The sequence below is a fragment of the Enterobacter cloacae complex sp. P12RS genome (assembly GCF_014895875.1).
In the GTDB taxonomy this organism is placed as follows: domain Bacteria; phylum Pseudomonadota; class Gammaproteobacteria; order Enterobacterales; family Enterobacteriaceae; genus Enterobacter; species Enterobacter bugandensis.
Window position 1 is genome coordinate 1 of sequence record NZ_JADBQO010000029.1, and the last position, 43,682, is coordinate 43,682.

Here is a 43,682-nt window from a genome sequence, read left to right on the forward strand (position 1 = left end):
GCCAAGCGGTAAGGCACCGGATTCTGATTCCGGCATTCCGAGGTTCGAATCCTCGTACCCCAGCCAATTTAAAAGTCGTTAAGCAGTCTGTTTAACGCAATTGGGGTGTCGCCAAGCGGTAAGGCTCTGGTTTCTGATACCAGCATTCCGGGGTTCGAATCCCTGCACCCCAGCCACTTAAAACAAACAAGCCCGCTCTGCGGGCTTTTTTGTTTTTGTTGCTCAGAATAGTGCGGCCTGATGCCCTCACCCTACCCCTCTCCCACGGGGAGAGGGAATTAAGATTAGAGTCCGAGGGCGTATTTCAGCGCCTGACGCTTCAGCCCACCGGCACGCTCTGCCGCCATTAAGCCAATGTTACGCAGAATGCGCACCGGGGCCAGGTCATTGCTGAAACCGGCATAAAACAGATCCATCCCTGACTGCATGATGAAGTTATCCGCCATACGGCGCGTCTGGTAGCGCTTCAGTACCTGATGGCTGGCCCAGGCTTCCGCGTGAGCGCGTGCGTTGCCCAGCACGTCCAGTAACGCATCGACGTCACGGTATCCAAGGTTGACTCCCTGCCCCGCCAGCGGGTGGATAGTGTGTGCCGCATCGCCCACCAGCGCCAGCCCTCCTCGGACATACTGTAAAGCATGACGGCGCGTGAGCGGGAATGCACCTGCGGTGACTGGCGTCACGTTGCCAAGGCGGCTCGGGAAGTGAAGCAGGATCTCGCGCTGCAGCTGCTCCATCGACAGCCCCTGCAGCTGGCGAATGCGCGCCGGTTTGTCGTACCACACCAGTGAAGCCCAGTTATCAAACAGCGGCAAGAATGCATGCGGGCCGTTCGGCGTAAAGTGCTGCCAGGTGCTTTCGCCCGGCGCATTCTCACACTGAACGGTGATTAACATGCAGGATTGCTGATATTGCCAGGCATGAACCCCAATACCCGACATCTCCCTGACCTGCGAGTTAGCGCCATCGGCCCCGACGACCAGCTTCACGGCCAGTTCATCGCCGCTGTCCAGCGTCAGCAAATAGCCGCTTTCATGAGGATGCAGTGCCTTAAGTGACGCAGGCATACGCAGCGTCACCTTCGGATGTGCCTCCAGCGCCTGCCAGAGCGCCAGCTGGAGCACGTTGTTTTCCACCATATAGCCCAGGCGTGGCAGCTTCAGCTCGGCGGCGTCAAACGACACGTGGGCATTTTCCCACTCCCAGGTTTCAAGACGGCTGTAAGGGTGTGCGCGCATCGCCTGCACCGCCTCCCAGACGCCCAGGCCGCGCAGCAGATCGACGGACGCCGCGCTGATGGCGGAAATGCGCACGTCCGGTTTGCTGGCGGGATCGAATGCCGGGGGAGCCGCCTGTTCAATAACGGTTACATCAAATCCCTGCTGCGCCAGCCCCAGCGCCAGCGCGCCGCCGACCATACCGCCGCCGACAACGGCAACTTCGGTGTGTTGGAGTGTCATGGTCAATTTTCCTTATTGGAGAATCCCTTAAGTTTACCGGATTTTTGCGGTCCTGAGACACACAACCTTCATACTGGTCACAACCCCACCAAAGCATTACAATACGCGGCTTGCAATCCTGAGCTGAGCAAGTCGATGACTAAAAAACTCCATATAAAAACCTGGGGCTGTCAGATGAACGAATACGATTCATCCAAGATGGCCGATCTGCTGGATACCACCCACGGATACCAGCTGACTGAAAATGCGAAAGAAGCCGATGTGCTGCTGCTGAACACCTGTTCAATTCGTGAAAAAGCACAGGAAAAAGTCTTTCATGTGTTAGGCCGCTGGAAGCTTCTCAAACGGAAAAATCCGGACCTGATCATTGGCGTCGGTGGCTGCGTCGCGTCGCAGGAAGGTAAGCTGATCCGTCAGAGAGCCCCGTATGTGGATATCGTCTTTGGTCCTCAGACCCTGCACCGCCTGCCGGAGATGATCAATCAGGTTCGCGGTAACCGTAGCCCGGTCGTTGACGTCAGCTTCCCGGAGATCGAGAAATTTGACCGTCTGCCAGAGCCGCGCGCCGATGGCCCGACCGCCTTCGTCTCGATCATGGAAGGCTGCAATAAATACTGTACCTACTGCGTGGTGCCTTACACCCGCGGTGAAGAGGTCAGCCGCCCTGCGGACGACATTCTGTTTGAAATTGCCCAGCTTGCCGCGCAGGGCGTTCGCGAAGTGAACCTGCTGGGCCAGAACGTTAACGCCTGGCGCGGCGAGAACTACGACGGCACCACCGGCAGCTTTGCCGAACTGCTGCGCCTGGTAGCCGCGATTGACGGCATTGACCGTATTCGCTTTACCACCAGCCATCCGATGGAGTTTACCGACGACATCATTGACGTGTATCGCGATACGCCAGAGCTGGTGAGCTTCCTGCACCTGCCGATTCAGTGCGGCTCTGACCGCGTGCTGAACCTGATGGGCCGCCCGCATACGGTGCTGGAGTACAAATCCACCATCCGCAAGCTGCGCGAAGCGCGCCCGGATATCCAGATTAGCTCTGACTTTATCGTCGGCTTCCCAGGCGAAACCGCTGATGACTTCGAGCGCACCATGAAGCTCATCGGTGAAGTGAACTTTGACGTCAGCTACAGCTTCATCTTCTCAGCGCGTCCTGGCACGCCTGCGGCCGACATGGTTGATGACGTGCCGGAAGAAGAGAAAAAGCAGCGTCTGTATATTCTTCAGGAACGCATCAACCAGCAGGCCAACGCCTGGAGCCGCCGTATGCTCGGCACCGTCCAGCGCATTCTGGTGGAAGGTACTTCCCGCAAGAGCATCATGGAACTCTCTGGTCGAACCGAGAACAACCGCGTGGTGAACTTCGAAGGCACCCCGGACATGATCGGTAAATTTGTGGACGTCGAAATTGTCGAAGTGCTGACCAACTCGCTGCGAGCGAAGGTGGTACGCACCGAGGACGAAATGGGCCTGCGTATTGCCGAGTCACCGGAATCCGTTATTTCTCGTACCCGCAAAGAAAACGATTCTGGCGTTGGGATTTACCAGCCTTGATCCTTCAGGCCTGCCTCTTCGGCAGGCCTTGTATTTCCTCTCATCACCCCCAATATCTACCGCAACGCTTGCGCCTTTATTCTGTGGCGTGAATAATTTCGGTAATAACCGTTCTATTGCGCCGTGTGGCAGCGGGTCAGTTAACCATTTAAAGAGGAACAGTTTGAACATAGATACGCGTGAAATTAGCCTTGAGCCCGCAGACAACGCTCGCCTGCTGAGCCTGTGCGGGCCGTTTGATGACAACATCAAACAACTGGAGCGACGTCTGGGTATCGAAATCAATCGTCGCGATAACCATTTCAAACTCACCGGACGCCCTATCTGCGTCAACGCGGCAGCAGATATTCTGCGCAACCTGTATGTCGATACCGCCCCGATGCGCGGCGAAATTCAGGATATTGAGCCGGAACAGATCCACCTCGCCATTAAAGAGGCGCGCGTGCTTGAGCAGAGCGCGGAAAGTGTGCCGGACTACGGCAAGGCGATCAATATCAAGACCAAGCGTGGCGTCATCAAGCCGCGTACGCCGAACCAGGCGCAGTACATCGCCAACATTCTTGACCATGACATCACCTTCGGCGTGGGTCCCGCGGGTACAGGTAAAACCTATCTGGCGGTTGCCGCTGCGGTGGATGCGCTGGAGCGTCAGGAGATCCGTCGTATCCTGCTGACCCGCCCCGCCGTTGAAGCGGGTGAAAAACTCGGCTTCCTGCCCGGCGATCTGAGCCAGAAGGTCGACCCTTACCTGCGCCCGCTGTACGACGCGCTGTTCGAGATGCTCGGCTTCGAGAAAGTGGAGAAGCTGATCGAACGTAACGTGATCGAAGTGGCCCCGCTCGCCTACATGCGCGGCCGCACGCTCAACGACGCGTTCATCATTCTCGATGAAAGCCAGAACACCACCATCGAACAGATGAAAATGTTCCTGACGCGTATCGGCTTCAACTCGAAAGCGGTGATCACCGGTGACGTCACCCAGATCGACCTGCCGCGCAGCACTAAATCAGGCCTGCGCCACGCCATTGAGGTGCTGTCAGAGGTAGACGAAATTAGCTTTAACTTCTTCCACAGTGAAGACGTTGTTCGCCACCCGGTGGTCGCGCGCATCGTTAACGCCTATGAAGCCTGGGAAGAGGCGGATCAAAAACGCAGGGCCGAACAGGCCGCGGAACGTAAGCGCGAAGCGCAGGAGCAAGAACAGAAATGAGTCAGGTGATCCTCGATTTACAGCTGGCATGTGAAGAAAATTCCGGCATGCCAGAAGAGGCACAGTTTCAGAAATGGCTGGATGCGGTAATCCCCCAGTTTCAGGAAGAATCAGAAGTCACGATTCGCCTGGTGGATGAAGCGGAAAGCCATGAGCTTAACCTGACCTACCGAGGGAAAGATAAGCCAACCAACGTGCTCTCTTTCCCGTTCGAAGCGCCGCCGGGTATTGAGATGCCGCTGCTGGGCGATCTGATCATCTGCCGTCAGGTGGTTGAGCAGGAAGCCAAAGAGCAGCAGAAACCGCTGGAAGCGCACTGGGCGCATATGGTGGTGCATGGCAGCCTGCACCTGCTGGGCTACGACCACATTGAAGATGACGAAGCGGAAGAGATGGAGTCCCTTGAGACAGAGATAATGCTTGCTCTGGGCTATGAGGATCCGTACATTGCCGAGAAAGAATAGTCAGTTACTGACTACCATGCCGCCGCGCAGGGACATAGCGCGGCGGTTAACATTGAACTAACAAGAGAACCCTTAACAAACGCCATGAGCGACGACAATTCACACAGTAGCGACACGACAACCAGTAAAAAGGGATTTTTCTCCCTCATTCTGAACCAGCTTTTCCACGGCGAGCCGAAAAACCGTGATGAACTGCTGGAGCTGATTCGTGATTCCGGGCAGAACGACCTTATCGACGAAGATACGCGCGAAATGCTCGAAGGGGTCATGGACATTGCCGACCAGCGCGTCCGCGACATCATGATCCCTCGCTCGCAGATGATCACCCTGAAACGTAACCAGACGCTGGACGAGTGCCTCGATGTGATCATCGAATCCGCCCACTCGCGTTTCCCGGTCATCAGCGAAGATAAAGATCACATCGAAGGGATTTTGATGGCCAAAGATCTGCTGCCGTTTATGCGCAGCGATGCCGAAGCCTTCAGCATGGAAAAAGTGTTACGCCAGGCCGTGGTCGTGCCGGAAAGTAAACGTGTGGATCGAATGCTGAAAGAGTTTCGCTCTCAGCGTTACCACATGGCGATTGTTATTGATGAATTCGGCGGTGTCTCAGGTCTTGTCACGATCGAAGATATTCTTGAGCTGATCGTGGGCGAAATCGAAGACGAGTACGACGAAGAAGAAGATATCGACTTCCGTCAGCTTAGCCGACACACCTGGACCGTGCGCGCGCTGGCCTCGATTGAAGATTTCAACGACGCCTTCGGTACCCACTTCAGCGATGAAGAGGTCGATACCATTGGCGGGCTGGTGATGCAGGCCTTTGGCCATCTTCCGGCGCGCGGTGAGACCGTTGACATCGACGGTTACCAGTTCAAAGTGGCAATGGCCGACAGCCGACGTATTATACAGGTTCACGTCAGAACGCCGGACGATTCACCGGTGCCAAAACTGGAAGATTAATGTAAATGGCATTTGCCCCATTGCTTGAACGCCAGCGCGTCCGTTTGCTGCTGGCGCTGTTACTCGGAGCCAGCGGTACGCTGGCTTTTTCTCCTTACGATATCTGGCCCGCGGCCATTCTCTCCCTGATGGGGCTTCAGGGGTTAACCCTGAATCGTCGTCCGGTACAGGCCGCTGCGATCGGCTACTTCTGGGGGCTGGGGCTATTTGGCTCCGGCATTAACTGGGTCTACGTCAGCATCGCACAGTTTGGCGGGATGCCGGGGCCGGTTAACGTCTTCCTGGTCGTCCTGCTCGCCGCCTATCTCTCGCTCTATACCGGTCTGTTCGCCGGAATTCTCTCTCGCCTGTGGCCTAAAACCACCTGGCTGCGTGTCGCCATTGCCGCGCCGGTGGTCTGGCAGATTACCGAGTTCCTCCGCGGCTGGGTGCTGACCGGCTTCCCGTGGCTGCAGTTCGGCTACAGCCAGATTGACGGCCCGCTGAAAGGTCTGGCACCGGTAATGGGCGTTGAAGCCATTAACTTTCTGCTGATGGTGGTAAGCGGCCTGCTGGTACTGGCGCTGGTCACGCGCGGCTGGAAGCCGCTGGCTGTGGCGCTGGTGCTGTTCGCTCTGCCCTTCCCGCTGCGCTATATCCAGTGGTTCACGCCCGAGCCCGAGCGCGCCATGCAGGTTTCCATGGTGCAGGGGAATATCCCGCAGTCCATGAAGTGGGACGAAAAAGAGTTGCTGAACACGCTAAAGATCTACGCCAACGCCACCGAAGAGGTGATGGGCAAATCGCAGCTGATTATCTGGCCAGAATCCGCTATTCCCGATCTGGAAATTAACCAGCAGCCGTTCCTCAACATGATGAACGATCTGCTGGTGGCGCGCGGCAGCACCCTGGTTACCGGCATTGTTGATGCGCGCCTGAATCAGCAGAACCGCTACGACACCTACAACACCATTATTACGCTCGGCAAAGACAGCGAATACAGCTACCACTCCACCGACCGGTACAACAAGAACCACCTTGTGCCGTTCGGTGAATTTGTGCCGCTGGAGTCTATTTTGCGTCCGCTGGCACCGTTCTTTGACCTGCCGATGTCCTCCTTCAGCCGCGGTCCGTACGTTCAGCCCCAGCTTCACGCGCACGGTCTGGCCCTGACGGCCGCCATCTGCTACGAAATCATCCTCGGCGAGCAGGTGCGCGATAACTTCCGCCCGGACACCGACTATCTGCTGACCATCTCCAACGATGCGTGGTTCGGTAAATCAATCGGCCCGTGGCAGCACTTCCAGATGGCGCGCATGCGTTCTCTGGAGCTGGCGCGTCCGCTGCTGCGTAGCACCAATAACGGCATCACCGCCGTGATTGGCCCAAAGGGCGAAATCCAGGCCATGATCCCGCAGTTCACCCGTGAAGTGCTGACAACCCAAGTCACGCCTACCACGGGCCTGACGCCGTACGCCCGCACCGGCAACTGGCCACTGTGGATCCTGACCGCGCTGTTCGGCTTTGGCGCCGTGCTGATGAGCCTGCGTCAGCGTCATAAATAATCTTGCCTTCTGATGCCGGGTGGCGACTGCGCCTTACCCGGCAATTTCCTCCCAATCTTCAATTCTGGCACGCCTGTTGCTTTATTTATTCACGTAAACGCTGTCTGGCTTAACGTGCAACCTTGTCGCACCAGTGTAGATCGTCGCTAGCACCGAAACGGTGCAACGGGAGATTATTGCCTCTGAATGGTGCGGCGCGCTTCGCAAAAATAAACAATAACGCAGCAAAATCTTTACATTAAGCCAGACTAAATGTTAACAAGCTTGCATAACACTGCACTCGCATTGCGCGAGATATAACAACATCACAATGGGTATCTATGCGTCACTGGCGCTGATAAGAAAGGAGTTGGGTATGCAATTACGTAAACTGGCCACAGCAATGCTGGTTATGGGAATGTCCGCAGGCGTGGTTCACGCTGAAGACGCTCCGGCAGCAGGCAGCACTCTCGACAAGATTGCCAAAAACGGCGTCATCGTGGTCGGCCACCGTGAATCTTCCGTCCCGTTCTCTTACTACGACAACACGCAAAAAGTCGTGGGCTATTCACAGGATTACTCCAACGCTATCGTTGAAGCTGTGAAGAAAAAGCTGAACAAACCTGACCTGCAGGTGAAGCTGATCCCAATCACTTCACAGAACCGTATTCCGCTGCTGCAAAACGGCACCTTTGACTTCGAGTGTGGTTCCACCACCAACAACCTCGAGCGTCAAAAACAGGCGGCCTTCTCTGACACCATCTTTGTCGTGGGCACCCGTCTGCTGACCAAGAAGGGCGGCGCGATCAAAGATTTTGCTGACCTGAAAGGCAAGGCGGTCGTTGTGACCTCCGGTACCACTTCTGAAGTCCTGCTGCACAAGCTGAACGACGAGAAGAAAATGGATATGCGCATCATCAGCGCGAAAGACCATGGCGACTCCTTCCGTACGCTGGAAAGTGGTCGTGCCGTCGCGTTTATGATGGATGACGCCCTGCTGGCGGGCGAACGTGCGAAGGCAAAGAAACCAGACAACTGGGATATCGTCGGTACCGCGCAGTCCAAAGAAGCCTACGGCTGCATGCTGCGTAAAGACGATCCGCAGTTCAAAAAGCTGATCGATGACACTATCGCCCAGGTGCAGACCTCCGGCGAAGCGGAAAAATGGTTCGACAAGTGGTTTAAGAACCCGATTCCACCAAAAAATCTCAATATGAACTTTGAACTGTCTGACGACATGAAAGCGCTGTTCAAATCTCCAAATGACAAGGCTCTTAACTAATTAGAACAACAGGGGCGGGATCTCCTGCCCTCTCGATTGTCGGGAAGCATGGACAGACATATACGCTGAGTGGTCGTTCCCCACTCAGCGCGAAAAAAGAGCTTCTCACCAATCTTCGAGGGTAGCGCTGCTACCCTCTTTTTTCTGGAGTTTATTATGTCAATAGACTGGAACTGGGGCATCTTCCTGCAACAAGCCCCGTTCGGCAACACCACCTATCTTGGCTGGCTGTGGAGCGGCTTTCAGGTTACCGTGGCATTATCGATAACGGCGTGGATCATCGCGTTTCTTGTCGGTTCGCTGTTCGGTATTCTGCGAACCGTCCCTAACCGTTTTCTTTCAACAATTGGCACACTGTATGTGGAGCTGTTCCGTAACGTTCCGCTCATCGTGCAGTTCTTTACCTGGTATCTGGTCATCCCGGAACTGCTGCCGGAAAATATTGGCATGTGGTTCAAGTCGGAGCTGGATCCGAACGTGCAGTTCTTTGTCTCCTCCATGATGTGTCTGGGGCTGTTTACCGCTGCGCGCGTTTGCGAGCAGGTGCGAGCCGCCATTCAGTCATTGCCACGCGGACAAAAAAATGCGGGCCTGGCGATGGGCCTGACCCTGCCACAAACCTACCGCTACGTGCTGCTGCCTAACGCCTACCGCGTTATCGTTCCACCGATGACCTCTGAGATGATGAACCTGGTGAAAAACTCGGCCATCGCCTCAACCATCGGCCTGGTGGATATGGCTGCACAGGCGGGCAAGCTGCTGGATTACTCCGCTCATGCGTGGGAATCCTTCACCGCGATCACGCTCGCGTATGTTCTGATTAACGCTTTCATCATGCTGGTGATGAACCTGGTTGAACGCAAAGTACGCCTGCCGGGCAATCTGGGAGGCAAATAATGTACGAATTTGACTGGAGTTCTATTGTTCCATCCATGCCTTACCTGCTCGATGGCCTGGTGATTACCCTAAAGATCACCGCGATCGCTATCGTCGTGGGTATCGTCTGGGGCACCCTGCTGGCCGTCATGCGCCTGTCGAGCTTTAAGCCGCTCGCCTGGTTTGCGACTGCCTACGTTAACGTCTTCCGCTCCATCCCGCTGGTGATGGTGCTGCTGTGGTTTTACCTGATTGTTCCAGGCTTCTTACAGAATGTGCTGGGACTGTCGCCGAAAACCGACATCCGCCTGATCTCTGCGATGGTGGCGTTCTCGATGTTTGAGGCCGCTTACTATTCAGAGATTATCCGTGCGGGTATCCAGAGTATCTCCCGTGGGCAGTCCAGCGCCGCGCTGGCGCTGGGAATGACGCACTGGCAGTCCATGCAGCTCATCATTCTGCCTCAGGCGTTTCGCGCCATGGTTCCGCTCCTGCTGACCCAGGGTATCGTGCTGTTCCAGGATACCTCTCTGGTTTACGTTCTGAGTCTGGCGGACTTCTTCCGTACCGCGTCGACCATAGGTGAACGTGATGGTACGCAGGTCGAGATGGTGCTCTTCGCGGGTGCGGTCTATTTTGTGATTAGTTTAAGCGCGTCGCTGTTGGTCAGCTGGCTGAAGAAAAGGACGGTATAATGATTTCCCTGAAAAATGTTTCTAAATGGTATGGGCACTTTCAGGTGCTGACCGACTGCTCCACCGAAGTCAAAAAAGGCGATGTGGTGGTGGTGTGCGGGCCGTCCGGTTCCGGTAAGTCTACGCTGATCAAAACGGTTAATGGTCTGGAGCCTGTGCAGCAGGGCGAAATTGTTGTTAACGGCACGAAAGTGAACGACAAGAAAACCAACCTGGCCCAGCTTCGCTCTCACGTCGGCATGGTGTTCCAGCATTTTGAGCTATTCCCTCATCTGTCCATTATTGAGAACCTGACGCTGGCTCAGGTCAAAGTGCTCAAGCGTGATAAAAAAGCGTCGCGCGAAAAGGGGCTCAAGCTTCTGGAGCGCGTGGGGCTTTCTGCACATGCCGATAAGTTCCCGGCACAGCTTTCCGGCGGCCAGCAGCAGCGTGTGGCGATTGCGCGCGCGCTGTGCATGGATCCGGTGGCGATGCTGTTCGATGAGCCCACGTCAGCACTCGATCCTGAAATGATCAACGAAGTGCTGGACGTGATGGTCGAGCTGGCGCACGAAGGGATGACCATGATGGTGGTGACGCACGAAATGGGCTTCGCCCGTAAAGTGGCCAACCGCGTGATCTTCATGGACGAAGGGAAAATTGTCGAAGACTCACCGAAAGAAGAGTTCTTCGCCAACCCGAAATCCGAACGCGCCAAAGATTTCCTCGCGAAAATCCTGCACTAATCTTCTCGGTGCGCAATCTGCGGATTGCGCACTGCTTCACGCTTTAGATCTCTTTTTCTATTCGGCGTCACATCGCAGCGTTAACCTTGTCACAAAATAATGCTAAGAATGGAGAACGCTATGGCACACCCTATAATTCTCGACTGCGATCCGGGTCATGATGACGCGATCGCGCTCGTCCTCGCGCTTGCCTCCCCGGAACTGGACGTGAAAGCGGTCACCTCGTCCGCCGGAAATCAGACGCCGGACAAAACCCTGCGCAACGTTTTACGAATGCTGACGCTGCTGAAACGCACCGATATTCCTGTCGCAGGCGGCGCCGTTAAGCCGCTGATGCGCGAGCTGATCATTGCCGACAACGTTCACGGTGAAAGCGGGCTGGATGGCCCGGCGCTGCCGGAGCCAGGTTTCACACCGCAAGACTGCACCGCCGTCGAGCTAATGGCGAAGGTGCTGCGTGAAAGCGCAGAGCCCGTGACGCTGGTGGCTACCGGCCCGCAGACCAACGTTGCGCTTCTGCTGAACAGCCATCCTGAACTGCACAGCAACATCGCCCGTATCGTCATCATGGGCGGATCAATGGGGCTGGGGAACTGGACGCCTGCGGCCGAATTCAACATCTTTGTTGATCCGGAGGCTGCGGAGATCGTCTTCCAGTCGGGCCTGCCGATTGTGATGGCGGGGCTGGACGTGACGCATCGGGCACAGATTATGGCAGACGATATTGACCGCTTCCGCGCCGTGGGCAACCCGGTTGCGACAACCGTAGCCGAGCTGCTCGACTTCTTTATGGAGTATCACAAAGCCGAGAAATGGGGCTTTCACGGCGCGCCGCTGCATGACCCGTGCACCATCGCCTGGCTGCTGAAGCCTGAAATGTTTACTACGGTGGACAGATGGGTTGGCGTGGAGACGCAGGGGAAATATACCCAGGGGATGACGGTGGTGGATTACTATTCGCTGACGGGGAATAAACCGAATACGACGCTGATGGTGGATATCGACCGGGAGGCGTTTGTGGATTTGCTGGCGGAAAGACTTGCTTACTATTGTGCGGCCTGACGCCCTCTCCCACGGGGAGAGGGAACTAAACTGCGCTTTTACTTATGGCTCAAACGGGCGACGCTGGAACTGATCGTGCCCGCACTTCGGGCACAGCGGCAACACATCCGGCGTATATACCGCAATATGGTGATGGCACTTCTCGCACACCAGATTCCCCAGCCCCACCACTTCACCGCTCTGGTACACGCCGTGATGATTTAAATCCTGGAACACCTCGCGCCACTCCAGCTGTGTTTTATCGGTAATATCCGCCAGCTCCTGCCACAGGCTCTCTTTGATCACCCGCATAAAGACGCTGTCGGCGATCTCATCCTGGCTCTCTTCGTAGCTGCGCGCGAACTCTTCCAGATCGCGGCGTACGGCGCGCGTCACCTCTTCCACTTCGGTTCGCGTTAACTCACCCGTTTGCGTCACCCGTTCACGCGCCTGTTCGACCAGCGCGTCAATATCGCGCTCGCCGTTACGCAGCCGTTCCGTCAGTGTCGCCACCAGTTCGCGGTAAAATTGAGCAACCTTGTTCATCATTTTGCCTCCCGGGTAAGTAACTATTTCTAATAATAGACCTTATTTCGCCGCCGCTTTGTCAGGTGAAGCACAGACCCGGTAAATTCCTGCAAAGTGCAATTGCGCGAAAGGCTGTTTTGACGCGGGCGTTTGGGCTATGCTATGCGGATCTGAATTACCACATCCATTGGCTACATTTTTGTAGCTGTATTGAACACAGGACCACTGGCTGCCATGCAAGAGCAATACCGCCCGGAAGAGATAGAATCAAAAGTCCAGCAACACTGGGACGAGAAGCGCACCTTTGAAGTAACCGAAGACGAGAGCAAAGAGAAGTATTACTGCCTGTCGATGCTTCCCTATCCTTCTGGTCGACTACACATGGGCCACGTGCGTAACTACACCATCGGTGATGTGATCGCCCGTTACCAGCGCATGCTGGGCAAAAACGTTCTGCAGCCAATCGGCTGGGATGCGTTCGGCCTGCCTGCAGAAGGCGCAGCGGTAAAAAACAATACCGCTCCGGCACCGTGGACGTACGACAACATCGCGTACATGAAAAACCAGCTCAAAATGCTGGGCTTCGGCTATGACTGGAGCCGCGAGCTGGCGACCTGTACCCCGGAATACTACCGCTGGGAGCAGAAGTTCTTCACCGAGCTGTACAAAAAAGGCCTGGTGTACAAGAAGACCTCTGCCGTTAACTGGTGCCCGAATGACCAGACCGTTCTGGCGAACGAGCAGGTTATCGACGGCTGCTGCTGGCGCTGCGACACCAAAGTTGAGCGTAAAGAGATCCCGCAGTGGTTTATCAAAATCACCGCTTACGCTGACGAACTGCTGAACGATCTGGATACACTGGATCACTGGCCTGACACCGTTAAGACCATGCAGCGCAACTGGATCGGCCGTTCTGAAGGCGTGGAAATTACCTTCAACGTTGAGAACTACGACCAGACCCTGACCGTCTACACCACCCGTCCGGACACCTTCATGGGTGCGACCTATCTGGCCGTGGCCGCAGGTCACCCACTGGCGCAGAAAGCGGCAGAGAACAACCCGGAACTGGCGACCTTCATCGACGAATGCCGCAACACGAAAGTGGCCGAAGCCGACATGGCGACGATGGAGAAAAAAGGCGTTGCGACGGGCTTCTATGCTAAGCACCCGCTGACGGGCGAAGCGATCCCGGTCTGGGCAGCAAACTTCGTTCTGATGGAGTACGGTACAGGTGCAGTAATGGCCGTTCCGGGTCACGATCAGCGCGACTACGAGTTTGCCACCAAATACAACCTGCCGATTAAAGCCGTTATTCTGGCCGCCGATGGTTCTGAACCTGACCTGTCCGAGCAGGCGTTGACCGAAAAAGGCACCCTGTTCAACTCCGGTGAGTTCAGCGGCCTCAGCTTCGAAGAGGGCTTCAACGCCATCGCCGATAAGCTGGCCTCACTGGGCGTGGGCGAGCGTAAAGTGAACTTCCGTCTGCGCGACTGGGGCGTGTCCCGTCAGCGTTACTGGGGTGCGCCAATTCCAATGGTGACCCTGGAAGACGGCACCGTCATGCCAACGCCTGAAGATCAGCTGCCCGTGATCCTGCCGGAAGACGTGGTCATGGACGGCATCACCAGCCCGATCAAAGCCGATCCTGAGTGGGCCAAAACCACCGTCAACGGCCAGCCTGCGCTGCGTGAAACCGACACCTTCGATACCTTTATGGAGTCTTCCTGGTACTACGCGCGCTACACCTGCCCGCAGTACAAAGAAGGCATGCTGGATTCTGACGCCGCCAACTACTGGCTGCCGGTAGATATCTATATTGGTGGTATCGAACACGCCATCATGCACCTGCTCTACTTCCGCTTTTTCCATAAGCTGATGCGCGATGCCGGCATGGTGAACTCTGACGAGCCCGCTAAACAGCTGCTGTGCCAGGGTATGGTGCTGGCAGACGCCTTCTACTACGTTGGCGCGAACGGAGAGCGTAACTGGGTTTCTCCAGTTGATGCGATCGTTGAGCGCGACGAGAAAGGCCGTATCGTGAAGGCGACAGACGCTGAAGGCCATGAACTGGTTTATACCGGCATGAGCAAGATGTCCAAGTCTAAAAACAACGGTATCGACCCGCAGGTGATGGTTGAGCGTTACGGCGCGGACACCGTACGTCTGTTCATGATGTTTGCTTCTCCGGCTGATATGACCCTTGAGTGGCAGGAATCCGGCGTAGAAGGCGCGAACCGCTTCCTGAAACGCGTCTGGAAGCTGGTGTACGAACATACCGCACAGGGTGATGCTCCGGCACTGAACGCCGCTGCGCTGAGCGAAGATCAGCAGGCGCTGCGTCGTGATGTTCATAAAACGATCGCGAAAGTGACCGATGATATTGGTCGTCGTCAGACCTTCAATACCGCAATTGCGGCTATTATGGAACTGATGAACAAGCTGGCGAAAGCCCCGCAGGACGGCGAGCAGGATCGTGCCATCATGCGTGAAGCGCTGCTGGCCGTGGTTCGCATGCTTAACCCGTTCACGCCACACGTCAGCTTCACCTTGTGGCAGGAGCTGAAAGGCGAAGGCGATATCGACAACGCGCCGTGGCCGGTGGCTGACGAAGCAGCGATGGTGGAAAACACCACGCTGGTGGTGGTCCAGGTCAACGGCAAAGTCCGTGGTAAAATTACCGTGGCGGTCGATGCAACTGAAGATCAGGTTCGCGAGCGCGCGGGCCAGGAACCTCTGGTTGCGAAATATCTTGAGGGCGTTACCTTACGTAAAGCGATCTACGTACCGGGTAAACTGCTCAATCTGGTCGTTGGCTAAGCGCGGGAGGAAACGTGCGACAACTGGCAACAATACTCTTATCTCTGGCGGTGCTTGTCACCGCTGGCTGTGGCTGGCATCTGCGCAACACCACGGCGGTGCCTGCTGAGATGAAAACAATGATCTTTGATTCCGGGGATCCAAACGGACCGCTCAGCCGGGCCATTCGTAATCAGCTGCGCCTGAACGGCGTTGAGCTTATTGAGAAAGGTACGCTGCGCCAGGATGTACCGTCTCTGCGCGTACTGGGAATGACGCTGGGCCAGGATACGGCGTCCATCTTCCAGGACGGCCGCACGGCTGAATATCAGATGGTGCTGTCGGTCAACGCGGCTGTACTGATCCCGGGTAAAGACATCTATCCGATCAGCGCAAAAGTGTATCGTTCGTTCTTTGATAACCCGCAAACCGCGCTGGCAAAAGATGCCGAACAGCAGATTATCATCAACGAAATGTACGACAAGGCGGCGGAACAGCTGATCCGCAAACTGCCGGGTATTGCAGCGTCTAACCGAGAAGGCTCTGACATTATTGAAAAACCGGATGCCAGTACGCCTCCTGTTTCTACCTCTCTGGGTAAATGATGATCAGGCTGTATCCTGAACAACTCCGCGCGCAGCTCAATGAAGGGCTGCGCGCGGCGTATCTGCTGCTCGGAAACGACCCGTTACTACTTCAGGAAAGCCTGGATGCCGTGCGGCATGCGGCCGCGGCTCAGGGCTTTGATGAACACCATACCGTTCAGGTGGATAACGCCACCGACTGGAACGCCCTCTTCTCACTCTGTCAGGCGATGAGCCTTTTTGCGTCGCGCCAGACAATCCAGATCCTGCTGCCGGAGAGCGGCCCTAACGCGGCCATCAATGAGCAACTGGCCACGCTGGTCAGCCTGTTACATAGCGATCTGCTGTTAATTGTGCGCGGCAGCAAGCTCACCAAAGCGCAGGAAAACGCGGCATGGTTCACCCAGCTCGCGACCCACGCGGTGCTGGTCACCTGCCAGACGCCTGAGCAGGCGCACCTGCCTAAATGGGTCGCCGCGAGAGCGAAGCAGCACAACCTTCAACTGGACGATGCGGCGAACCAACTGCTCTGCTACTGCTATGAAGGCAACCTGCTGGCCCTGGCACAGGCGCTGGACAGGCTCTCCCTGCTCTGGCCGGACGGCAAGCTGACCTTACCGCGCGTTGAGCAGGCCGTTAACGATGCCGCACACTTCACGCCGTTCCACTGGGTGGATGCTCTGTTGTCGGCGAAAAGCAAACGCGCCCTGCATATTCTCCAGCAGCTGCGCCTGGAGGGCAGTGAACCCGTCATTCTGCTGCGCACGCTGCAGCGCGAACTGTTGCTACTGATAACGCTCAAGCGCCAGTCGGCCCATACGCCGTTACGCTCCCTGTTTGATAAACACCGGGTGTGGCAAAACCGGCGGGCAATGACCACCGAGGCCATCAACCGCCTGAGCCATGAACAGCTGCGCCAGGCTGTGCAGCTTCTGATGCGCGCCGAGCTTACCCTAAAACAAGATTACGGCCAGTCGGTGTGGGCGGAGCTGGAAAGCCTTTCCCTGCTGCTTTGCCACAAGGCGCTGGCTGACGTATTTATTGATGGATAGTATGCACTCTTTACAGGCCCTGTATGGCGGCACCTTTGACCCGGTACACTACGGGCATCTGAAGCCGGTAGAAATTCTGGCAAATCTGATCGGCCTGCAGCGCGTTACCATCATGCCCAATAATGTTCCGCCGCACCGCCCCCAGCCTGAAGCAACCAGCGAGCAGCGTAAAGAGATGCTCGCTCTGGCTATCGCGGATAAGCCGCTCTTCAGGCTGGATGAACGGGAATTGCGTCGCGACACCCCCTCGTGGACGGCGCAAACGCTGCAGGAGTGGCGGGCCGAGCAAGGGCCTGACCAGCCGCTCGCCTTTATCATCGGTCAGGACTCCCTGCTCAATTTCCCCACGTGGCACAAGTATGAAACCATTCTGGGGAACAGCCACCTGCTCGTCTGCCGCCGTCCGGGCTACCCGCTGACCATGCGCGAAGCGCAATATCAGCAGTGGCTTGAAGACCATCTCACCGATAACGTTGAAGATCTTCACAACCAGCCCGCCGGGAAGATTTATCTGGCGGAGACGCCGTGGTTCGACATCTCTGCGACCGTTATTCGCGAACGTTTACAGCAGGGTTTAGCCTGTGACGATCTGCTGCCTGCCCCGGTGCTGGCGTATATTCATACGCACGGGTTGTATCAGAAAACCGCAGATAAATAGCCGGAGGGCATAAAAAGCAGCATATTGATTATCCTGCCTTGACAGGTTAAGCCATACTGTTATCCTCCGCTGCCAGACTTTCCCGCCGATCGTTGCTTTACAGAAATTGTTTTACAAAAATGGCGATGCAATCTCAGGCGGAGGGTGGGATGATACCCGCCTTCAAAAGCCCGGACGGTGACATTTGTCCCGACAGGGGCGTCAGTTCAGGTATACTGTCTGGCCACGAATTCATAGTTGTACAATCTCATTCACCCAGGGGGAAAACTTGCAGGGTAAAGCACTCCAGGATTTTGTTATCGACAAAATTGATGACCTGAAAGGTCAGGACATCATCGCTATCGACGTTAAGGGTAAATCCAGTATTACCGACTGCATGATTATCTGCACCGGTACCTCTACGCGTCATGTTGTTTCGATTGCCGACCATGTGGTTCAGGAATCGCGCGCAGCAGGACTCTTACCGCTTGGCGTTGAAGGTGAAGCGACCGCTGACTGGGTGGTTGTTGACCTCGGCGATGTGATTGTCCACGTCATGCAGGAAGAGAGCCGTCGCCTGTATGAGCTGGAAAAACTCTGGGGTTAATGCGTGAAGTTGCAGCTGGTCGCCGTCGGCACCAAAATGCCGGACTGGGTACAAACCGGTTTTACTGAATATCTGCGTCGTTTTCCCAAAGACATGCCGTTCGAACTGGTGGAGATCCCCGCCGGGAAGCGCGGTAAGAACGCGGATATCAAACGTATTCTCGACAAAGAGGGTGAACTGATGCTTGCTGCCGCAGGCAAGAACCGCATCGTCACCCTTGATATTCCAGGTAAACCCTGGGATACGCCGCAGCTGGCGCATGAACTGGAGCGCTGGAAGCAGGATGGCCGCGACGTCAGTCTGTTGATTGGCGGACCTGAAGGGTTATCCCCCGCCTGCAAAGCGGCAGCAGAACAAAGTTGGTCTCTCTCTGCGCTGACGCTGCCCCACCCGCTCGTGCGGGTCCTGGTGGCGGAAAGCTTGTATCGCGCGTGGAGCATTACTACCAACCACCCCTATCACCGCGAGTAATGACTGACCAGGGTAGATTAAGCAGCGGATGAAACTACAGAATTCTTTTCGCGACTATACGGCTGAGTCCGCGCTGTTTGTGCGCCGGGCGCTGGTCGCCTTTACGGGGATTTTGCTGCTTACCGGCGTGCTGATCGCCAACCTTTATAATCTGCAAATTGTCCGCTTTACCGATTACCAGACGCGTTCTAACGAAAACCGCATTAAGCTGGTGCCTATCGCACCCAGCCGCGGCATTATCTACGACCGTAACGGCACCCCTCTGGCGTTAAACCGCACCATCTATCAAGTCGAGATGATGCCGGAGAAGGTCGATAACGTGCAGAATACGCTGGAAGCGCTAAGGAGCGTTGTCGATCTTAACGATGATGATATCGCGGCCTTCAAAAAAGAGCGCGCCCGCTCTCACCGTTTCACCTCCATTCCGGTTAAAACCAATCTGACGGAAGTCCAGGTCGCCCGTTTTGCGGTGAACCAGTACCGCTTTCCCGGTGTGGAAGTGAAGGGTTACAAGCGTCGCTACTATCCTTACGGATCCGCGCTGACGCATGTGATTGGCTACGTTTCCAAGATTAACGATAAAGACGTCGAGCGCCTCGATAAAGACGGCAAGCTGGCGAACTACGCCGCGACGCACGATATCGGCAAGCTGGGGATCGAGCGCTACTACGAAGATGTCCTGCACGGGCAGACCGGCTATGAAGAAGTTGAGGTCAACAACCGTGGTCGCGTCATTCGCCAGCTTAAGGAAGTGCCGCCTCAGGCGGGGCACGACGTCTATCTGACGCTCGATCTCAAACTGCAGCAGTATATTGAAACCCTGCTGGCGGGCAGCCGCGCCGCCGTGGTGGTCACCGACCCGCGCACCGGCGGCATTCTGGCCATGGTTTCTATGCCAAGCTATGACCCGAACCTCTTTGTTGACGGTATCTCCAGCAAAGACTACTCCGGCCTGTTGAATGACCCTAACACCCCGCTGGTGAACCGCGCCACGCAAGGCGTTTACCCGCCGGCATCAACGGTTAAACCGTACGTGGCGGTCTCGGCGCTGAGCGCGGGCGTCATCAACCGCAATACCAGCCTGTTTGACCCGGGCTGGTGGCAGCTACCGGGCTCTGAAAAACGCTATCGCGACTGGAAGAAATGGGGCCACGGACATCTGAACGTTACGAAATCTCTGGAAGAATCTGCGGATACCTTCTTCTATCAGGTGGCGTATGACATGGGCATTGACCGCCTGTCAGAGTGGATGAGCAAATTCGGCTACGGGCACTACACCGGCGTGGATCTGGCTGAAGAGCGCTCCGGCAACATGCCAACCCGTGAGTGGAAGCTGAAGCGCTTTAAGAAGCCGTGGTATCAGGGTGATACCATACCGGTGGGTATCGGCCAGGGTTACTGGACGGCCACCCCGCTTCAGATGAACAAAGCGATGATGATCCTCATTAACGACGGCGTGGTGAAAGTTCCGCATCTGCTGCAAAGCACCGTTGAAGATGGCAAAAAAGTGCCGTGGGTGCAGCCCCATGAAGCGCCGGTAGGCGACATCCATTCCGGCTTCTGGGAAATAGCGAAAGACGGTATGTACGGTGTGGCAAACCGTCCAAACGGAACCGCGCACAAGTATTTCGCCGGTACGCCATATAAAGTGGCCGCGAAATCCGGTACGGCGCAGGTCTTTGGCCTGAAAGCCAATGAAACCTATAACGCACACCGCATTGCCGAACGTCTGCGTGACCATAAGCTGATGACGGCGTTTGCCCCTTATGATAACCCGCAGGTGGCGGTGGCAATGATTCTGGAGAACGGCGGCGCTGGCCCGGCGGTAGGGACCATCATGCGCCAGATCCTGGACCACATTATGCTGGGTGATAACAATACCGAACTGCCGGCTGAAAATCCGGCCGCCGCTGCGGCGGAGGACCAATAATCATGACGGATAATCCAAATAAAAAATCGCTGTGGGATAAAATTCACATCGACCCAGCCATGCTGCTGATCCTGCTGGCCCTGCTGGTTTACAGCGCCCTGGTTATCTGGAGCGCAAGCGGCCAGGACATCGGCATGATGGAACGCAAGATCGGCCAGATCGCGATGGGTCTGGTCATTATGGTGGTAATGGCGCAGATCCCGCCGCGCGTCTATGAAGGCTGGGCGCCCTATCTCTACATCTTCTGTATTATTTTGCTGGTGGCGGTAGATGCGTTCGGTGCCATCTCAAAAGGGGCACAGCGCTGGCTGGATCTGGGCGTTGTTCGTTTCCAGCCCTCGGAGATTGCCAAAATCGCAGTCCCGCTGATGGTGGCGCGCTTTATCAACCGCGACGTCTGTCCGCCGTCGCTGAAAAATACCGCTATCGCCCTGGTGCTGATATTCCTGCCGACACTGCTGGTTGCGGCGCAGCCTGACCTCGGCACCTCGATCCTTATCGCCCTCTCCGGCCTGTTTGTCCTGTTCCTGTCGGGCTTAAGCTGGCGTCTGATTGGTATCGCGGTGGTGCTGGTTGCAGCGTTTATCCCTATCCTGTGGTTCTTCCTGATGCATGACTACCAGCGCCAGCGCGTCATGATGCTTCTGGATCCGGAAACCGATCCGCTCGGTGCGGGCTATCATATTATTCAGTCCAAGATTGCGATTGGCTCCGGCGGCCTGCGCGGTAAAGGCTGGCTGCACGGTACCCAGTCGCAGCTGGAGTTTTTACCGGAGCGCCACACCGACTTTATCTTTGCGGTACTGGCGGAAGAGCTGGGACTGGTTGGCATCCTGATCCTGCTGGCGCTCTATGTGCTGCTCATCATGCGAGGTTTGTGGATTGCGGCCCGCGCGCAGACCACCTTCGGCCGCGTCATGGCAGGCGGACTGATGTTGATTTTATTCGTTTATGTCTTCGTAAATATTGGTATGGTGAGTGGTATTCTGCCGGTGGTAGGCGTACCGCTGCCGCTGGTGAGTTACGGAGGCTCGGCACTGATCGTGTTGATGGCCGGGTTTGGTATCGTGATGTCGATCCACACCCACAGAAAAATGTTGTCAAAAAGCGTATAAAAATAAGGGGATCGGAATGCGTAAGCAGTGGCTGGGTATCTGCATTGCGGCAAGTTTACTTGCGGCCTGTACAAGTGATGATGGTCAGCAACAGGCAACCGTCGCGCCGCCGCAGCCTGCGGTGTGTAATGGCCCAATCGTTGAAATTAGCGGTGCCGATCCCGTTTATGAACCGCTGAATGCCAGCGCGAATCAGGATTACGAGCGCGACGGCAAAAGCTACAAAATTGTGCAGGATCCGTCCCGCTTTAGCCAGGCTGGCTTTGCCGCCATTTATGATGCTGAGCCGGGCAGTAACCTGACGGCATCGGGTGAAACATTTGACCCAATGCAGCTGACTGCGGCGCACCCGACGCTACCTATCCCTAGCTACGCCCGTATCACCAACCTGGCGAACGGCCGTATGATCGTCGTGCGTATTAACGACCGCGGCCCGTACGGTAATGACCGGGTGATTTCCCTGTCCCGCGCGTCTGCCGATCGCCTGAATACCTCGAACAACACCAAAGTTCGCATTGACCCAATTATCGTGGCGCAGGATGGTTCGCTCTCCGGGCCGGGAACCGCGTGTACCACGGTGGCGAAACAGACCTATGCCCTCCCCGACCGCCCAAATCTGGACGGCGGCATGGGAAGCGTCTCCTCGCCGGCAGAGCCTTCTCAGCCGGCGGGAGAAATACGCCCAATCAGCAATGACACGCTGCAAAGCGATGATGCCACTGGCGCACCGGTAAAAAGCAGCGGCTTCCTTGGCGCACCAACGAACTTAGCCTCGGGCGTGCTGGAGAGCAGTGAGCCGACGCCAGCCCCTGCTGCCGCCCCCGTCGTGCAGCAGCCTGCCCCGGTAACGGCTCCGGTCACGACCCAGAGCGCAGCCGTTGCCGCTCCCGCAGCAGCCAGCGGCGGCTTTGTCGTCCAGGTGGGCGCAGTGAGCGATCGGGCCCGTGCCCAGCAGTATCAGCAGCGTCTAAGCCAGCAGTTTGGCGTGCCAGGACGCGTTGAGCAAAACGGCGCGGTCTGGCGTATTCAGATGGGGCCGTTTGCCAGCAAGTCGCAGGCGGCATCCCTGCAGCAGCGTTTGCAGAGCGAGGCACAGCTGCAGTCCTTTATCGCTGTTACGAAGTAATTAATCGGCGGTATCCGAAATGTCAGTTTGTGTAAAACACATTCACAAACTCATGCTTAAAGTCGGATGCCTGCCTGAATAGCATTTGCTATAGTAAGGCACTTTTTTTAATTCCATCACGGATGTCGTAGTTCTGACCATGAAGACCACTTTTTCTGCTCGTTTTGTGCAGCGCATGGCGCTGACCACGGCCCTTTGCGCGGCTGCACTCTCTGCAGCTCATGCTGATGACCTGAATATCAAGACCATGATCCCTGGCGTTCCGCAAATCGACGCGGAATCCTACATCCTGATCGATTACAACTCTGGCAAAGTGCTGGCAGAACAGAATGCCGATGCCCGCCGTGACCCGGCCAGCCTGACCAAAATGATGACCAGCTATGTCATCGGCCAGGCAATGAAAGCCGGTAAGTTCAAAGAGACGGATCTGGTCACCATCGGCAACGATGCGTGGGCTACCGGGAACCCGGTTTTCAAAGGTTCCTCGCTGATGTTCCTGAAACCAGGAATGCAGGTTCCGGTTTCTCAGTTAATTCGTGGCATTAACCTGCAGTCCGGTAACGATGCCTGCGTGGCCATGGCCGATTTCGCCGCCGGTAGTCAGGATGCGTTCGTGGGCCTGATGAACAGCTACGTAAATGCCCTGGGTCTGAAGAACAGCCACTTCCAGACCGTACACGGTCTCGATGCAGACGGTCAGTACAGCTCCGCGCGTGATATGGCGCTGATTGGTCAGGCGCTGATCCGCGACGTACCTAACGAGTACTCTATCTACAAAGAGAAAGAGTTCACCTTCAACGGCATTCGTCAGACCAACCGTAACGGCCTGCTGTGGGATAACAGCCTGAACGTTGACGGCATCAAAACCGGCCACACCGACAAAGCCGGTTACAACCTGGTGGCCTCTGCCACTGAAGGCCAGATGCGCCTGATCTCTGCCGTGATGGGCGGTCGCACCTTTAAAGGTCGCGAAACCGAGAGTAAGAAGCTGCTCACCTGGGGCTTCCGTTTCTTCGAAACCGTGAACCCGCTGAAAGCAGGCAAAGAATTTGCTTCTGAACCCGTCTGGTTCGGCGATAACGATCGTGCTTCTCTGGGCGTGGATAAAGACCTCTACCTGACCATTCCACGCGGTCGTATGAAGGATCTGAAAGCAAGCTATGTGCTCAACACCACCGAACTGCATGCCCCGCTGCATAAAAACCAGGTGGTGGGTACCATCAACTTCCAGCTGGACGGTAAAACGATCGATCAGCGTCCACTCGTGGTATTGGAAGAAATTCCTGAAGGCAATTTCTTCGGCAAAATCATTGATTACATTAAACTGATGTTCCATCACTGGTTTGGCTAAAAATCGAACACTTGAAAGTGTGATTTTGATCCCCATATACTAAGTATCCTGATAACTCCCACCTGACGTGGGAGTTATTCTTTTTGACGTTACGCCGGAGCTGACATGAAAACCAAACTTAACGAACTGCTTGAATTCCCTACCCCGTTTACCTACAAAGTAATGGGTCTGGCGAAACCTGAGCTGGTTGATCAGGTGGTTGAAGTGGTACAGCGCCATGCGCCGGGTGACTACTCTCCGTCAGTAAAACCAAGCAGCAAGGGCAACTACCACTCGGTTTCTATTACCATCACTGCCACACATATCGAGCAGGTTGAGACGCTGTACGAAGAGCTCGGCAATATCGAAATCGTTCGTATGGTGCTGTAGTCCCTTTGCGGTTACCCGGTTTACCGGGTAACCCCTCTTCCCCGCTGTGATATACTCCCCCTCATCTTTTGTTTCTCGTCTTCGGAGACGCGTTTTGTATCAGGATAAAATTCTGGTCCGTCATCTCGGGCTGCAACCTTATGAGCCTGTCTCTCAGGCTATGCACGAGTTCACCGATTCACGCGATGACACAACCCCTGATGAGATTTGGCTGGTCGAACATCTGCCGGTATTTACGCAGGGCCAGGCGGGAAAAGCGGAACACTTATTAATGACGGGCGATATCCCGGTGATCCAGAGCGATCGTGGCGGACAGGTGACTTACCACGGTCCGGGTCAGCAGGTCATGTACGTCCTGCTTAATCTGAAGCGCAGAAAGCTTGGCGTACGTGAGCTGGTGACGTTACTGGAACAGACCGTCGTCAACACGCTGGCGGAGTATGGTATTGACGCGCATCCACGTGCCGATGCGCCGGGCGTCTACGTTGGCGATATGAAGATCTGCTCTCTGGGGCTACGTATTCGTAAAGGTTGTTCCTTCCACGGTCTGGCATTGAATATTAATATGGATCTTACGCCTTTCCAGCGCATAAACCCCTGCGGCTACGCCGGCATGGAAATGACGCAAATGCGCCAGTGGGTCGATACCGCTACGCCAGAAAATATACGTCCCGTGCTTCTGAAGAATGTGTTAGCACTACTTAACAATCCCCCGCACGAATATATCCCTGCTTAATATATCATCCAGAATGGCTCGATAATTTGACGGGCCACTGTTTATTTACCGCTTTTACGCTTTACAATAATCCGCAGATTCTATATTTTCGAAGCGCCCGAATATTGCCCTTACATATTATTTAGCCTCCGAACAGCACGGCATACACAGGCTAAGTAACGTGAGTGATAATCACACAACTGTTTGTTTTTGATAAACAAGTGGAACAAAAGCAACACTTTACGAATCTCTACAAGCATAATAAATAAATTGAACTATCATTCATGTTGTGAATGTATACGGAGTGAAAGCGTGGAGTATAATAATTTACCAGCCAAACGCCTGAATGACCCTGGTGGCGAAGATAAGCCGCAAATTTTTCGGACTTTACGTAATATTGATCTCAATTTACTGACTATTTTTGAGGCAGTATATGTCCATAAGGGTATCGTTAATGCTGCGAAAATTCTTAATCTCACGCCATCGGCAATAAGTCAGTCAATTCAAAAGCTACGGGCTATATTTCCCGACCCCTTATTTATCCGTAAGGGCCAGGGCGTCACGCCAACGGCCTATGCGACACATCTCCACGAATACATCAGCCAGGGGCTGGAGTCGATTCTGGGTGCGCTGGATTTAACCGGAAGCTATGACAAACAGAGAACCATCACCATCGGCTGCTCCCCTTCTGTCGGCGTGCTGGTGATGCCCGCGATCTTCCAGGCCGTGAAAGAGCATGCGCCTCAGCTTCTGCTTCGCAATGTGCCTCTTAACGAACCTGACGTTCAGCTTGCTCAGTTCCAGACGGACCTGGTCATCGAAAGCGGCAGCTTTAGCGCCCGAGCGCTGGGGCAAAATGTGCTTTACGCCGATAACCTGGTGCTGGTTTGCCGCAGGCAGCACCCCGTCCTCAGCGAGCCGTTATCCATTGAAAACCTGCGCAACTACGACCACTCGTCTTTCATGACCGAAGGACAGTCTAACCACGCTCTGCGTCAGCGTATTGACGAAATTTTCCCGGAACGTCAGATCAGTTTCAGCAGTTACAATATGTTCACCACCGCATCCCTGATTGGCAGCAGCGATATGCTGTGCATCATGCCTTCACGCCTGTATAACCTGCTGCGGAAATGCTGGCCGCTGGAGAGTATTCCGCTTAGCCAGCTCAATGCAGAATCTATCGAGATTTCACTGCATTACAACAAGCTCAGCTTGCGCGATCCGGTACTGGAAAACGTCATCCGCATTATCCGTCAGGCCTTCTGACAGAGCGTACCCGTACACGTCCCTGCCGCTCGCAGGGCAAAAGGCACAAAACAACAACTATTTTACAAATTGGCGACCTGGCAGGCTGCTTTAACGCCCCTATAAATGATATACTGCCTGTCGTTCGTTCAAAAATAGTTGATAAATACAACATTCCCTTGAATTGAAACGCTTTCCTTCGATATTCGCAACTGGAACACGCACGCTATGAGTAAACCCATTGTGATGGAACGCGGTGTTAAATACCGCGATGCCGATAAAATGGCCCTTATCCCGGTTAAAAACGTGGCTACAGAGCGCGAGGCGCTGTTAAGAAAACCGGAATGGATGAAAATCAAACTTCCGGCAGACTCTTCGCGTATCCAGGGGATCAAAGCGGCGATGCGTAAGAATGGCCTTCACTCTGTTTGTGAAGAAGCCTCTTGCCCGAACCTTGCTGAATGTTTCAATCACGGCACCGCGACGTTTATGATTCTGGGTGCCATCTGTACCCGCCGCTGCCCATTCTGCGACGTGGCGCATGGCCGCCCGGTGGCCCCCGATGCCAACGAGCCGCAAAAACTGGCGCAAACCATCGCCGACATGGCGCTGCGTTATGTGGTTATCACCTCCGTTGACCGCGACGATCTGCGTGATGGCGGTGCTCAGCACTTCGCTGACTGCATTACTGCCATTCGCGAAAAAAGCCCGAACATCAAAATCGAGACGCTGGTTCCTGACTTCCGCGGCCGTATGGATCGCGCGCTGGATATCCTGACCGCGACGCCGCCAGATGTGTTTAACCACAACCTGGAGAACGTTCCGCGTCTTTACCGTCAGGTGCGTCCGGGAGCCGACTATAACTGGTCTCTGAAGCTGCTGGAGCGCTTTAAAGAAGCACATCCGCATATCCCGACCAAGTCAGGTCTGATGGTTGGTCTGGGTGAAACCAATGACGAAATCATCGACGTCATGCGCGATCTGCGCCGCCACGGTGTGACCATGTTGACGCTCGGCCAGTATCTGCAGCCAAGCCGTCACCACCTGCCGGTACAGCGCTACGTGAGCCCGGATGAATTTGACGAGATGAAAGCCGAAGCGCTGGCGATGGGCTTTACCCACGCGGCTTGTGGTCCGTTTGTTCGTTCTTCTTACCATGCGGATATGCAGGCGAAAGGCGAAGAAGTCAAATAACGCCGTAATATTCATTTACAGTAATGCAAAAAAACCGGCCTCATGAGCCGGTTTTTTTTCGCAAGCCCTCAGGCATTGCCGTTACTCTTTGTGGGAAAGCTTCTCTGCCGGGATGTCGTCAGCGCTTTTCTTCGCGGCTGCGTCATCGTCGTTCATCGCTTTCTTGAAGCCTTTGATGGCAGCCCCCAGGTCACCACCCAGCGTGCGTAACTTCTTGGTACCAAACAGCAGGACGACCAGTGCGGCAACCACCAGCAGTTTGGTAATACTAATCTCACCCATAGATACCTTCTTTACTTAAAACAGGCTGCATTCAGCGCCAAAACCCGATCGTATTAACGGTCATTTGGCGCGTGCACACAATAGCAATCTGTAACAAGGTGAATCAAGCATTGTTGAAAAAAACATCACAATAATTGCGGTGGCGCAAAGCGACGGTTGCGAAGAACAGGTAATTGCTGACGCGCAAGCGCAACTCTTTCTAAAATTATCTCCGCCATCAGCAGAACCGGCGCTTCTGCGGCGGCGGCAATCGTCACTCCCAGGGGATCAACCACCCTGCTCTGCCCGATGTTTTTATTGCCGCACTCCCCGGCGGCAACAATATAACAGGTCGTGTCCAGCGCGCGTGCCGCAAGCAGCGTAGCCCAGTGTTGCTCTTTTAGCGGCCCCTTAACCCATGCGGCAGGCAATACCAGTACATCCGCGCCCTGCAGCGCCAGATGCACCGCCAGCTCAGGGAATCGCAGGTCGTAGCAGGTCATCAACCCCACCTTAAACCCGTCGATATCAATGAGCGGTGGGACGACCTCTCCCGGATCAACGCGTCGCGACTCCTGGATGCTGAACGCATCATAGAGATGAAGCTTGGCGTAGCGCGCAACAATGGCACCGTCACGGATAGCCACCAGCGTATTCACTGCGCGACCCGGCGTTGAGGGAACGTGCACGGTTAATACGGTGGTCATCGTACTGCCTACGCTCTGGGCGAGCAGCTGTTGTAAAAATTCGCCGTCAAGGGCCTGTGCGGACTTCACGGACAAATCCGGGTCGTTATCATCCCTTGCCAGCAACGCCTCAGGAAGCACCAGCAGCGACGCGCCTTTCTGTCGGGCCTGTATCATCAGGTTAACGCACTGCACTGCGTTAACCCGCCAGTCAGGCGTGACCGCAAACTGCCCTACCGCAACATACATATTTGTCCCCTCATTATAAACAGCGTTAAACTCGCTACTCTTACACATCAAATAGCAGGTATTTAGCGTGTTACAACTCCTTTTAGCTGTTTTTATTGGTGGAGGCACGGGGAGCGTTGCGAGGTGGTTACTGAGTATGCGGTTTAATCCCCTGCACCAGGCGATTCCATTAGGAACGCTGGCCGCCAACCTGATTGGTGCTTTTATTATTGGTATGGGACTGGCCTGGTTTAACCGGATGACGCACATCGATCCTATGTGGAAGGTGTTGATTACCACGGGCTTCTGCGGCGGTTTGACCACCTTTTCAACCTTTTCCGCGGAAACGGTTTTTCTCTTTCAGGAAGGTCGTATCGGCTGGGCGCTGGTGAATATCGCGATCAACATGATCGGATCTTTCGCGATGACGGGGATCGCATTTTGGCTTTTTTCCTCTGTAAGCACGCATTAACTGCCGGAGCGTTAATGTTGGCTTAATTTTTCTCTGTCACTCTGAAGGCAATACTGAACGAGGGTGACAAATGAAACAGAGTCTGATGAGCGCAGGCATGGTGTTGTTGAGCGTACTGATCGTGGCCAGCTTCCTGAAAATTTACCTGCTTGGCTGATTCATAACGAAAAAAACCCGCTCAATGAGCGGGTTTTGAAATTCTTGCTGACGCGTCTGAATTACAGAGCGATTACGTTAGCAGCAGAAGGGCCTTTGGCACCGTTAGTGATTTCGAACTCTACACGCTGACCTTCAGCCAGAGTTTTGAAACCATTAGACTGGATTGCAGAGAAGTGTACGAACACGTCTTTGCTGCCATCTTCAGGAGTAATGAAACCGAATCCTTTGGACTCATTAAACCACTTAACGTTACCTTTAATCTTAGACATCAAAATTACCTTTACATTAAAAAACGACACAAATGCTGTGTCGGTTACCAGTACATCAATTGTGGGACCTTTTGTCCAGCGGATCTTTGACAAAAAGTGACTAAAGTCGCGTTAATTTTCACTGACAGATTTTTATCGCTTACGAATCAACGGCTGCACGTTTTTTCACCACCAGGTAATGTTTTGTCAGTTAAAACTGAAAACGCATCCAGGCGAAGTAAACGTTACCGTTGTTATACGTTCCCGGAATGTAGGTCATCTGGAACGTTGCAGGGCCGTAACCAACAGAGGCCAGAGGCAGCAATACGGGGATCGGAATGTACTTCCAGTTGTCGCGCGCGGTCACCCCGGCGGTATAGCCCAGACCAACGTGGAAGTTCTCATCCGCCAGCGGGCGCCAGGTTTTTTCCCAGCCGTAGCCGCCAATCGGTTCCCACTTGTTAAAGGAGTCTTTGAAGGCCATCAGATAGATGCCATGCCAGTTTCCTTTATCATCCCAGCGCGACTGACCAAAACCCGCTCCCCAGGGACGCTCGTTGTATTTATCCGTTTTCTCTTTGTCGTAAGCAAAGCGCGCATGCCACGTTATTGCCGGGACATAGAGATCATAATGTTCAGGCGCTGACCAGGTCTGCGAAACATTATCCGTAAAAGTAGAGAACCAACCTTTATCCGTCGCGTTGTTCTCTGCCTGTGCAACAGAAGAAAACGTTAACTGGCCAATAATAAACAATAAAATAGAGAAAAAAGTATTACGTACAATCACAATGCAATTACCATTCTTGATATTCGAGGCAAAGTTTAACATAGAATAATTGAACCAAGCCTTAACGGCATCACCCCTACTCTTAAATATCAGGACGCTTTTCGGGAATATTCTTAAAGCTGCGTTCTCCTTATCACGAATAAACCCACATCATGTACGCCTAATGTCTGTTAACCGTCTCCAGTACTAACAGGCCAGACCACACAAAAGTTTAACATTTTGTTATCATTACATAGACATGTTACGCTGTCTTTGCCGGTCAAGATCCTTATGACATAAATGCCTTAGCCATGGCAAAAACGCTGTTATGCTGTTCGTTAGTCGTCTGTTTATTGATTTTAATCAGCAAGGGCGGGCCATTAATTCGGCACATTTTCATCCTTCATTTTTATATTAATTTTTTATATCTCAGGGCAGAAAGACACAGGGGAAATCATGCTTACATTTATCGAACTCCTAATTGGGGTCGTCGTCATTGTGGGTGTAGCTCGCTACATCATTAAAGGTTACTCAGCCACGGGCGTTTTATTTGTCGGTGGTTTAACGCTGCTGATAATCAGTGCAGTAATGGGTCATCAGGTTTTACCTGCCAGCGCAGCCAGCACGGGCTACACCGCCACGGATATTGTTGAATATATTAAAATCCTGCTCATGAGCCGCGGTGGCGATCTGGGTATGATGATCATGATGCTGTGCGGTTTTGCAGCCTATATGACCCATATCGGCGCGAACGACATGGTTGTGAAGCTTGCCTCGAAACCCCTGCAGTACATTAACTCGCCGTATCTGTTGATGGTTGCCGCCTATTTCCTCGCCTGCCTGATGTCGCTGGCCGTTTCATCGGCAACCGGGCTTGGCGTACTGTTAATGGCCACGCTGTTCCCGGTGATGGTGAACGTGGGGATCAGCCGTGGGGCAGCGGCGGCAATTTGCGCCTCCCCGGCGGCCATTATTCTCTCCCCGACGTCAGGAGACGTTGTGCTGGCGGCGAAAGCAGCCGAAATGTCGCTTATCGACTTCGCCTTTAAAACCACGCTGCCGATCTCGATTGTCGCCATTGTGGGAATGGGTATCGCGCATTTCTTCTGGCAGCGCTATCTCGATAAGAAAGAGAACATCAGCCATGAAATGATGGATGTAAGCGAAATCACCACCACAGCGCCGGCGTTCTATGCCATTTTGCCGTTCACGCCAATTATCGGCGTGCTCATTTTTGACGGGAAATGGGGCCCGCAGTTGCACATTATTACTATTCTGGTTATCTGTATGCTGTTAGCCGCTGTGCTGGAGTTCGTGCGCGGTTTCAACACCCAAAAAGTCTTCTCCGGCCTTGAGGTCGCGTATCGCGGTATGGCAGATGCGTTTGCTGGCGTGGTGATGCTGTTGGTTGCAGCAGGTGTCTTTGCCCAGGGTCTGAGCACGATCGGCTTTATCCAGAGCCTGATCTCCATCGCCACCTCGTTTGGCTCGGCCAGTATTATCCTGATGCTGGTCCTGGTGGTACTGACCATGCTGGCGGCAATGACCACCGGTTCCGGGAATGCGCCATTTTACGCCTTCGTTGAGATGATCCCTAAGCTGGCTCACTCGTCCGGTATCAACCCGGCTTATCTTTCCATTCCCATGCTCCAGGCCTCAAACCTGGGTCGTACCATCTCGCCTGTCTCAGGCGTGGTGGTGGCGGTCGCCGGGATGGCCAAAATCTCGCCGTTTGAAGTGGTGAAACGCACGTCAGTGCCGGTGCTGGTTGGGCTGATCATCGTCATTATTGCTACCGAAGTGCTGGTTCCCGGCGCCGCCTAAGTGAAATTCCTGATTACCTAAAAGCGCCTGCGGGCGCTTTTTGTGCTTTAATAACCCACAAAAATGAATTGCGCACAACCAATCAGGAAATCACATGTTCAGGAAGGATATCGTTATCCCGTCTGGCGCAGTAGCGCTTGCACTCAGTCTCTTCTCAGCACAGGCCGACCCCCTCAAGGCCACGCAGTACGGCGATTTCGATCGCTATGTGCTGGCTTTATCCTGGCAAACGGGATTTTGTCAAAGCATGGTCGAGCGTAATCGCAATGAACCGGATGAATGTCGTCTGCAAAAAGAGCGCGACAATAAAACCGATTTTCTGACCGTTCACGGGCTATGGCCCGGCCTGCCGAAATCCATTGCCGCACGCGGCGTGGATGAACGTCGATGGATGCGGTTTGGCTGCGCCACGCGCCCTATCCCGAACATGCCGGAAGTGAAGGCCAGCCGCAAATGCGCAGCAGCCGAAACCGGGCTGTCGCTTTCCGGCGCGGCTAAGCTGAACGAGGTCATGCCGGGCGCGGGTGGAAACTCCTGTCTGGAACGTTACGAATATGCCAAACATGGCGTCTGCTTTGGTTTTGATCCCGATGCCTATTTCGGCACCATGGTGAGAATGAATCAGGAAGTGAAAAACAGCGCCGTCGGTCATTTCCTTGCGGAAAATTACGGTAAAACCGTCAGACGGAGTGATTTTGACAACGCCGTTGCCAAAAGCTGGGGCAAGGAAAATATCAAAGCCTTCAAGCTGACCTGCAACGGTAATCCGGCGTATCTGACCGAGATGCAAATTTCACTCAAAGCAGACACCATTAACGCCCCGCTTTCTGCGACATCCTTTGCTCCGCAGCCGCATCCAGGCAACTGCGGAAAACAATTTGTCATTGATAAGGCCGGTTACTGATCGCCCACCACCGGTCGCACCATGTCAAACCGGTGTTCGTCACTGATGCCATAGTAAGCCGTCGGCCCACCCGCACGCAGGATGGGCTGCGCTTTCGCCGTCTGGTATATCCCCTCTTCCAGCAGCGTTTCGGCAATATGGATCCCGACCACTTCTCCCAGCACCAGCCAGGTATCCACCGGCGTACCGTCGGCGCCGGTAAGCTGAATACACTGAGACAGGCGGCACTCAAAGTTGACCGGGCTTTCCGCCACGCGAGGGGCGCTCACCAGCTGGCTTGCTGCAGGCGTTAATCCGGAAAAGGTAAACTCGTCCTGGTCGTGAGGCAGCGTGGCAGAGGTCTGATTCATCGCTTCCGCAAGATCGCGCGTTGCCAGATTCCAGACAAACTCCTTTGTTTCAACAATATTACGCACGCTGTCCTTCCAGCCGTTGCTGGAAAAGCCAATGATCGGCGGGCGATAGTTAAAGCAGTTGAAGAAGCTATACGGCGCAAGGTTGAGCTGACCGGCCTGGTCGCAAGAGGAGATCCAGCCAATCGGACGGGGGCCGACAATGGCGTTCAGCGGGTCATGCGGCAGGCCATGCCCCTGAGACGGTTGGTAGAAGTACATAGCGCTCTCTCGTTGGTAAGGGCTGCGGCGAATGATGTTTCGCGCAGCGCCCGGGTTCAGAACATACAGCGTAACGCAATCCGCCAGGAATGAAGACTGAATAAATTTCAGTGAAAATTCATATGGCACATGAATGTGACCTTCATCACTTCAAACTTGCGCGTTCAGCCAGTATCATCGGGAGAGTTAAACCCTCGCTGCCAGACGGCGAGGGTTTTCTTTTGGAATGGTTTCTGCGTTAGACGCAGCATTAACGACATGGAGTAAAAAATGTCCAGACCTACAATCATCATCAACGAGCTCGACGCAGAACGTATCGACAGGCTGCTGGAAAAAGCAGAATTCGCCTCACTTCCGGTGGCCGATGCCCTGAATGAGGAACTCGACCGGGCGCAGATGTGCACGCCTGAGACGATGCCGCATAACGTGGTCACCATGAACAGCCAGGTGAAATTCCGCAACCTGACCACCGGTGAAGAGCTGACCCGCACGCTGGTTTACCCAGCCCAGATGACGGACAGCAGCGCGCAACTTTCGGTTCTTGCGCCGGTGGGGGCCGCACTGCTGGGGCTGCGCACGGGCGATACCATCCACTGGGACTTGCCGGGCGGTGCCTCCACCCATCTGGAAGTGCTGGAGCTGCTCTACCAGCCAGAAGCCGCGGGCGATTACCTGCGTTAATGTCATTCTGAATAAACGCGACCCGCGTTGCACAGAGGATGCGCCTGCATCCTCTTTCCGCAAATTCACCCGATTTTCCTGTATCGCGCTAAAAGGCCTTAATCCACGCTTAATCTGTTGTGATGCTGCGAGGATGGACATGTGTGAGATACTGGTTATCACACTTATTTTTCTGATTATTGTGGCGATCATCGTCACGGCCGTGCTCTACCTTGAACGCCACAAGTAAGCGCGTATTCTTACACCACTCCGCCCGGGAACGCATTCACCAGGCCCTTAACTTTTTGCTCAGCGGCCTCAGGCGTTTCCGCGCCGGGCACCAGAATCACCTTGCGGCACTCCTCCTCCCGTTTTTCGAAAATCTTATAGGCACGTTCCGCATCCGCCAGGGGGAGATAATGCGTCACAATCTCTTCCGGCGTCAGCAGCCCTTTTTCGATCAGCGGTAGCAGTTCGCCCAGCCAGGCGTGGACGTGCGTCTGGCCCATCTTAAACGTCAGCCCTTTATCGAAGGCATCCCCAAACAGGAAGCCATGAATAAACCCGGCATACACGCCGGGTACGCTGACCACCCCGCCGCGCCGGACGGCAGCGATACACTGACGCAGCGCTTTGCCGCTGCTGCCCTCGATTTTAAGGTTGCTGAGGATCGTCTCCGTGGTGCTGCCCTTGGCTTCGAACCCGACGGCATCAATGACGGCATCGACACCCCGCTGCCCGGCGGTTTGCTCGATTATCTTTTCCGCCGCGTCGTTATCATCATCAAAATTGATGGGGATAGCACCGTAGCGCGCCTCGGCAAACCGCAGCCGATAGGGGTGATGGTCGATAACAAAAATCTGCTCAGCCCCTAACAGCCGCGCGCAGGCAATCGTCAACAACCCCACCGGACCGGCACCGAAAACGGCGACGCTGGAACCTTTTTCAATCTGCGCATTTTTTGCCGCCTGCCAGGCGGTGGGTAAAATATCAGAAAGAAACAGGGCCTTATCATCGGAGAGCAGTTGCGGCACCTTAAACGGTCCGACGTTGCCTTTCGGCACGCGCACATATTCCGCCTGTCCTCCCGGCACGCCGCCGTAGAGATGGCTATAGCCAAACAGCGCTGCCGGCGCGGGAATTTGCTTTTTGTTCAGCGCAGCGCCCTGCCCGGCATTGGTATTCTCACAGGCAGCGTACTGCTGCAGACGGCAAAAGAAGCAGTCACCGCAGGCGATGACAAAGGGGATCACCACGCGATCGCCTTTATGCAGGTCCTTTACCTCTCGACCGCACTCGACGATCTCGCCCATAAATTCATGTCCAAAAATGTCGCCGTGCTGCACCTTTGGGATCTTTCCACGATAGAGATGCAGGTCGGAGCCGCAAATCGCCGTGGCCGTGACGCGCAGGATGATATCGTCGGGCTGTTCAATGATGGGATCGGGGACATTCTCAACGCGAACATGGTGCGGACCGTGGTACGTGAGTGCTTTCATGCGACCTCCGAAAGGTTTCAGGTAAGTTTATAAAGGGTAGCTACCCCTGAAAGTCTGCCGGGAAATACGCGCCTTTTGAGATTTATCCTGGCGAGAGAGGAAAAGTGCCGAAGCGCTTACAGAAACCATTCATATTTTGTGGTTGAATGTATCCAGCGTTTATAAACAAGGAGAAACGGTTATGTATAAGACAATCATTATGCCGGTTGATGTTTTCGAAATGGAACTGAGCGACAAAGCTGTTCGCCACGCGGAATTCCTCGCGCAGCAGGACGGAATTATTCATCTTTTACACGTCTTACCGGGCTCTGCCAGCCTGAGCCTGCACCGCTTTGCCGCCGACGTGCGTCGCTTTGAGGAGCACTTACAGCACGAAGCCGAAACGCGGCTGCAGACCATGGTCGGGCATTTCAGCATCGACCCTTCCCGCATCAAAACCCACGTCCGGTTCGGTAGCGTGCGCGATGCCGTCAATGAACTGGCCGCGGAGCTGAATGCAGACGTGGTGGTGATCGGTTCACGTAATCCTTCCATTACCACTCACCTGCTGGGGTCGAACGCCTCCAGCGTGATCCGCCACACCCATATTCCGGTGATGGTGGTCAGGTAAATACCAACAAAAAACCCCGCTTTCGCGGGGTTTTGTTTATCAGTACAGGTGACCAATATTGACGATGGTGCTGACGGTATCGCCGAAGAAGGTCAGGCGGCTGAGCACCACGCCCACCAGCAGGAGCGCAAACACCGCTTTCTGCATCGGCTGGCGCTTCAGCGATAACGCGCCACCCACAACGCAGCACAACAGGCTGCCCAGATAGAGCGGCGAGCTTAACCAGGCGTGAGCGGTCATTTTCATGATGGTACCGCCGCTGAGCCACATCACCGGCGCGGCAATCAGCAGCGCCATCAGGGCGATAATCCCCTGGCGCAGCGCGGCGTTTGATCCTTTCAGCCCGAGCAGCGGCGTTGCGGCACAGCCCATCACCCAGACCGTCGCAAAGAACAGCATCATGGTGATGCCGTTGGCAATGGCCTGCATCGCCGGTGCCGCGTAGGTCATTCCCTGCACCACCACCAGCAGGATCCCGAACAGGGATGCCAGCAGCGCTGCGCCTTTGTTTCCCTTACTCAGGAAGGCCAGCCCAATCATGGCGCCGTACAGGGTCGCGCCCAGAATTTCGCGGCTCAGCCAGGCATGTTTCAGGTTAATCAACGCGTTGTATGCGTGTTCCGGGTGCGCCAGATGCAGCACCGCGGCAATGGAGGCTACGCCCAGAATCAGCCCGGTAATCAGCCAGTGAAGGCGGGTGCCATGCACTTCACCACGCAGCGTGCGCCAGGTCAGGAGCAGCGTCATCCCGACGGACATCTGGCTCAGCACGGTAAAAATCACCAACGGCAGTTCGTACTTTTCCATTATTTATCCCCCGGCTGTTTTGGCTGACGGGCCAGAATGAAGCGCGTACCCGGATTAAGCTGAGGCATCTTCGGGAAGCCCGGCGGATACTGCACGGCATTGTTCGGCAGCGGATCGGCATCCAGATCGATAATCGACAGGGCACCGACCGGACACGCGTTCACGCAGGCCGGGGCCATACCGATATCGAGACGTTCATAGCACATGCTGCACTTCTCCGCCTTTTGCGTCTCTTCATTGAAGCGTGGCGCGCCGTACGGGCAGTTACGGATGCAGTTTTTACAGCCGATACAGCGTTCAGGGTTATGGACCACCACGCCGTCATCACGTTTGGTGTAGGCTTCCACCGGGCACGCCGCCAGACAGGCCGGGTTTTCACAGTGGTTACAGGCCAGCGAGAAAAACGCGCGCTCCTCATGCGGATAAATTTCTTTATCCAGCGGATAGACATAGCGCCAGAAGCGATCCGGCTCAAGCTGGTTAAAGCTCTTGCAGGCCATGGCGCATCCGCGGCAGCCAATACATTTATCACTGTTCACTAAAAATGCGCGTCTCATGCGTCTGCTCCTTCACTCGCGATAAGGGCAATGTCGACAAACTGGCTGTGGATCGCCGCGCCAGGCGCGCCGGTTGCCATCTTGCCCATATCGGCTGGCGTATCTTTCACGACGTTCTGCACGTTGTACTTAAGCTTGTTAAACCAGGACTCATACATCACCAGGAAATCTTCCGGCACGTTGGTGGTGATCTTCGCCCGCAGCTCCACTTCGCCCACGTCGTTAAACACGCGGACTTTCGCCAGCTCGCGAATCCCCTTCTTGTGCGCGGCGGCTGGGTGGATATAGACAAACGGCTCCGGCCAGAAGACCTGCATCCAGTCGAGGTTGACGAACTGAGAGTGGAGGCCGTACTGCAAATGCGGAGTAAACAGATGGAACGGCAGCTTGCCCTCCGCGGCAGGCAGATACTCCGGCAGCGCTTTATGGCCGTTCTTTTCACACAGCTCGGAGAGGAACTCATACTTGCCCGATGGCGTTTTAAACTTGCGGTCGTGCCAGGCCGCCGAGCTGACCATTTTGGCTTTCACCGGACCATCCAGCAGATCGTCCCAGGAGCGGATGCCGAACTGCTTCGCCATGCCCTCATTGAACTCAAGGTCGAGCCATTTTTTCTGGTCAATGTCCTGCGGGAAGGTACAGGAGCCCGGCTCCATTTTGTTGATGGTACGCGAGAGCAGCACGGCAATATCCAGATCGCTCTTGCACTCGTACATCGGTTTAATGGCCGGTTCATTCACCGAAAGCCAGTAATGCCAGTAAGACGACGACAGGTTCCAGTGCTCAAAGGTGGTGGTCACCGGCAGCACAATATCGGCATGCTGCACCGTCTCGTTGAAGAACTGATCGACGCAGACCACCATCTCCAGCTTGCTGAAGGCTTTTTCCATTTTGTTGCGGTCAAAGTCCTGCGCGAACGGGTTCTTGCACGCCACCCACAGCATACGAATGGGCGGATCGTTGGCATCTAGAATGCTCTGCGCGGTCTGGTTCAGGTTCAGCGCGCGGTCGGAATAGTGGCTCTTTTCGCCGCTGTCGCTGACGAACTCCCCTACCGGGCCGCTTTCTCCCACCATGCCAACAGATCCGACCGGTGGCTTCTGCGTCATCGCATGATAGTTGTAGCCCCAGGTCTGCAGATGGCCGTAGCGGGCACCGCCGCCTTCCACACCGATGTTGCCTGTCATGGCAACAAAAGCGTCAATGGCGCGCACGTTCGCCCCACCGTTGACGTGGCGCTGCATCCCGTAGCCGATCCAGACGGTGGCAGGTTTTACCGCGGTGAACTCTTCCGCCAGGTGGCGAATCACCTCTGCCGACAGGCCACAGATTTCAGATGCCCACTCCACGGTGATATTGCTGCGCAGATACTGTTCAAATTCCGGGAAACCGTGCGCGAAGTTGTTCACAAACTCCTGGTCGACGCGGCCAATATCCAGCAGGTGCCGCGCCATTCCCAGCGCCAATGCGCCGTCCGATCCCGGGCGCACGCGCAGATACAAATCGGCTTTCGCGGCGGTTTGCGAGAACAGCGGATCAATGACCACCACTTTCGCCCCTTTCTCACGCGCCTGATAGATGTACTTCATGGTATGCATGGAGCACCAGGCCGGGTTTGCGCCCCAGATAATGATGTATTTGGCTTTCACCAAATCTTCCGGGTCGTTACACCACATGTCGCCCATGTCGTAGTGCTGGGCATCGATCCCTGCTGGCCAGCATGGCGTACCGGCGAACCGCGTGGTGTAACCGAGAGAAGACATCATCCCCTCTACGGCATAACTCATCACGCCCAGGTTGCCGGAGTATTTCGACAGCGCCAGGCCGAGCATAGACCCGTCTTTCTTTTTAATCTCCAGCATCTTGCTGGCAATGCGCTGCATGGCCTCATCCCAGGAGATGCGACGCCATTTACCGCTGCCGCGCCCATCCTGGATCATCGGGTATTTAATACGGTCCGGGGAGTAGACCCGGCGCGGGTAGGTCAGCCCTTTCACACACGGGGCACCGTGTGTAAACGTGGACTCGCTTGCCCCGTCAACGAAGGTGATGACGTCATCTTTGACCCAGGTTTTTAAGCTGCAGGTGTCGTAGCAGTTACGCGGGCAAGCGTTACGGAAAATTTTGTAGGTTTTTGGGTTAAACGGAATGGGGGGCTGTGCCATGGCACATCGGGATGATAATAGTCCGCCGGGTAATGCGGCAACGGTACCCAGCGCAATCAGTCCTTTTAAAAAGGAGCGCCGGTTTAGCTGCCCTTTATCAATACTCATAATATTACTCTCGTTTTTAATTCATCAAACCAATTAGTCATCTGCAACGCGAGACATTTAATTGCGGTTGTTTTCGCGCAATCCTTTATTTTTGCAATAAATGCGGGGAGCCATAATTCAAGATGCCCCTGCACAAAGCGGGCAAGTGCGTCATGATATTGCGGCGAATGTCTGGCATGCGCGGAGAGCATCACCACCAGCTCCATTTCATAGCTGACGTGATCGTCGGGAACGCTATTTTCCCCGGTCACAAAAAGCCCGATGCTGCGCAGGAATTCGCGTACGCTCAGCGTTGTAGCTCCCATCAGCAGAGGCTCTTCGCCCAGATACACCGAGGCATAAGGCGGCGCCAATAGCGTTGCAGGGCCGACAAACAGAGCGTTGAAATCATACTCAACCTCTAACGCCTCATCCTGCTGCCAGGTTTCACTTTCCGGGAATAAAGGATGTAACGAAGCGCATCGCGATGCCATGTCCGCCGCGTTAAAGAAATCACGAAACATCAATCCCTTTATTTCAAATGGGGTTAACGTCTCATATATTGAAGAAGTGGATGTATCTTTGTCATTCATATTAAATATAAATATTTATCGCTATAAAAAACGACAAGATATTATCAGCAGGCTTATTATTTTCTTTGATCGAAGCAGGTAAATACCGCATGAAGGGGTTAATAACGAGGATAATTGAGGGTAAAAAAATCTAAAAAAAAGCCACCTCATAAAGAGGTGGCTACTGCAGGTATGTCTTACTTTCTTTTATTATGCGGTTTTGGTGCGGATCAGGTAGTCAAACGCGCTCAGGGACGCTTTTGCACCTTCGCCAGTCGCGATGATGATCTGCTTGTACGGCACGGTGGTGCAGTCGCCCGCGGCAAATACGCCCTTCACGCTGGTTTCACATTTCGCATCGATGATAATCTCGCCCATGCGGTTGCGCTCAATCGCGCCTTCAAGCCAGGTGGTGTTCGGCAGCAGACCAATCTGTACGAAGATCCCCGAAAGCTGAACGCTATGAACGTCGCCGCTTACGCGGTCACGGTACTCCAGACCGGTCACTTTGCTACCGTCGCCCTTCACTTCCGTGGTCTGCGCATTCAGCACGATGTCGACGTTTTTCAGGCTGCGAACTTTATCCTGCAGCACCTGGTCGGCCTTCATCTCAGGCGCGAACTCCAGCAGCGTCACGTGTTCAACAATCCCCGCCAGGTCGATAGCCGCTTCCACGCCGGAGTTACCGCCGCCGATCACCGCCACCCGTTTGCCTTTAAACAGCGGGCCGTCACAGTGCGGGCAATAGGTCACGCCTTTGGTACGGTATTGATCTTCGCCCGGCACGTTCATGTTGCGCCATTTTGCCCCGGTGGCAACGATCACGCTGCGAGCTTTCAGCACCGCGCCAGAGGCGGTTTCAATCTGGTGTAAGCCCCCTTCCACCGCCGCCGGAATCAGCTTGCTGGCGCTCTGGCTGTCGATCACATCTACCTCGTAATCGCTGACATGAGCCTTCAGCGCACCGGCCAGCTTCTGACCTTCGGTTTTTGGTACGGAAATGTAGTTTTCAATATCCACGGTATCCAGCACCTGTCCGCCAAAGCGTTCGCCCATAAGACCGGTACGAATACCTTTACGTGCAGAGTAAACCGCTGCCGCCGCGCCCGCAGGGCCGGAACCGACAATCAGCACATCGTACGCATCGCGTTTGTTCAGTTCTTCCGCCGCGCGTTTTTCCGCGCCGGTATCCACTTTGGCGACGATTTCCGTCAGCGTCATGCGGCCCTGGCCGAACTCCTGACCATTCAGATACACCGCCGGAACACCCATCACGTTGCGATCGGTGATCTCATTCTGGAACGTACCGCCGTCAATCGCCGTATGCTTGATGCGCGGGTTCAGAACCGACATCAGGTTCAGCGCCTGCACCACGTCCGGACAGTTGTGGCAGGAGAGCGAATAATAGGTTTCAAATTCAAAATCACCCTCGATATCGCGGATCTGCTCCAGCAGCGCCTGCGCTTCTTTTGACGGATGACCGCCGGTCCACAGCAGCGCCAGCACCAGTGAGGTAAATTCATGCCCCAGCGGAGAGCCGGCAAAACGCGGTCCCTTGTCCGAGCCCGGGTTAGTAATCAGGAAAGAGGGTTTACGAACCGCAAGCGAATTGTCTTCTTTGAAGGTCACTTTCGGCGACAGTTCAGCGATCTCTGCCAGCAGCTCTTTGATTTCTGCCGATTTCGCGCTGTCGTCCAGCGTGGCAATCAGCTCAACGGGTTTAGTCAGTTTCTCAAGGTAGGCCTTGAGCTGGGTTTTCATATTGGTGTCGAGCATAGTTCTTCCCTCTCTTAAGACGTCATCATGCAAGCTGCCTTTGCGGGCGGCCTGAATGCAACTTGCATCATGGTGCTGGAATGAAATGGGCGCAGGGGGCGCCCATTGATTACCGGATGGTGAAAACTTAGATTTTACCGACCAGGTCCAGGGATGGAGCCAGGGTCGCTTCGCCTTCTTTCCATTTAGCCGGGCACACTTCACCTGGGTGAGAAGCCACGTACTGAGCCGCTTTCACTTTACGCAGCAGGTCAGAAGCATCACGGCCGATACCTTCAGCGGTAACTTCGATAGCCTGGATAATGCCCTGCGGGTCAACCACGAAGGTTGCACGGTCGGCCAGGCCTTCATCTTCACGCATGTTGTCGAAGTTACGGGTCAGGGCGCCAGTCGGGTCGCCGATCATCGCGTATTTGATTTTCGCGATGGTTTCAGAGCTGCTGTGCCACGCTTTGTGGGTGAAGTGGGTATCGGTAGACACAGAGTAAACGTCTACGCCCAGCTTCTGCAGTTCGTCGTAATGGTCAGCCACGTCGCCCAGTTCGGTCGGGCAAACGAAGGTGAAGTCAGCCGGATAGAAGAAGAAGACGCTCCAGCGACCTTCGGTATCTTTCTCGGTTACTTCAATGAACTCACCGTTTTTGAACGCCTGGTTTTTGAAAGGTTTAATTTTAGTGTTAATCAAAGACATCTGTACTTCCTCCGTGTTTTCGTTGAGAGCTAAGGTAACCAACTTTGCTCATCGGGGCTAATGCGTATGCTTTATCAAATCAATCAGCCAAACCTTACAACTTCAACAAGACAGCAAGGTGAACCTGCTGCGGTACCCCAGAAAGTATAAAGGCCGCCTCAACGGGCGGCCCTGATACCTGAATTCCCCGCAGGTACATTCAGTGCCAGCCGAGGCTGGCGTTGCGTTGCGCTCTACATACCTTGTATCAAGGTCGTAACAGCAGGTTGATTACACCACCAGCCCCCATCGAGAGCAATCCATCAAAAGCGCGTTCCTGCCTATGGCTGTGATAGGTTTTGACTGAGAGAAATACATTACGCTCGTAAATTAACTTTACGTAATCAATTTACGGCAATATATAAATGTCAACATTTATTAAATTGAACCCAGCCCATTCAAAGATAAAATTATCTTAATCTCACATGTAATTCTATTTAAATAATCCGATGGCGTGATATATTAAGATAACTTAAATAACACTTTAAGTTAGTTAACCACAAGGATTGTAAATGGTTAGCTTTAATCTATAGTTATC

The 43,682-nt window shown here is 54.7% G+C and carries 44 protein-coding genes and 1 tRNA gene; 31 read left to right on the forward strand and 14 right to left on the reverse strand.

Features of this window, described 5'->3' with window-relative positions:
• The first annotated feature begins 101 nt into the window (after positions 1-101).
• Positions 102-176 (forward strand) — tRNA-Gln (locus IM284_RS16750).
• 108 nt (positions 177-284) lie between these two features.
• Here the strand turns inward: IM284_RS16750 and ubiF are convergent.
• Positions 285-1,460: a 3-demethoxyubiquinol 3-hydroxylase gene (gene ubiF / locus IM284_RS16755; protein ID WP_047367735.1), complete on the reverse strand. Its 1,176-nt coding sequence runs from the start codon at positions 1,458-1,460 to the stop codon at positions 285-287.
• A 135-nt stretch (positions 1,461-1,595) separates the two neighbouring features.
• Between ubiF and miaB the strand changes: the two genes are divergently transcribed.
• The 10 genes from miaB (at position 1,596) to rihA (ending at position 11,820) form a co-directional block, all read left to right on the forward strand.
• On the forward strand, positions 1,596-3,020 hold the full coding sequence (miaB, locus tag IM284_RS16760) for a tRNA (N6-isopentenyl adenosine(37)-C2)-methylthiotransferase MiaB (RefSeq protein ID WP_028012350.1): 1,425 nt from the start codon (positions 1,596-1,598) through the stop codon (positions 3,018-3,020).
• Between the two features lie 163 nt (positions 3,021-3,183).
• Positions 3,184-4,230: a PhoH family protein gene (locus IM284_RS16765; protein ID WP_047367734.1), complete on the forward strand. Its 1,047-nt coding sequence runs from the start codon at positions 3,184-3,186 to the stop codon at positions 4,228-4,230.
• Positions 4,227-4,694 carry an rRNA maturation RNase YbeY gene (ybeY, locus tag IM284_RS16770; RefSeq protein WP_047367733.1) on the forward strand — a complete coding sequence of 156 codons (468 nt, stop codon included), beginning with the start codon at positions 4,227-4,229 and terminating at the stop codon, positions 4,692-4,694. The genes IM284_RS16765 and ybeY overlap by 4 nt, the downstream gene beginning before the upstream one ends.
• Positions 4,695-4,778: 84 nt before the next feature.
• Positions 4,779-5,657 carry a CNNM family magnesium/cobalt transport protein CorC gene (gene corC / locus IM284_RS16775; RefSeq protein WP_021242574.1) on the forward strand — a complete coding sequence of 293 codons (879 nt, stop codon included), beginning with the start codon at positions 4,779-4,781 and terminating at the stop codon, positions 5,655-5,657.
• Between the two features lie 5 nt (positions 5,658-5,662).
• Complete coding sequence (lnt, locus tag IM284_RS16780) at positions 5,663-7,201, forward strand: apolipoprotein N-acyltransferase (RefSeq protein WP_047367732.1); 1,539 nt, start codon at positions 5,663-5,665, stop codon at positions 7,199-7,201.
• Between the two features lie 355 nt (positions 7,202-7,556).
• Positions 7,557-8,462 (forward strand): amino acid ABC transporter substrate-binding protein, encoded by a 906-nt coding sequence (locus IM284_RS16785; protein WP_014831086.1) that lies wholly within the window; start codon positions 7,557-7,559, stop codon positions 8,460-8,462.
• A 156-nt stretch (positions 8,463-8,618) separates the two neighbouring features.
• A complete protein-coding gene (locus IM284_RS16790) occupies positions 8,619-9,359 on the forward strand; it encodes an amino acid ABC transporter permease (protein WP_028012347.1) in 741 nt (246 codons plus the stop codon).
• Positions 9,359-10,033 carry a glutamate/aspartate ABC transporter permease GltK gene (gene gltK, locus IM284_RS16795; protein WP_028012346.1) on the forward strand — a complete coding sequence of 225 codons (675 nt, stop codon included), beginning with the start codon at positions 9,359-9,361 and terminating at the stop codon, positions 10,031-10,033. The genes IM284_RS16790 and gltK overlap by 1 nt, the downstream gene beginning before the upstream one ends.
• Positions 10,033-10,758, forward strand: coding sequence for an amino acid ABC transporter ATP-binding protein (locus IM284_RS16800; protein ID WP_014883001.1), 726 nt, complete (start codon positions 10,033-10,035; stop codon positions 10,756-10,758). The genes gltK and IM284_RS16800 overlap by 1 nt, the downstream gene beginning before the upstream one ends.
• A 120-nt stretch (positions 10,759-10,878) precedes the next feature.
• Complete coding sequence (gene rihA / locus IM284_RS16805) at positions 10,879-11,820, forward strand: pyrimidine-specific ribonucleoside hydrolase RihA (RefSeq protein WP_047367731.1); 942 nt, start codon at positions 10,879-10,881, stop codon at positions 11,818-11,820.
• A gap of 42 nt (positions 11,821-11,862) precedes the next feature.
• Here the strand turns inward: rihA and IM284_RS16810 are convergent, their stop codons facing one another.
• A complete protein-coding gene (locus IM284_RS16810) occupies positions 11,863-12,345 on the reverse strand; it encodes a zinc ribbon-containing protein (RefSeq protein WP_028012343.1) in 483 nt (160 codons plus the stop codon).
• 216 nt (positions 12,346-12,561) lie between these two features.
• Here IM284_RS16810 and leuS point away from each other — a divergent pair, with 216 nt between their 5' ends.
• The 14 genes from leuS (at position 12,562) to lipA (ending at position 27,519) form a co-directional block, all read left to right on the forward strand.
• The gene (gene leuS, locus IM284_RS16815) at positions 12,562-15,144 is read left to right on the forward strand and encodes a leucine--tRNA ligase (protein ID WP_048338851.1); all 2,583 of its coding nucleotides are present in this window, start codon (positions 12,562-12,564) and stop codon (positions 15,142-15,144) included.
• 14 nt (positions 15,145-15,158) lie between these two features.
• Positions 15,159-15,728 carry an LPS assembly lipoprotein LptE gene (lptE, locus tag IM284_RS16820; RefSeq protein ID WP_045630867.1) on the forward strand — a complete coding sequence of 190 codons (570 nt, stop codon included), beginning with the start codon at positions 15,159-15,161 and terminating at the stop codon, positions 15,726-15,728.
• On the forward strand, positions 15,728-16,759 hold the full coding sequence (gene holA / locus IM284_RS16825) for a DNA polymerase III subunit delta (protein WP_047367730.1): 1,032 nt from the start codon (positions 15,728-15,730) through the stop codon (positions 16,757-16,759). Before lptE ends, holA begins: the two co-directional genes overlap by 1 nt.
• Positions 16,752-17,417 (forward strand): nicotinate-nucleotide adenylyltransferase, encoded by a 666-nt coding sequence (nadD, locus tag IM284_RS16830; RefSeq protein ID WP_047367729.1) that lies wholly within the window; start codon positions 16,752-16,754, stop codon positions 17,415-17,417. Before holA ends, nadD begins: the two co-directional genes overlap by 8 nt.
• Before the next feature lie 268 nt (positions 17,418-17,685).
• Positions 17,686-18,003 (forward strand): ribosome silencing factor, encoded by a 318-nt coding sequence (rsfS, locus tag IM284_RS16835; protein WP_003858696.1) that lies wholly within the window; start codon positions 17,686-17,688, stop codon positions 18,001-18,003.
• Between the two features lie 3 nt (positions 18,004-18,006).
• Positions 18,007-18,474 carry a 23S rRNA (pseudouridine(1915)-N(3))-methyltransferase RlmH gene (rlmH, locus tag IM284_RS16840; protein WP_003858701.1) on the forward strand — a complete coding sequence of 156 codons (468 nt, stop codon included), beginning with the start codon at positions 18,007-18,009 and terminating at the stop codon, positions 18,472-18,474.
• Between the two features lie 28 nt (positions 18,475-18,502).
• Positions 18,503-20,404: a peptidoglycan DD-transpeptidase MrdA gene (mrdA, locus tag IM284_RS16845; RefSeq protein ID WP_028012338.1), complete on the forward strand. Its 1,902-nt coding sequence runs from the start codon at positions 18,503-18,505 to the stop codon at positions 20,402-20,404.
• Positions 20,405-20,406: 2 nt separating this feature from the next.
• On the forward strand, positions 20,407-21,519 hold the full coding sequence (gene mrdB / locus IM284_RS16850) for a peptidoglycan glycosyltransferase MrdB (protein ID WP_013097590.1): 1,113 nt from the start codon (positions 20,407-20,409) through the stop codon (positions 21,517-21,519).
• 16 nt (positions 21,520-21,535) lie between these two features.
• Positions 21,536-22,645 carry an endolytic peptidoglycan transglycosylase RlpA gene (rlpA, locus tag IM284_RS16855; protein WP_047367728.1) on the forward strand — a complete coding sequence of 370 codons (1,110 nt, stop codon included), beginning with the start codon at positions 21,536-21,538 and terminating at the stop codon, positions 22,643-22,645.
• Positions 22,646-22,784: 139 nt separating this feature from the next.
• Positions 22,785-23,996: a D-alanyl-D-alanine carboxypeptidase DacA gene (gene dacA / locus IM284_RS16860; RefSeq protein WP_028012336.1), complete on the forward strand. Its 1,212-nt coding sequence runs from the start codon at positions 22,785-22,787 to the stop codon at positions 23,994-23,996.
• 105 nt (positions 23,997-24,101) lie between these two features.
• Complete coding sequence (gene ybeD / locus IM284_RS16865) at positions 24,102-24,365, forward strand: DUF493 family protein YbeD (RefSeq protein ID WP_003858718.1); 264 nt, start codon at positions 24,102-24,104, stop codon at positions 24,363-24,365.
• 94 nt (positions 24,366-24,459) lie between these two features.
• A complete protein-coding gene (gene lipB, locus IM284_RS16870) occupies positions 24,460-25,101 on the forward strand; it encodes a lipoyl(octanoyl) transferase LipB (protein WP_047367727.1) in 642 nt (213 codons plus the stop codon).
• 291 nt (positions 25,102-25,392) lie between these two features.
• Positions 25,393-26,346 (forward strand): YbeF family transcriptional regulator, encoded by a 954-nt coding sequence (locus IM284_RS16875; protein ID WP_047367726.1) that lies wholly within the window; start codon positions 25,393-25,395, stop codon positions 26,344-26,346.
• Between the two features lie 207 nt (positions 26,347-26,553).
• Positions 26,554-27,519, forward strand: a complete 966-nt coding sequence (gene lipA, locus IM284_RS16880) for a lipoyl synthase (protein ID WP_028012333.1) — start codon at positions 26,554-26,556, stop codon at positions 27,517-27,519.
• An 81-nt stretch (positions 27,520-27,600) separates the two neighbouring features.
• Here lipA and tatE read toward each other — a convergent pair whose 3' ends face one another.
• The gene (tatE, locus tag IM284_RS16885) at positions 27,601-27,801 is read right to left on the reverse strand and encodes a twin-arginine translocase subunit TatE (RefSeq protein ID WP_028012332.1); all 201 of its coding nucleotides are present in this window, start codon (positions 27,799-27,801) and stop codon (positions 27,601-27,603) included.
• Between the two features lie 125 nt (positions 27,802-27,926).
• Positions 27,927-28,715 carry a deaminated glutathione amidase gene (locus IM284_RS16890; protein WP_047367725.1) on the reverse strand — a complete coding sequence of 263 codons (789 nt, stop codon included), beginning with the start codon at positions 28,713-28,715 and terminating at the stop codon, positions 27,927-27,929.
• Between the two features lie 67 nt (positions 28,716-28,782).
• On the opposite strand from IM284_RS16890, the gene crcB reads away from it, so the two are divergent.
• Positions 28,783-29,166 (forward strand): fluoride efflux transporter CrcB, encoded by a 384-nt coding sequence (crcB, locus tag IM284_RS16895; RefSeq protein ID WP_041910922.1) that lies wholly within the window; start codon positions 28,783-28,785, stop codon positions 29,164-29,166.
• Positions 29,167-29,384: 218 nt separating this feature from the next.
• Here crcB and cspE read toward each other — a convergent pair whose 3' ends face one another.
• The gene (gene cspE / locus IM284_RS16900; RefSeq protein WP_002439184.1) at positions 29,385-29,594 is read right to left on the reverse strand and encodes a transcription antiterminator/RNA stability regulator CspE; all 210 of its coding nucleotides are present in this window, start codon (positions 29,592-29,594) and stop codon (positions 29,385-29,387) included.
• Between the two features lie 190 nt (positions 29,595-29,784).
• Positions 29,785-30,402, reverse strand: coding sequence for a lipid IV(A) palmitoyltransferase PagP (pagP, locus tag IM284_RS16905; RefSeq protein WP_080339189.1), 618 nt, complete (start codon positions 30,400-30,402; stop codon positions 29,785-29,787).
• 393 nt (positions 30,403-30,795) lie between these two features.
• Between pagP and dcuC the strand changes: the two genes are divergently transcribed.
• Positions 30,796-32,163, forward strand: a complete 1,368-nt coding sequence (gene dcuC, locus IM284_RS16910; RefSeq protein ID WP_028012328.1) for an anaerobic C4-dicarboxylate transporter DcuC — start codon at positions 30,796-30,798, stop codon at positions 32,161-32,163.
• A gap of 94 nt (positions 32,164-32,257) precedes the next feature.
• Positions 32,258-33,067, forward strand: a complete 810-nt coding sequence (gene rna, locus IM284_RS16915; RefSeq protein WP_047367724.1) for a ribonuclease I — start codon at positions 32,258-32,260, stop codon at positions 33,065-33,067.
• Here the strand turns inward: rna and IM284_RS16920 are convergent.
• Entirely contained in the window at positions 33,061-33,681 is a 621-nt protein-coding gene (locus tag IM284_RS16920) for a flavin reductase family protein (protein WP_047367723.1), read from the reverse strand. The two genes, rna and IM284_RS16920, sit on opposite strands and share 7 nt — an antisense overlap.
• Positions 33,682-33,951: 270 nt before the next feature.
• Here IM284_RS16920 and rnk point away from each other — a divergent pair, with 270 nt between their 5' ends.
• Both rnk and yldA read left to right on the forward strand, forming a co-directional pair.
• On the forward strand, positions 33,952-34,362 hold the full coding sequence (gene rnk, locus IM284_RS16925; RefSeq protein WP_028012325.1) for a nucleoside diphosphate kinase regulator: 411 nt from the start codon (positions 33,952-33,954) through the stop codon (positions 34,360-34,362).
• A gap of 139 nt (positions 34,363-34,501) precedes the next feature.
• Complete coding sequence (gene yldA, locus IM284_RS23675; protein ID WP_274620971.1) at positions 34,502-34,591, forward strand: small membrane protein YldA; 90 nt, start codon at positions 34,502-34,504, stop codon at positions 34,589-34,591.
• Positions 34,592-34,601: 10 nt separating this feature from the next.
• Here yldA and IM284_RS16930 read toward each other — a convergent pair whose 3' ends face one another.
• Entirely contained in the window at positions 34,602-35,840 is a 1,239-nt protein-coding gene (locus tag IM284_RS16930; RefSeq protein ID WP_047367722.1) for a zinc-dependent alcohol dehydrogenase, read from the reverse strand.
• Between the two features lie 181 nt (positions 35,841-36,021).
• On the opposite strand from IM284_RS16930, the gene uspG reads away from it, so the two are divergent.
• Positions 36,022-36,450 carry a universal stress protein UspG gene (gene uspG, locus IM284_RS16935; RefSeq protein WP_028012323.1) on the forward strand — a complete coding sequence of 143 codons (429 nt, stop codon included), beginning with the start codon at positions 36,022-36,024 and terminating at the stop codon, positions 36,448-36,450.
• Positions 36,451-36,489: 39 nt separating this feature from the next.
• On the opposite strand, the gene IM284_RS16940 is transcribed toward uspG, so the two are convergent.
• The 6 genes from IM284_RS16940 to ahpC all read right to left on the reverse strand — a co-directional run bounded on the left by IM284_RS16940 (position 36,490) and on the right by ahpC (position 43,105).
• Positions 36,490-37,257: a DmsC/YnfH family molybdoenzyme membrane anchor subunit gene (locus IM284_RS16940; protein WP_041910926.1), complete on the reverse strand. Its 768-nt coding sequence runs from the start codon at positions 37,255-37,257 to the stop codon at positions 36,490-36,492.
• Positions 37,257-37,814 carry a 4Fe-4S dicluster domain-containing protein gene (locus IM284_RS16945; protein WP_028012321.1) on the reverse strand — a complete coding sequence of 186 codons (558 nt, stop codon included), beginning with the start codon at positions 37,812-37,814 and terminating at the stop codon, positions 37,257-37,259. The genes IM284_RS16940 and IM284_RS16945 overlap by 1 nt, the downstream gene beginning before the upstream one ends.
• On the reverse strand, positions 37,811-40,087 hold the full coding sequence (locus IM284_RS16950; RefSeq protein ID WP_047367721.1) for a molybdopterin-dependent oxidoreductase: 2,277 nt from the start codon (positions 40,085-40,087) through the stop codon (positions 37,811-37,813). Before IM284_RS16950 ends, IM284_RS16945 begins: the two co-directional genes overlap by 4 nt.
• On the reverse strand, positions 40,084-40,590 hold the full coding sequence (locus IM284_RS16955; RefSeq protein ID WP_052954313.1) for a molecular chaperone: 507 nt from the start codon (positions 40,588-40,590) through the stop codon (positions 40,084-40,086). The genes IM284_RS16950 and IM284_RS16955 overlap by 4 nt, the downstream gene beginning before the upstream one ends.
• Positions 40,591-40,848: 258 nt before the next feature.
• Positions 40,849-42,414, reverse strand: coding sequence for an alkyl hydroperoxide reductase subunit F (gene ahpF / locus IM284_RS16960; RefSeq protein ID WP_047367719.1), 1,566 nt, complete (start codon positions 42,412-42,414; stop codon positions 40,849-40,851).
• 127 nt (positions 42,415-42,541) lie between these two features.
• Positions 42,542-43,105, reverse strand: coding sequence for an alkyl hydroperoxide reductase subunit C (gene ahpC, locus IM284_RS16965; protein ID WP_008501015.1), 564 nt, complete (start codon positions 43,103-43,105; stop codon positions 42,542-42,544).
• Positions 43,106-43,682 lie beyond the last annotated feature (577 nt).

Coding starts and splice junctions, on each gene's coding strand:
- rnk (WP_028012325.1), top strand. CDS start 33,952: ATGTCCAGACCTACAATCATCATCAACGAGCTCGACGCAGAACGTATC.
- IM284_RS16785 (WP_014831086.1), top strand. CDS start 7,557: ATGCAATTACGTAAACTGGCCACAGCAATGCTGGTTATGGGAATGTCC.
- holA (WP_047367730.1), top strand. CDS start 15,728: ATGATCAGGCTGTATCCTGAACAACTCCGCGCGCAGCTCAATGAAGGG.
- leuS (WP_048338851.1), top strand. CDS start 12,562: ATGCAAGAGCAATACCGCCCGGAAGAGATAGAATCAAAAGTCCAGCAA.
- uspG (WP_028012323.1), top strand. CDS start 36,022: ATGTATAAGACAATCATTATGCCGGTTGATGTTTTCGAAATGGAACTG.
- yldA (WP_274620971.1), top strand. CDS start 34,502: ATGTGTGAGATACTGGTTATCACACTTATTTTTCTGATTATTGTGGCG.
- ybeD (WP_003858718.1), top strand. CDS start 24,102: ATGAAAACCAAACTTAACGAACTGCTTGAATTCCCTACCCCGTTTACC.
- rihA (WP_047367731.1), top strand. CDS start 10,879: ATGGCACACCCTATAATTCTCGACTGCGATCCGGGTCATGATGACGCG.
- rna (WP_047367724.1), top strand. CDS start 32,258: ATGTTCAGGAAGGATATCGTTATCCCGTCTGGCGCAGTAGCGCTTGCA.
- mrdB (WP_013097590.1), top strand. CDS start 20,407: ATGACGGATAATCCAAATAAAAAATCGCTGTGGGATAAAATTCACATC.
- IM284_RS16940 (WP_041910926.1), bottom strand. CDS start 37,257: ATGGAAAAGTACGAACTGCCGTTGGTGATTTTTACCGTGCTGAGCCAG.
- IM284_RS16810 (WP_028012343.1), bottom strand. CDS start 12,345: ATGAACAAGGTTGCTCAATTTTACCGCGAACTGGTGGCGACACTGACG.
- corC (WP_021242574.1), top strand. CDS start 4,779: ATGAGCGACGACAATTCACACAGTAGCGACACGACAACCAGTAAAAAG.
- cspE (WP_002439184.1), bottom strand. CDS start 29,594: ATGTCTAAGATTAAAGGTAACGTTAAGTGGTTTAATGAGTCCAAAGGA.
- miaB (WP_028012350.1), top strand. CDS start 1,596: ATGACTAAAAAACTCCATATAAAAACCTGGGGCTGTCAGATGAACGAA.
- IM284_RS16790 (WP_028012347.1), top strand. CDS start 8,619: ATGTCAATAGACTGGAACTGGGGCATCTTCCTGCAACAAGCCCCGTTC.
- IM284_RS16890 (WP_047367725.1), bottom strand. CDS start 28,715: ATGTATGTTGCGGTAGGGCAGTTTGCGGTCACGCCTGACTGGCGGGTT.
- rlpA (WP_047367728.1), top strand. CDS start 21,536: ATGCGTAAGCAGTGGCTGGGTATCTGCATTGCGGCAAGTTTACTTGCG.
- IM284_RS16930 (WP_047367722.1), bottom strand. CDS start 35,840: ATGAAAGCACTCACGTACCACGGTCCGCACCATGTTCGCGTTGAGAAT.
- pagP (WP_080339189.1), bottom strand. CDS start 30,402: ATGTTAAACTTTGCCTCGAATATCAAGAATGGTAATTGCATTGTGATT.
- IM284_RS16950 (WP_047367721.1), bottom strand. CDS start 40,087: ATGAGTATTGATAAAGGGCAGCTAAACCGGCGCTCCTTTTTAAAAGGA.
- tatE (WP_028012332.1), bottom strand. CDS start 27,801: ATGGGTGAGATTAGTATTACCAAACTGCTGGTGGTTGCCGCACTGGTC.
- IM284_RS16955 (WP_052954313.1), bottom strand. CDS start 40,590: ATGTTTCGTGATTTCTTTAACGCGGCGGACATGGCATCGCGATGCGCT.
- ubiF (WP_047367735.1), bottom strand. CDS start 1,460: ATGACACTCCAACACACCGAAGTTGCCGTTGTCGGCGGCGGTATGGTC.
- IM284_RS16920 (WP_047367723.1), bottom strand. CDS start 33,681: ATGTACTTCTACCAACCGTCTCAGGGGCATGGCCTGCCGCATGACCCG.
- ahpC (WP_008501015.1), bottom strand. CDS start 43,105: ATGTCTTTGATTAACACTAAAATTAAACCTTTCAAAAACCAGGCGTTC.
- mrdA (WP_028012338.1), top strand. CDS start 18,503: ATGAAACTACAGAATTCTTTTCGCGACTATACGGCTGAGTCCGCGCTG.
- nadD (WP_047367729.1), top strand. CDS start 16,752: ATGGATAGTATGCACTCTTTACAGGCCCTGTATGGCGGCACCTTTGAC.
- lipA (WP_028012333.1), top strand. CDS start 26,554: ATGAGTAAACCCATTGTGATGGAACGCGGTGTTAAATACCGCGATGCC.
- dcuC (WP_028012328.1), top strand. CDS start 30,796: ATGCTTACATTTATCGAACTCCTAATTGGGGTCGTCGTCATTGTGGGT.
- lnt (WP_047367732.1), top strand. CDS start 5,663: ATGGCATTTGCCCCATTGCTTGAACGCCAGCGCGTCCGTTTGCTGCTG.
- IM284_RS16945 (WP_028012321.1), bottom strand. CDS start 37,814: ATGAGACGCGCATTTTTAGTGAACAGTGATAAATGTATTGGCTGCCGC.
- gltK (WP_028012346.1), top strand. CDS start 9,359: ATGTACGAATTTGACTGGAGTTCTATTGTTCCATCCATGCCTTACCTG.
- ybeY (WP_047367733.1), top strand. CDS start 4,227: ATGAGTCAGGTGATCCTCGATTTACAGCTGGCATGTGAAGAAAATTCC.
- ahpF (WP_047367719.1), bottom strand. CDS start 42,414: ATGCTCGACACCAATATGAAAACCCAGCTCAAGGCCTACCTTGAGAAA.
- dacA (WP_028012336.1), top strand. CDS start 22,785: ATGAAGACCACTTTTTCTGCTCGTTTTGTGCAGCGCATGGCGCTGACC.
- IM284_RS16800 (WP_014883001.1), top strand. CDS start 10,033: ATGATTTCCCTGAAAAATGTTTCTAAATGGTATGGGCACTTTCAGGTG.